At 63.5% G+C, this 57671-nt stretch carries 52 protein-coding genes and 1 tRNA gene (1 of these 53 running past the window's edge); 24 read left to right on the forward strand and 29 right to left on the reverse strand.

Going from position 1 to position 57671, the window contains the following annotated elements; genetic code table 11:
* Positions 1–798 precede the first annotated feature (798 nt).
* Positions 799–1524, forward strand: a complete 726-nt coding sequence (locus tag VFO25_05445; protein ID HET9342336.1) for a hypothetical protein — start codon at positions 799–801, stop codon at positions 1522–1524.
* A 19-nt stretch (positions 1525–1543) separates the two neighbouring features.
* On the opposite strand, the gene VFO25_05450 is transcribed toward VFO25_05445, so the two are convergent.
* Positions 1544–2779, reverse strand: coding sequence for an AMP-binding protein (locus VFO25_05450; protein HET9342337.1), 1236 nt, complete (start codon positions 2777–2779; stop codon positions 1544–1546).
* A 365-nt stretch (positions 2780–3144) separates the two neighbouring features.
* On the opposite strand from VFO25_05450, the gene VFO25_05455 reads away from it, so the two are divergent.
* Positions 3145–4314 carry an acyl-CoA dehydrogenase family protein gene (locus VFO25_05455; protein HET9342338.1) on the forward strand — a complete coding sequence of 390 codons (1170 nt, stop codon included), beginning with the start codon at positions 3145–3147 and terminating at the stop codon, positions 4312–4314.
* Positions 4315–4319: 5 nt separating this feature from the next.
* A complete protein-coding gene (locus VFO25_05460; GenBank protein ID HET9342339.1) occupies positions 4320–4868 on the forward strand; it encodes a hypothetical protein in 549 nt (182 codons plus the stop codon).
* Positions 4869–4991: 123 nt separating this feature from the next.
* Here VFO25_05460 and VFO25_05465 read toward each other — a convergent pair whose 3' ends face one another.
* The 6 genes from VFO25_05465 to tsaE all read right to left on the reverse strand — a co-directional run bounded on the left by VFO25_05465 (position 4992) and on the right by tsaE (position 7970).
* Positions 4992–5132: a hypothetical protein gene (locus VFO25_05465; GenBank protein HET9342340.1), complete on the reverse strand. Its 141-nt coding sequence runs from the start codon at positions 5130–5132 to the stop codon at positions 4992–4994.
* A complete protein-coding gene (gene rsfS, locus VFO25_05470; protein ID HET9342341.1) occupies positions 5132–5596 on the reverse strand; it encodes a ribosome silencing factor in 465 nt (154 codons plus the stop codon). The genes VFO25_05465 and rsfS overlap by 1 nt, the downstream gene beginning before the upstream one ends.
* 97 nt (positions 5597–5693) lie before the next feature.
* The gene (gene yqeK / locus VFO25_05475; protein HET9342342.1) at positions 5694–6377 is read right to left on the reverse strand and encodes a bis(5'-nucleosyl)-tetraphosphatase (symmetrical) YqeK; all 684 of its coding nucleotides are present in this window, start codon (positions 6375–6377) and stop codon (positions 5694–5696) included.
* Positions 6308–6820: a ribosomal protein S18-alanine N-acetyltransferase gene (gene rimI / locus VFO25_05480; GenBank protein HET9342343.1), complete on the reverse strand. Its 513-nt coding sequence runs from the start codon at positions 6818–6820 to the stop codon at positions 6308–6310. The genes yqeK and rimI overlap by 70 nt, the downstream gene beginning before the upstream one ends.
* A complete protein-coding gene (tsaB, locus tag VFO25_05485; GenBank protein ID HET9342344.1) occupies positions 6817–7476 on the reverse strand; it encodes a tRNA (adenosine(37)-N6)-threonylcarbamoyltransferase complex dimerization subunit type 1 TsaB in 660 nt (219 codons plus the stop codon). Before tsaB ends, rimI begins: the two co-directional genes overlap by 4 nt.
* Positions 7473–7970, reverse strand: coding sequence for a tRNA (adenosine(37)-N6)-threonylcarbamoyltransferase complex ATPase subunit type 1 TsaE (tsaE, locus tag VFO25_05490; protein ID HET9342345.1), 498 nt, complete (start codon positions 7968–7970; stop codon positions 7473–7475). Before tsaE ends, tsaB begins: the two co-directional genes overlap by 4 nt.
* Before the next feature lie 290 nt (positions 7971–8260).
* Here tsaE and gyrA point away from each other — a divergent pair, with 290 nt between their 5' ends.
* From gyrA to VFO25_05515, 5 genes are all read left to right on the forward strand, one after another.
* The gene (gene gyrA / locus VFO25_05495; GenBank protein HET9342346.1) at positions 8261–10702 is read left to right on the forward strand and encodes a DNA gyrase subunit A; all 2442 of its coding nucleotides are present in this window, start codon (positions 8261–8263) and stop codon (positions 10700–10702) included.
* Between the two features lie 49 nt (positions 10703–10751).
* Positions 10752–11087 carry a thioredoxin gene (trxA, locus tag VFO25_05500; protein ID HET9342347.1) on the forward strand — a complete coding sequence of 112 codons (336 nt, stop codon included), beginning with the start codon at positions 10752–10754 and terminating at the stop codon, positions 11085–11087.
* Positions 11088–11161: 74 nt separating this feature from the next.
* On the forward strand, positions 11162–12541 hold the full coding sequence (gene selA, locus VFO25_05505) for an L-seryl-tRNA(Sec) selenium transferase (GenBank protein ID HET9342348.1): 1380 nt from the start codon (positions 11162–11164) through the stop codon (positions 12539–12541).
* On the forward strand, positions 12532–14445 hold the full coding sequence (selB, locus tag VFO25_05510; protein HET9342349.1) for a selenocysteine-specific translation elongation factor: 1914 nt from the start codon (positions 12532–12534) through the stop codon (positions 14443–14445). The genes selA and selB overlap by 10 nt, the downstream gene beginning before the upstream one ends.
* 50 nt (positions 14446–14495) lie before the next feature.
* Positions 14496–16763 (forward strand): TonB-dependent receptor, encoded by a 2268-nt coding sequence (locus tag VFO25_05515; protein ID HET9342350.1) that lies wholly within the window; start codon positions 14496–14498, stop codon positions 16761–16763.
* Between the two features lie 161 nt (positions 16764–16924).
* Here the strand turns inward: VFO25_05515 and VFO25_05520 are convergent, their stop codons facing one another.
* The 3 genes from VFO25_05520 to VFO25_05530 all read right to left on the reverse strand — a co-directional run bounded on the left by VFO25_05520 (position 16925) and on the right by VFO25_05530 (position 20763).
* Positions 16925–18310, reverse strand: a complete 1386-nt coding sequence (locus VFO25_05520) for a substrate-binding domain-containing protein (protein HET9342351.1) — start codon at positions 18308–18310, stop codon at positions 16925–16927.
* Between the two features lie 181 nt (positions 18311–18491).
* Positions 18492–20345, reverse strand: a complete 1854-nt coding sequence (locus tag VFO25_05525) for a hypothetical protein (GenBank protein HET9342352.1) — start codon at positions 20343–20345, stop codon at positions 18492–18494.
* 7 nt (positions 20346–20352) lie between these two features.
* On the reverse strand, positions 20353–20763 hold the full coding sequence (locus VFO25_05530; GenBank protein ID HET9342353.1) for a hypothetical protein: 411 nt from the start codon (positions 20761–20763) through the stop codon (positions 20353–20355).
* A 182-nt stretch (positions 20764–20945) separates the two neighbouring features.
* Between VFO25_05530 and VFO25_05535 the strand changes: the two genes are divergently transcribed.
* The 8 genes from VFO25_05535 to VFO25_05570 all read left to right on the forward strand — a co-directional run bounded on the left by VFO25_05535 (position 20946) and on the right by VFO25_05570 (position 33254).
* Positions 20946–24029 (forward strand): TonB-dependent receptor, encoded by a 3084-nt coding sequence (locus tag VFO25_05535; GenBank protein HET9342354.1) that lies wholly within the window; start codon positions 20946–20948, stop codon positions 24027–24029.
* Positions 24030–24031: 2 nt separating this feature from the next.
* Complete coding sequence (locus VFO25_05540; protein HET9342355.1) at positions 24032–25192, forward strand: hypothetical protein; 1161 nt, start codon at positions 24032–24034, stop codon at positions 25190–25192.
* Between the two features lie 63 nt (positions 25193–25255).
* Positions 25256–26263, forward strand: a complete 1008-nt coding sequence (gene corA, locus VFO25_05545) for a magnesium/cobalt transporter CorA (GenBank protein HET9342356.1) — start codon at positions 25256–25258, stop codon at positions 26261–26263.
* A complete protein-coding gene (msrA, locus tag VFO25_05550; protein HET9342357.1) occupies positions 26264–26734 on the forward strand; it encodes a peptide-methionine (S)-S-oxide reductase MsrA in 471 nt (156 codons plus the stop codon).
* A 74-nt stretch (positions 26735–26808) separates the two neighbouring features.
* On the forward strand, positions 26809–28209 hold the full coding sequence (locus tag VFO25_05555) for an MATE family efflux transporter (protein ID HET9342358.1): 1401 nt from the start codon (positions 26809–26811) through the stop codon (positions 28207–28209).
* 347 nt (positions 28210–28556) lie between these two features.
* Complete coding sequence (locus VFO25_05560; GenBank protein ID HET9342359.1) at positions 28557–31115, forward strand: EAL domain-containing protein; 2559 nt, start codon at positions 28557–28559, stop codon at positions 31113–31115.
* Positions 31116–31203: 88 nt separating this feature from the next.
* Positions 31204–31788, forward strand: coding sequence for a helix-turn-helix domain-containing protein (locus VFO25_05565; protein ID HET9342360.1), 585 nt, complete (start codon positions 31204–31206; stop codon positions 31786–31788).
* A complete protein-coding gene (locus VFO25_05570; protein HET9342361.1) occupies positions 31785–33254 on the forward strand; it encodes an alpha/beta fold hydrolase in 1470 nt (489 codons plus the stop codon). Before VFO25_05565 ends, VFO25_05570 begins: the two co-directional genes overlap by 4 nt.
* Positions 33255–33378: 124 nt before the next feature.
* Here the strand turns inward: VFO25_05570 and VFO25_05575 are convergent, their stop codons facing one another.
* A complete protein-coding gene (locus tag VFO25_05575) occupies positions 33379–34050 on the reverse strand; it encodes a hypothetical protein (GenBank protein ID HET9342362.1) in 672 nt (223 codons plus the stop codon).
* A 224-nt stretch (positions 34051–34274) separates the two neighbouring features.
* Between VFO25_05575 and VFO25_05580 the strand changes: the two genes are divergently transcribed.
* Complete coding sequence (locus tag VFO25_05580; protein HET9342363.1) at positions 34275–36056, forward strand: GAF domain-containing protein; 1782 nt, start codon at positions 34275–34277, stop codon at positions 36054–36056.
* 9 nt (positions 36057–36065) lie between these two features.
* On the opposite strand, the gene VFO25_05585 is transcribed toward VFO25_05580, so the two are convergent.
* The gene (locus VFO25_05585; GenBank protein HET9342364.1) at positions 36066–36545 is read right to left on the reverse strand and encodes a c-type cytochrome; all 480 of its coding nucleotides are present in this window, start codon (positions 36543–36545) and stop codon (positions 36066–36068) included.
* A 135-nt stretch (positions 36546–36680) separates the two neighbouring features.
* On the opposite strand from VFO25_05585, the gene VFO25_05590 reads away from it, so the two are divergent.
* From VFO25_05590 to VFO25_05600, 3 genes are read left to right on the forward strand one after another with little or no spacing between them, the layout of a single operon-like run.
* Positions 36681–38243, forward strand: coding sequence for a PQQ-binding-like beta-propeller repeat protein (locus VFO25_05590; GenBank protein ID HET9342365.1), 1563 nt, complete (start codon positions 36681–36683; stop codon positions 38241–38243).
* Between the two features lies 1 nt (position 38244).
* On the forward strand, positions 38245–38883 hold the full coding sequence (locus VFO25_05595; protein HET9342366.1) for a hypothetical protein: 639 nt from the start codon (positions 38245–38247) through the stop codon (positions 38881–38883).
* 41 nt (positions 38884–38924) lie between these two features.
* Complete coding sequence (locus tag VFO25_05600) at positions 38925–39914, forward strand: hypothetical protein (GenBank protein ID HET9342367.1); 990 nt, start codon at positions 38925–38927, stop codon at positions 39912–39914.
* Here the strand turns inward: VFO25_05600 and VFO25_05605 are convergent.
* From VFO25_05605 to VFO25_05615, 3 genes are all read right to left on the reverse strand, one after another.
* A complete protein-coding gene (locus VFO25_05605; GenBank protein HET9342368.1) occupies positions 39896–40945 on the reverse strand; it encodes a PepSY-associated TM helix domain-containing protein in 1050 nt (349 codons plus the stop codon). The genes VFO25_05600 and VFO25_05605 overlap by 19 nt on opposite strands.
* Before the next feature lie 5 nt (positions 40946–40950).
* Positions 40951–42393 (reverse strand): FAD-binding oxidoreductase, encoded by a 1443-nt coding sequence (locus VFO25_05610; protein ID HET9342369.1) that lies wholly within the window; start codon positions 42391–42393, stop codon positions 40951–40953.
* Positions 42394–42507: 114 nt separating this feature from the next.
* Complete coding sequence (locus VFO25_05615; protein HET9342370.1) at positions 42508–42981, reverse strand: hypothetical protein; 474 nt, start codon at positions 42979–42981, stop codon at positions 42508–42510.
* Positions 42982–43134: 153 nt separating this feature from the next.
* Here VFO25_05615 and VFO25_05620 point away from each other — a divergent pair, with 153 nt between their 5' ends.
* Positions 43135–43323, forward strand: a complete 189-nt coding sequence (locus VFO25_05620) for a hypothetical protein (GenBank protein ID HET9342371.1) — start codon at positions 43135–43137, stop codon at positions 43321–43323.
* Positions 43324–43591: 268 nt separating this feature from the next.
* Here VFO25_05620 and VFO25_05625 read toward each other — a convergent pair whose 3' ends face one another.
* A complete protein-coding gene (locus VFO25_05625) occupies positions 43592–44479 on the reverse strand; it encodes a sulfite exporter TauE/SafE family protein (protein HET9342372.1) in 888 nt (295 codons plus the stop codon).
* Between the two features lie 645 nt (positions 44480–45124).
* Between VFO25_05625 and VFO25_05630 the strand changes: the two genes are divergently transcribed.
* On the forward strand, positions 45125–45730 hold the full coding sequence (locus VFO25_05630; GenBank protein ID HET9342373.1) for a cupin domain-containing protein: 606 nt from the start codon (positions 45125–45127) through the stop codon (positions 45728–45730).
* 166 nt (positions 45731–45896) lie between these two features.
* Here the strand turns inward: VFO25_05630 and VFO25_05635 are convergent, their stop codons facing one another.
* On the reverse strand, positions 45897–46085 hold the full coding sequence (locus VFO25_05635; GenBank protein HET9342374.1) for a hypothetical protein: 189 nt from the start codon (positions 46083–46085) through the stop codon (positions 45897–45899).
* A 937-nt stretch (positions 46086–47022) separates the two neighbouring features.
* On the opposite strand from VFO25_05635, the gene VFO25_05640 reads away from it, so the two are divergent.
* Positions 47023–47116 (forward strand) — tRNA-Sec (locus VFO25_05640).
* On the opposite strand, the gene VFO25_05645 is transcribed toward VFO25_05640, so the two are convergent.
* Together VFO25_05645 and VFO25_05650 are read right to left on the reverse strand one after the other, a co-directional pair.
* Positions 47101–47625, reverse strand: coding sequence for a GNAT family protein (locus VFO25_05645; GenBank protein HET9342375.1), 525 nt, complete (start codon positions 47623–47625; stop codon positions 47101–47103). The genes VFO25_05640 and VFO25_05645 overlap by 16 nt on opposite strands.
* Positions 47618–48073, reverse strand: coding sequence for a GNAT family protein (locus VFO25_05650; GenBank protein HET9342376.1), 456 nt, complete (start codon positions 48071–48073; stop codon positions 47618–47620). Before VFO25_05650 ends, VFO25_05645 begins: the two co-directional genes overlap by 8 nt.
* Positions 48074–48109: 36 nt before the next feature.
* Between VFO25_05650 and VFO25_05655 the strand changes: the two genes are divergently transcribed.
* Positions 48110–49597 carry a retropepsin-like aspartic protease gene (locus VFO25_05655; protein HET9342377.1) on the forward strand — a complete coding sequence of 496 codons (1488 nt, stop codon included), beginning with the start codon at positions 48110–48112 and terminating at the stop codon, positions 49595–49597.
* A 57-nt stretch (positions 49598–49654) separates the two neighbouring features.
* On the opposite strand, the gene VFO25_05660 is transcribed toward VFO25_05655, so the two are convergent.
* The 10 genes from VFO25_05660 to gcvPA form a co-directional block, all read right to left on the reverse strand.
* A complete protein-coding gene (locus VFO25_05660) occupies positions 49655–50002 on the reverse strand; it encodes a PilZ domain-containing protein (protein HET9342378.1) in 348 nt (115 codons plus the stop codon).
* Positions 50003–50953, reverse strand: coding sequence for a Tim44-like domain-containing protein (locus VFO25_05665; protein HET9342379.1), 951 nt, complete (start codon positions 50951–50953; stop codon positions 50003–50005). It lies immediately after the preceding gene.
* Between the two features lie 28 nt (positions 50954–50981).
* Positions 50982–51884: a deoxyribonuclease IV gene (locus VFO25_05670; GenBank protein HET9342380.1), complete on the reverse strand. Its 903-nt coding sequence runs from the start codon at positions 51882–51884 to the stop codon at positions 50982–50984.
* Positions 51881–52651 carry a class I SAM-dependent methyltransferase gene (locus VFO25_05675; GenBank protein HET9342381.1) on the reverse strand — a complete coding sequence of 257 codons (771 nt, stop codon included), beginning with the start codon at positions 52649–52651 and terminating at the stop codon, positions 51881–51883. Before VFO25_05675 ends, VFO25_05670 begins: the two co-directional genes overlap by 4 nt.
* 57 nt (positions 52652–52708) lie before the next feature.
* A complete protein-coding gene (gene scpB / locus VFO25_05680; protein ID HET9342382.1) occupies positions 52709–53392 on the reverse strand; it encodes an SMC-Scp complex subunit ScpB in 684 nt (227 codons plus the stop codon).
* On the reverse strand, positions 53370–54101 hold the full coding sequence (locus VFO25_05685) for a segregation/condensation protein A (protein ID HET9342383.1): 732 nt from the start codon (positions 54099–54101) through the stop codon (positions 53370–53372). The genes scpB and VFO25_05685 overlap by 23 nt, the downstream gene beginning before the upstream one ends.
* 63 nt (positions 54102–54164) lie before the next feature.
* The gene (locus VFO25_05690) at positions 54165–55187 is read right to left on the reverse strand and encodes a DUF3048 domain-containing protein (GenBank protein ID HET9342384.1); all 1023 of its coding nucleotides are present in this window, start codon (positions 55185–55187) and stop codon (positions 54165–54167) included.
* A gap of 17 nt (positions 55188–55204) precedes the next feature.
* Complete coding sequence (locus tag VFO25_05695) at positions 55205–55699, reverse strand: NUDIX hydrolase (GenBank protein HET9342385.1); 495 nt, start codon at positions 55697–55699, stop codon at positions 55205–55207.
* The gene (gene gcvPB, locus VFO25_05700) at positions 55692–57158 is read right to left on the reverse strand and encodes an aminomethyl-transferring glycine dehydrogenase subunit GcvPB (GenBank protein HET9342386.1); all 1467 of its coding nucleotides are present in this window, start codon (positions 57156–57158) and stop codon (positions 55692–55694) included. The genes VFO25_05695 and gcvPB overlap by 8 nt, the downstream gene beginning before the upstream one ends.
* Positions 57139–57671, reverse strand: the 3' end of a protein-coding gene (gcvPA, locus tag VFO25_05705; GenBank protein HET9342387.1) for an aminomethyl-transferring glycine dehydrogenase subunit GcvPA. The gene runs 817 nt beyond the window's last position; 533 of the gene's 1350 nt are visible here — the last part of the coding sequence; its start codon lies off the right edge, out of view — the gene reads right to left on this strand; the stop codon is at positions 57139–57141. The genes gcvPB and gcvPA overlap by 20 nt, the downstream gene beginning before the upstream one ends.

The following is a 57671-nucleotide window of genomic DNA, read 5'->3' on the forward strand; positions in this document are numbered from 1 at the left end:
TTCGCGCCGCGTTCTGATTCGCCGAGAATAGCAACGATCTGCGATTCGCTAAAACGAGACTTTCGCACGGTAGCCTCCTGGATGGCGGTACGCCTCCAGGTTGCCCATCTCCGCTGGGATAACTCCGTGGGGCCAGGTCAGGCCGACAGTGGTCCGTCAAACCGCCTGTCGCGGGTTCGATTCCCGTCGCTTCCAGCCCCGGGCGACGGAATGCTCATGGCGTCGGACCTCTTGAGCATCTGTTGCAAAGACCGCGCGCGCATGGTATCATTCCCGTGACGGACCACTGCCGGCACCACCCCACGGGTGGTGTTTCTTTTCTCTTAGCGCACAGCGGCGGTCGACCGTGAAGCTCAACCGCTCCAACTCAATCGGGTTTCGCGTTTCGCAAGTCCCGAATGCGCAATTCCTTCAACTCTGAGTACCATACAGAATCGCCATACTATTTGGTGTTTTTAGGTCATATTTTTCCGTTGTCCTCATTATGTCCTCACTACGCAGCGCGTCTAGATCCGTGGTACCACTTAGCTAGTCGAGGTCACGCCAGCTTATCGGCTGCCCCACTGGGGGCTATGCTCTCGACGCGTCTAGCCGATACCTAGAATGCAACGACTTGAAGGGGCTGGCAACGTATGCGCTTGGTATTTGTCGGCACGCTTGTAGCCGCACTAGTCGCGAGTAGCGGCTACCGTTATTTCATTCTACCGGCACTCGCGTTAACGCAGCCGGTATCTCCGCAGGACATGGAGCGCGAGATCAAAGAGCACGCCTCCGACAACGCACTGATCACCAAATACGTTGAACAATGCCCCGGAAGTTGCACGCTTCCCATTCCGCTCCGGCACGAAGGTCTACCGATTCTCGCCAGATTGGGAAATCGACGCGTACAACGAGATGCCCGACGGCACACTGTATATCTCTTACGAACCGCCACTTCCGCCGCCAATGTCCGCCGGTGACATTCCCGAAAAAGTCGGACTGCTCCAGGCCGGCGTCTTTACGCCTATCGACCTCGGAGTGTCGCCTATCTATGTGGCGTTCATGGGCACGCTTGCGGGTGAGCCCGTGATCGATGTTGGGCCGCCGACAAAGCGGTTCGTTCTAGATGGACGACAAGCCCGATCGGTCCCTAGCGATACGAAACTCGAAGGAGTCGGGATAGGAACCAACTTTCAACTGCATGACGGAAGCACTTGCTCACTGGCAGACTCCCCTGATTCAGGCGTTGAGGTCTATGCGAACCACGATGGCAAACAAAGGATCCTGCTCACCACTTCGACTGTTGACAGAACCTTTGGAGGCCATGTCTACGGAATCCAGACGTTCTCGTGCGCCACATTCGATGGGGACGACTACCTCGACATGAACGGATGGCTGATCTTTCGGATCCAGAACGGAGACCTTCACTTGATGGTTCGTGGGCGACTGTGGGCTGCAGGACCTCACCACATCCTAATGACGGAAGAGAACCTGCAAGCCCCACAAGATCATCCTTCATACTATCTCGAAGGAATCGCGCCTTGAAACACGAGCCCCGCGTCTGTTAACCATTAGTCGCCGCCGCTCGAAGGTCCCTAATTCTCCATTCCTTCATCTGTGTGTCCAACCCCAGATTCTCTGTCAGCTGCGCGAGCGGCAGAACTTCGATGACGTTTGGCGCGACTTCCATCTCGGCGAGCAGCCTCGCCGTGATCTTTCGCTTGACAGCCTCGGGATCGACGTCGTCGCGCAGCGCGACCGAGAGCACGATCTCATCGAGGCCGAGCGCTTCGCCATCCTTCTTGCGCACGACGACTTGCCACTCGACGACTTCGTCGATCGAAGCCATCGCCGGCAAGAAATTGTTCAGGTCGACGAGCGTGCCGCGGATCTTCGTCAGCTGGAACTCGCCCACGTCGGAACGTCGCGAAAGCGTCGTCGACACACGCGGCACGATGCGGCCGCAGCCCGGGCACGGATCGTAGACGATCCCGTTCTCTGCGATGTCGCCCGTTTTGTATCTGATGACGCAAGAACCGCGGCCTTCGAGCGCGGTGTAGACGAGTTCGCCGCGCTCGCCCGGGCCGACGAGTTCATCGGTGTCGGGATCGACGCACTCGAAGATCTCGAGATCTGGATACGTGTGGAACCCGTACGACGTCTCGTGATCCGGCGGCATGCATTCCGCCCAGCAATGCCGCGCTTCGGTGAAGCCGAGAACGCTCTGCACGCGGACGTCCGGCGCGCCCATCTGGGCGCATAACTCGCCGATCTTCGAACGCAAGCCAAGCGGAACTCGCTCGCCGCCGAGCGCGACCTTCACGAGCTTCGTCAAACGAACGCCTTCGCTCGCAGCTTGTCGCAGCATGTGATAGACAAAGCCCGGAACGCCGATGAGGACGTCGGGCTGCATGCGCCCGAGCGCCGACGTTACCCGACGTGCCGAGCACCTTGCCTCCGCCGGTGTGGACGATGAGCGTCGGCACGCTTTGACCGACGGCGTACGTCTGCCAGAACGCGAGATGCGGCGCGAACGGGAACACGTTGAGCGAGCGCATCGTGCCCTCGATGCCGCCGACTTGCGCCACCCGACGGCCGACAAGGTGAAGCCGCTCGAAATCGAGCGGCGAGTAGACGAACTGTGTCGGTAACGCGCTTCGGCCGGTCGTGAAGATGACATGGACCGGTCCGTATTCGCGCCGCACCTCTTCGCGTACGGTCGCCTCGTCATGGAGCATGCGCACCAACAACAGCCGCGCGAGCACGCTCTTCGATGCGTACTGTCGCATTTTTTCGGCATCTGGTTGGAGGACGATGTCGAGATGGCGCGACGGATTATCTGCGGTCGGCGCGATGTCGTGCTTTGTCGTGAACGGTATGCGCCGCAAATCGTCGATCGTGCGGATCGAGCGCGGGTCGATCTTGTGCGTGTCGAAGAGGCGTCTGTAGAACGGGCTGTACGGATACAGCTGCTCGTTGACGAAGCGGCGAAGGCGCGCGCCGCGTTCCGCGTGCCAATCCGCCCATGGCCTCATCGGCTTCCAGTACGGAGAGCGCTGGACGTCTTCGAGCATGACGACCGTCCCAATTGGCCTCGCGGCGCGGATTCACCCTCGCCCGGAGCGAATGCCGCCGCGACGCTTTCGCTCGGAAAGGATCGCGACGATGGCCACGACGCTTGCGCCTTCGGGACTCAACTTCGAACTCTCCGACGATCTCAAGCTGCTCAAACGATCGATCCGCGAGTTCGTCGAGAACGAGCTATGGCCGCTCACCGACGAGCTGGAAGAGAGCGACGATATCCCGCGATCCGCGATCGACAAGATGAAGGAGATGGGTCTGTTCGGTCTGCCGTTCTCGGAAGAGTACGGCGGCGCCGGCATCGGCGAACTCGGCTACTGTGTCGCTCTTGAGGAGCTCGGTCGCGCCAATGCAGCGTTTTCAAACCTCATCGGAGCGCACTGCAGCATCGGCGCGATGGCCTTCTATCTCGACGCGAGCAAAGATCTCAAGTCGAAATATATGGAGCAGCTGTGCGCGGGCGATAAGCTGGCCTGTTTCGCGCTGTCCGAGCCGAACGCCGGCTCCGACGCGGCGAATATCCAGACCAGCGCGCGGATCGACGGCGACACCTACGTCCTCAACGGCGTCAAGCACTTCATCACGAGCGGCGATCTCGCCGATTTCGCGACCGTCTTCGCGGTCACCGACAAGAGTCTGGGCGCGCGCGGTGGCATCACCGCGTTCTGGGTCGACCTCAACCAGCCCGGCGTCAAGCGCGGCCCCAACGACAAGAAGATGGGGCTGCGCGGATCGCACACCTGCGAGCTCGTCTTTCAGGACGCGAAGGTGCCCGCCGACCACGTCATCGGCAAAGTCGGCATGGGATTCATCACCGCGATGAAGACGCTCGACCTAGGCCGCTTGTCGCTCGGCGCCGGCTGCGTCGGCGGCTCGCAGATACTCCTCGAGAAAGCGATCGCCTATGCGAAGGAGCGCATACAGTTCGGAAAGCCCATCGCGAAACAGCAGGCGGTTCAGTTCATGCTCGCCGACATCGCGACGAAGATATTCGCCGCGCGCAACATGGTCTATCACGGCGCGTGGAAAGCGGACCGCGGCGATCGCTTCTCGCTCGAAGCCGCGATGGTGAAGCGCTACTGCTCTGACATGTCGATCTATGTGGTCGATCGAGTGCTCCAGATCCACGGCGGCATGGGCTTCATGAAAGAGACGGGCATCGAGCGTGCGTATCGCGACGCGCGAATCTTGGCGATCTACGAAGGCACGAATGAGATCCAACGCCAGATCATCGCAGAAGAACTGCTGAAGTAGCCGCGATGACGTGGGAGGCGCTCACCGCGATCGCGTCGCTCGTGACGACGCTTGTCATCGCCGTCACGGCGATCGTCGCGATCGTCCAGATCCGTCACTTGCGCGCCGCCAACCAGCTCGCGGCGGCGATGGCTCTTATGGGTGAATTGGAGACTCTCGTCGACGTCCGGACGTTTGTCGCGACTACGCTCGAGCTAAAGCTCAAAGATCCTGCGTTTCGGGAGTCGCTCTCCACCAACAGATTCGACCGGCACGAGCACCTCGAAATCATCCTCGGCAACTACTGGGAGAAGTTTGGCATCTTGCTTCGCCAAGGGCTGCTCGATAGGCAGCTCTTCCTCGACTGGGGCGCACAAGGGTGTCTTCGTGATTGGAGGCAGCTGCGCGAGGTGACGGCCCTGATCCGCGGACCCTCGCCCCAAGTGTGGCGCGACTTCGAATACCTGGCGCACATGGCCGCGATCCACTTGGACGACCTCTACCGTCATCCGCTCAAACACCCGGAGTGGCGAGAAAGCCTCGACGCGGTGCCGGAGACCGGCGCCGCCGACTAGCTGCGCGGTCGTTAACGGTCGAGCTAAAGCTCGACCGCTACATATAAGTCCGGCAGGGACACGCAGGTGACGGGAGCGATGTCCCTGCCTTGCATCGCATACCGAGCAGGAACCGATGGTGTTTCAGTGCCCGGGCGGGTTCGCCGGCTGGGTCAGCATGATGATCGACGCCGCCGCCACCGAGAAGACGAAAACGACGAGAAATATCCATACGAACGAGCGATAGATCTTTTCGCGCTGTTTGCGCTTCATCTTCGACAGCATCAGGACCGCCGTTTCGACGCGCTCGGGGCCTTACCCCACAGCCGCTCGAGGTTGTAGAACTCGCGAGCCTGCGGCGTGAAGACGTGGACGATGACCGCCCCGTAGTCGACGAGGATCCAGGTCGCGTCGTTATACCCCTCGGTACGCAGCGGGGATCCCCATTCGTCCTCGCCGGCCTCGACGACCGCGTCCGCTATCGCTCTCGCCTGTATGGCCGAACGTCCGGTCGCGAGGATGAAGAAGTCTGCGAAGGCCGCTTTGTCGCGGATATCGAGCATCAGGACTTCTTCCGCCTTTTTCGCCGATGCCGCATCGCGGCACGTGAGCGCGAGCGATCGCGCTTGTTCGTCGTCGAGCTTTGCGACGTGCTCTTTCGTCGACGCGATTCCGGCGCGGTCGGACTCTATTGCCTGCGCCCCGTCGAGAACGCGAGAGCGCCCGGAGTTCGCCGGCGGACGCTTCACGGCGCGCTTCGCAGTGCCCGCGCGAGAAGCGCGCGCTTTCTTCGGAGCCGCCGCAGAGGGCCGCACAGCGGTCCGCCCGCGCGGCTTCGACGGCCGCTTACGACGCGTCGCCATAGCGCTTCATCATGTCTTCGTACAATTCCAATGTCTCCTGTGCGACCGCGACTCGTCTCGCGGTAAGGTGATCCATCGATGCTCGCACGCTCGCGTAGAGGCCCTCGTCGAGCGAGCGAAACGCGGCTGCCTCGAGCTCTGCTCGTTGCGGAAACTTCCGTCCGGGCTCGATCGAGTCCGCGACGTACACGATTTTCTCGAGATCGGACATCCCCATTTCCGCGACCGTGTGGTGCGCGATCGCACCGAGCACGTCGCGATCCTCGATCCCGAACTCGCAGCGCGCGATCTCCGCACCGATCGCCGCGTGCATGAGCACCGGCGCGGCGCGAGCGACATCGCTCACCGGCAAGCCGTGGCTCTGCGCATACGCGAACGCCGCCTGCGGCTTCCACAATCGTGCGACGTCGTGCAGAACGCCGGCGACGCGCGCTTTGAGCGTCGACACGCCGTAGAGCGAGGCGAGCCGCTCGGCCATCCGAGCGACCCGAATGGCGTGCGCAAAACGGTGCTCGTCAGTGCGGGCGCGGACATCCTTGCACAGCTTGATGAAATCGGAGCCCGAGAGCGTGAGCGGCGCGTCCGTCGCCAGAGGGTTCAGTCGAGCCCCGCTTTCAAGGCGTTGAGCCTGTTCTGGAAGACGGCGCCTTTGAGGTTGCCGGCCCACATGACGAGCGCGTTCTCATCGTTGTCGGAGTAGTAGCCGCGCCGCGTATTGACGACCGTGAAGCCGTACTTGCGGTAGAGCTCCTGCGCCGCGGTGTTCGACTCTCGCACCTCGAGCGTCACCCAGCACGCACCGCGCTCGATCGCTTCGTCGAGCAGATGGACGAGGATCCTTTCACCGAGCCGCTGACGCTGATGCGAAGGCCTCACCGCGACGGTCGTGATGTGCGCGTCTTCGAGGATGACCCAAAGCCCGCCGTAGGCGACGATCTCGTCGTCGGACCGGCCGACGAAGTAGTGCGCAAGCTTGTTCTCGGTCAATTCGTTCTGGAACGCGTTGCGAGGCCACGGCGTCGAGAAACAGAGCGCCTCGACGCGCAGCACTTCTGGGATGTCCTCGATGTTCATCGGCCCGATGTCGAGGGTGCGGGGGAGCGACTTCATCTGGGCTTCAAATTCGAGGCGTTCGGAGCGACGCCCCTCTCCTGCGCGCCCCGCCGTCGTTCCCAATTGACCACGGCATTGGGCCTACCGCCGTAGTCGATATCGACGGCCTGCCAACCGCCCGGGGCTCCGCCCGCAGAACGTCGCCTAGCGATGCGCGCGATCCGCAGCGCTTGCTCGCCGGCCGGGATGTCCGCGAGATCGCGTACGTCCACGCCCGCGAGTTGCGCGCCCAGCTCTTCGCGCGTGCCGCTCGTGAAGTGCGGTGTCGCGGCTGCATCGCCGATGGTCCGCGTATAGTAGAAATCGCGCTTGCCTTCGACGAGCGAGGTGCGCGGAAATGTCGTACCAGCACCTTCGTCGACGACATCGTATGAGGAGACGCCGATCACCGGCAAATCGCGCGCCTGCGCGATGCTCTTCGCAAGCGCGACGCCGATGCGCAATCCGGTGAACGAACCGGGTCCGGTGCACGCGGCGACAAGCGCGATATCGTCGATCGTCAGATCCGCCGCGCGGAGGACTTGGCGCACGCAGCGCAATGCGCCGCTCAGCGCTTGTTCGTGGGTCGTCGTCGCATGCTCGGCGTCGTCCGAAACGATCGCCACCCCGACCGGGCCGGCTGTCGCGATCGCAAGCGTCGTCACGCCTTTCACATCGTCCTCAGCGCTTCGAGCGTCTGCAGCGCGATGCGGGAGCCCACATCGATGCACCCGATGTTCGCGATCCGTCCGGACGGCGCGAGATCGAGCCTGATCGTCAGTGAGTCGGACGGCCACCGACGGGCATGCGCACGTTCCGCCCACTCGACGAGCATGACGCCGTCTCGCGGCATGTAGAGGTCGAGATCGAGGTCGTCTATTTCCGACTCAGTTTCGATGCGGTAAAGGTCGAGATGCCACACCGGCAGCCGGCCGCCCGGGTAGCTATGCGCCAAGACGAATGACGGACTCGCCGCAGGCTTGTGAGCCCCGATTCCAGCGGCGAAACCTTGGACGAGTGTCGTCTTGCCCGCGCCGAGTGGACCGTCGAGCAAGACGACAAGCCCTGGACGCGCCGCGCGCGCGAGCTGCTCGCCGAGTCGCACCGTCGCGGTCGCATCGGGCAGCAGCCTCGTCGTCACGTGGAAGTCGGCTTTGGACGGTGACATTGACTGCGCATACCCGCGATTTTTCAGCGGTTCCTGCGTCTTCGAACGGCGTCTGGGCGGGAGAGCGAAAGCGCAGGCTCGAAACTTCACGTGTTGCGACCTTACGCATGCGTAGCGACCATATGTGCGGTCGAATTTGTGGTAAGCCGAGCGATGCTCGGCCCCGATATCTTACCGCTTTTTGACCAGGCCGAGAACACGTTGTGAGAGGACCCGGCGGCCCTAAAGAACCGGGCGACGGCGGCAAGAAAACGCCGCGCGAGATAAGCTTCGAGGAATACCGACACGCTATGCCATCCGATCGAATCCTAACCGTCAACATCGAAGACGAGATGCGGCGGTCCTACATCGATTACGCGATGAGCGTGATCGTGGCCCGAGCGCTCCCCGACGTCCGCGACGGTCTCAAGCCCGTCCACCGGCGCATCCTGTACGCCATGTCGCAGCTCGGCCTCAACCCTGACAAGGCGCACCGCAAGTGCGCCGGCACGGTCGGTGAGGTCCTGAAGAACTACCATCCGCACGGCGACGTGTCGGTCTACGACGCGCTCGTCCGCATGGCCCAGGATTTCAGCCTCCGCTACCCGCTCGTCGACGGCCACGGCAACTTCGGTTCGGTCGACGGCGATCCGCCCGCGGCGATGCGCTACACGGAAGCGCGGCTAGCGGCGCTGTCGCTCGAAATGCTCGCCGACATCGACAAAGAGACGGTCGATTTCGTCCCCAACTACGACGCATCGTCGCGCGAGCCGGCGCTCTTGCCGTCACGCGTGCCGAACTTGCTCGTCAACGGATCGTCGGGCATCGCGGTCGGCATGGCGACGAACATCCCGCCGCACAACATGACCGAAGTGTGCGATGCGCTCATCGCGCTCATCGACGATCGCGATCTCAAGGACGAGGAACTGCTGAAGATCGTCACCGGCCCGGACTTCCCGACCGGCGGCCTCATCCTCGGGCGCGAAGGCATCCGTCAGAGCTATCTCACCGGCCGTGGCTCGATCGTCATGCGCTCGAAGCACGAGTTCGAGGAGCTGCGCGGCGGTCGCCAGGCGATCATCGTCACCGAGATCCCGTTCCAGGTCAACAAAGCGCGCCTCATCGAGTCGATCGCACAGCTCGTCCAGGACAAGAAGACCGCCGGCATCGCCGATCTGCGCGACGAGAGCGACCGCAAGGGCATGCGCATCGTCATCGAGCTCAAGCGCGACGGGCAGGCGCAGCTCGTCCTCAACCAGCTGTACAAACACACGCCGCTCCAGACGTCGTTCGGCGTCAACTGCGTCGCCCTGGTCGATGGCCAACCGCGAACGCTGAGCCTGCGCGAGATGCTCGTCGAGTACATCGAGCATCGCAAAGAAGTGACGACGCGGCGCTGCCGCTTCGACCTGCGCAAGGCGAAAGAACGCGCCCACATCCTCGAGGGCTACCGTATAGCCCTCGACCACATCGACGCGATCATCAAGCTCATCCGCGGATCGCAGACCACCGACGACGCGCGCTCGGGCTTGATGAAGAAGTTCGAGCTGAGCGAGATCCAGGCGAACGCGATCCTCGACCTCCGCCTGCAGCGCCTTGTCGCTCTCGAGCGCCAGAAGATCGAAGACGAATACGTCGCGCTGCTCAAGACGATCGCGAACCTCGAGGACATCCTCAAGAGCCAGCGGCGCATCTACGGGCTCGTCAAAGACGACGTCAACGCGCTCAAGAAGAAGTTCGGCGACAAGCGGCGCACGCAGATCGTCGAAGCCGAAGGCGAGTTCGCCGTCGAGGACCTCATCGCGGACACGAACGTCGTCGTCACGGTCACCGCGGGCGGCTACATCAAGCGGCAGATCGTCGACGCCTTCCGCGCGCAAAATCGCGGCGGGCGGGGCATCACGGGCGTCAACCTCAAGAAGGAAGACGTGCCGCGCCATCTGTTCCCGGCGACGACGCACCAGCACGTGCTCTTCTTCACCAACCGCGGCCGGGTCTACCGGTTGCGCGCGCACGAGATACCGGACGCGTCGCGCCAAGCGCGCGGTACCGCGCTCGTCAATCTGCTGACGCTCCCGCCCGGCGAGACCGTCACGGCCGTGCTTCCCATCCGAACGCTCGGCACCGAAGAATTCCTCGTCATGGTGACGCGCCGCGGCTACATCAAGAAGACGACGCTCTCCGACTTCGGCGGCGTACGCCGCTCCGGACTCATCGCCATCAACCTCATGCAAGGGGACGAGCTGCTCAACGTCCAGCTGACGGACGGCACAGCCGAACTCGTGCTCGCGACATCGGATGGTTACGCGATCCGCTTCGACGAGAAGACCGTGCGGCCGATGGGCCGCGCGAGCCGCGGCGTGCGCGCCGTGCGCCTTACCGGTCGCGCGAACGTCGTGGCGATGGACGTCGTCGGCAAGGATCGGCGAGAGGTCCTCGTCATCACGCGCAACGGTTACGGCAAGCGGACGCCGATCGACGACTATCGCAAGACGAATCGCGGCGGCAAGGGCATCAAAGCGTTCAACCGTACCGAGAAGAACGGCGACATCATCGAGCAGCTGCTCGTGAAGCCCGATGACGAGATCATGGTCATTTCGTCGAAGGGCATCGTCATCCGCACCCGCGTCTTCGAGATCCGCGAGACGGGCCGGGCGGCGCAGGGCGTGCGCGTCATGAAACTCGAGGAGGGTGACGCCGTCATCGACGCCGCGAACATCGGCCATCGTGCGGAGGAGGCGGAACGGATATGACGCGAAGTCCGTCCGCCCTCGAACCGTCGCAGTCGCATAGGAGATCCTCGTGAGCGATCCGGTCACCGTCAGCCAAAGTTCTTTCCAATCTGAAGTGCTTCAGTCGGGTTCGCCCGTGCTCGTCGACTTCTGGGCGACCTGGTGCTCGCCGTGCCTCGCCATCGCGCCGCTCGTCAAACGGCTGGCGGCCACGTATCAAGGCCGCCTCAAGGTCGCCAAGGTCGATACCGACGAGAACCAAGACCTCGCTGCGCGCTACGACGTGACCGGCATCCCGTGTCTCATCCTTTTCAAGAACGGCGAACCCGTCGACCGGATCGTCGGTTACGTGCCTGAGAAGATGCTCGTCGCGATGGTCGAGAAGCACCTCACCCCGGCCGCTTAGTCGTATCATCAAAGATCCCGTAGCGGTCGAGCTTTAGCTCGACCGCCGCGGTCTTCCCAAGCGCCAAACAAATCATGGACACCGACTCGCTGCGATCCGTCCCCGCCGTCCACCGTTTCACCGACGACGCGGCGATCGCGGCCTACCGTCCATTGCTCGGGGCGTCAGCGGTCAAGACGTGCGTCAATGAAGTCCTCGAAGGAGCGCGCGCGGCCGCCAGCGCGGGCGATCCGTTAACGTTTGACCTGTTGCGCGAGCGCGTGCTGAGCGCGCTTGCCGCGCGCGAGGCCGACGGCCTCATCGGCGTCGTCAACGCCACCGGCGTCCTGCTCCACACGAACTTCGGCCGAGCGCCGCTCGCTGACGCGGCGATCGATGCCGTCGCAAGACTCGGTCCGGGCTATACGAACCTCGAATTCGATCTCGAGAGCGGCGATCGCGGCAGCCGTTACGATCGCGTCGCGTCGCAGCTGTGCGAACTCTCGGGCGCGCAAGCGGCGCTCGTCGTCAACAATTGCGCCGCCGCCGTCCTGATCGTGCTCGACACGTTCGCGCGCGGCCGCGAAGTCGTCGTCAGCCGCGGCCAGCTCATCGAGATCGGCGGCGCGTTCCGCCTTCCCGACGTCCTTAGGAAGAGCGGCGCGACGCTCGTCGAGGTCGGCACGACCAACCGCACGTACGGCGCGGATTACCGCGACGCGTGGTCGGAGCGGACTGCGATCTTCATGCGTTCGCATCCGAGCAACTACCGTGTCGAGGGCTTCACCGCCGAAGTCGACGCGGGCTCGATGGCGGCGATGGCGCGCGAACTCGGCGTCTTGTCGTTCGAGGATCTCGGCTCCGGCGCGCTCGTCGATCTGTCGCGTTTCGGGTTGCCCCGCGAGCCGACGCTTGCGGACGAGATCGCCGCCGGCGTCGACCTCGTCGCGGTCTCCGGCGACAAGCTGCTCGGCGGACCTCAGTGCGGCATCATCGCCGGGCGCGGCGGGCTCATCGACGCGCTGCGACGCAACCCGTTGCTTCGTGCCCTACGCGTCGATAAGATGACGCTCGCCTCGCTCTCGGCGACGCTCGCGCTTTACATCGAGCCGGGGCGCTTGCGCGACATCCCCTTCTTCGCGATGCTGACGACGCCGCTTGACGATCTTCGAGCGCGCGCCGACGCGATCTGCAAGGCGACGAGCGGCGCGCGATCGATCGACGTCAGCACCCGCGACACGCTGTCCGCGATAGGCGGCGGCAGCCTGCCTACTTCGACGATCGCTTCCGCGGGCATCGCTCTCATCTCGCGCGAGACGAGCGTCGACGACTTAGCGGCGCATCTGCGACGTCGGCGGCCGCCGATCGTCGGACGCGCGGACGGCGACTGCGTCGTCCTCGACCTTCGCACGGTGCGACCCGCCGAGGACGCCGCCATCGTCGCGGCCGTCATGTCCGCCCCGGCATGCGTATAGTCGGGACCGCCGGGCACGTCGATCACGGCAAGAGCTCTCTCGTCATCTCGCTGACCGGCCACAATCCCGACCGCTGGGTCGAGGAGCTCGAGCGCGGCATGACCCTCGACCTCGGGTTCGCGCCTTTGCGCTTTTCCGACGGCGTCGAGGCGGGCATCATCGACGTGCCCGGCCACGAGCGTTTCATCCATAATATGCTCGCCGGCGCGGCCGGCATCGACGTGCTCCTGCTCGTCGTCGACGCGCTCGAAGGCCCGCGGGCGCAGACCCGTGAGCACCTTCAGATACTCGGCTTCCTCAATGTCGCGCGCTCGATCGTCGTGCTCACGAAGATCGATATCGCAGACGAGGCGGCGGTCTCGCGCTCGACCGCGGCGGTGCGCGATACGATCGTGGGAACCGTAGCCGCCGATGCTGCGATCATGGCCGTGTCGAACGCGACCGGCCAAGGTATCGAGGAGCTGAAATCGGCGATCCACGATGCGCTCGTCGCGCTTCCGCCGCGGCGCGAGGACGCGCCGGCGTTCTTGCCGATCGATCGCGTCTTCGCTCTGCCCGGTCACGGCACGATCGTCACGGGCACGCTCATGCAAGGGATGATCCGCGCGGGTGACACGCTGACGCTCCAGCCTGCGGACCGGCCGGCGCGCGTGCGCAGCCTTCAGATCTTCGGACGCAAGACCGGCAGCGCTCACGCCGGCTCCCGATTGGCGATCAACGTGCCCGGCATCGATGCCTCGACGACACGGCGCGGAGACGTCCTCGCCGCAACTCGCGAGTTCGAGCCGTCGTCGATGTTGTCTGTCGAGTTCACGCCGCTCGAAGGGGCATTGCCCCTCTTGCGCCGGCGCACCGCGGTGCGCGTCCACATCGGCTCGGCGGAGATCGAAGGACGCCTCGTGTTCGACGAGCGGCCGACGACGGCAGAGCCGGTGCAGGGGCTCGTCGAACTGGCGCGCCCGACGGTGACGTATCGCGGCGCTCGATTCATCGTACGTCGTTTGAGTCCGAAGGATCTCCTCGGCGGCGGCACCGTCGTGTACAGCGATCTTGGGGAGCGGTCGAGATTCATCTCGACCGCCGCGGCCGGTCCAGACGATACGAACCGAGACGACGCGCTCTGCCTTGAGGCGATCGAATCCGTCGGCATTGCAACCGTCGAGCTTCTTAAGATCGCCTCTGCTGCGAATATCCTCGAGGCCGCGGCACGCTCGGCGGTCGGTCGCCTTGTCGAAGAAGGCCGCGTCGTCGCGCTTGCAAAGCCGGTCTCGTACCTCACGCGTGAAGCGTACGAAACGGCTTTCGAGCGATGCGCCGCTGCTTTGCGCGAACGTCACGCGCGCGCGCCGTGGCGCTTAGGCTGCTCGGCTTCGGAGATCGCCTCCGCTCTCGGCATCGACGATATGCTATGCACGCGCCTGCTCGTCGCGTGGCACGACGACGGTCGCATCGCGGTGAAATCGCGGTGCTGGCGATTACCGGAGTTCACACCGACGCTCGCACCCGAACAGCAGGCGTTCTTCGCAGAAGCGTTTCGCGTCGACGCTACCGCGCCGCTCGTGCCGGCATCGTATGCGAGCGCGATGAGCGGTGCCGACGACCGTCGCATCTCGGGCACACGCGAAGCGTTCGAATCGCTCGTCGCCGCGGGCCAACTGGTCCGTATCGGCGACGACGTCTACCGTCGAAATCAATTCGACCGCGCGCGCCTCACGGTGGAAAACGCGCTTGCGAACGGCGACAGTGCGACGACATCACAGCTGCGTGTCGCGCTTGGAATATCGCGCAAGTACGCGTTGCCGCTTTTAGAACACTTCGACTCGCTCGGCATCACCGTGCGCGACGGAGACCTCAGGCGACTGCGTGCAAGCGCGGGAAATACCGGGTCTCGCGTACAAGTGTGAATGCGATGGTAACTCCGCGTCATTTAAATGGAAACGGCCTTAGGAGGATAATGCTCGCCCTGACCGCGGCCCTCGTCGCATGGTCCGCGTCCGCGACACTCGCGCTCGCCGTCGATACCGGTACGCTGCGCGGCTTCGTCACGGACACGAACGGCCGCGCGATCGCCGGCGCCCACGTCACAGCCTCGATCGCTCGCTCGTCTTTCGGAGCCGTGAGCACCGCTGACGGTTCGTTCACGATCTCATCGATGCCGCAGGGCGTTTACAGCATCGACGTCACCGCTCGCGGCTTCCAGCGCCTCAGCGACCAGATCGTCGAAGTGAACGCCGGCGAGACATCGGACGTGAACCTCACCCTCTCGCAGCAGTCGGCTTCTGCGATGGCGACCATAGGCCGCGTCACGGTCAACGGATCTAATGCGCTCTCGACCGCGTCGGCGCCGACGACCGACCTCGCCCCTCAAGATCTCGCCGGCCGCGGAGTCGAGCAGCTCTCGCAGATACTCGGCGATCAGATCGCGCTGACATTGACGCGCCAGATGGGCGGCGCCCCAGGTCTGCCGGAATCGGCGAGCATCCGCGGCCCGGATCCGTCGGAGACGGTCGTCGACATCGACGGGCATCAAGTGAACAACTCGAACACCGGCGATTTCGATCTCGAGCTCATGGATCCGGCGGAATACTCGAGCGTCCAGGTCGTCTATGGGATCGGCCCGTCATCGCTCGTCGGCGCGAACACGCAAGGCGGAGCGATCAATTTCCGCACGATCGAACCCACGACCGAAGACCACGGACTGCTGCGCTTCACAGCCGGCAGTTTCGGCACGTTCGGGGAGACCGCGCAAGCGACTGGCACTGACGGTCAGTTCGGCTATGCGCTCTCGTGGCATCACTACACGACGCAGGGCGAGACGCGCGATTTCTCGGTCATCGATTCGAACACCGGCCTTCCCGTCGAGCTCGGCAGCGGTGTCAACGGCGTTTCGACGCTCGCGAAGCTGCGCTACACGCTCGACGGCGGCCTCGGTTTCGCCGAGGTGACGTATAGGAACACTGCCGCCTCGCGCGATCTTTCCGCCGGCTTGAGCACGCCGGTCAACCCGGCGAACGCAGGAGAAGGCGCGGTGTTCGATACCGCGCAGGGCGCGTCGGATGAGACGAATGCTCCCGCATTCGGCGTCGATCTCTCCTTGCCGGTCGGTGCGCTCGACGCGTCGGGTGCGGTGACGGCGTCTCTGGTCGCTCGACATCTCACGAGCACGTCCGACGAATCGACGCCGAACGTCGACCCGGCGCTCAATCCCTACCTCATCGACCAGCGCGACCAGCTGAGCGACGACTCGCTCGAGTACGACCGCTATGCCGGCGACTCGACATTCACCCTCGAAGGCGACATCCGGCACGAGCAATTGACCGCGCCGGTCGTGCTCGCGCCAGGCCCGGGCACCCAATCTCAGACGCAGCGTTCGTTCGTCGCGCGCGATGAGTGGAGTCCGACGTCGCACCTCCACTACACGCTCGCCGCGTATGCGAGCCGCTACGACACCTTCGGTTCGTCGATCGATCCGCGCGTCGCGATCGTGTGGACGCCTTCGGCCGATGCCATCTTCAGAGCTTCCGTCGGTTCCGGCTTCCGCGCTCCTCTGCTCGCGGAGCGCGCGTTCAATCCAAATCTGACCGCCGAACGCACGACCGAGTACGAGCTGGGCTACCAGGCGCGCCTTGGCGACGGCGAGCGGCCGGTGAGCGGCGAGCTCAACCTCTACCGCACGAACTTGCGCGACCCGATCTTCTTCACGGTCAACCCCGACGGCAGTTTGGCGTTCTTGGAGAACCTCGGTTTCGTCGTCTATCAGGGCGCGGAGCTGCGGTTCGACGCGCCGCTAGCCGGCGGGACCGAACTGCAAGCCGCATACGGTGTCGACATCGCATATCCGGTCGACAATCCGTTCGCGTTCGACCCCGCGGCGCCAAACGTCGTCGCAGGCGAGCAGTTCCAGAGCATCCCGCCGCGCAAGGCGACGCTTAGCGCTATCCACGACCAGGGCGGATTGCTCGAACGTCTCGACGCGACGTACGAAAGCTCGAACAACGAATTGAACCGGCCGGCGTACGCGCTGTTCAACGCGACGGTCGCGAAGACGTTCGGCCAGACGCAGATCGCGCTCTCGGCGCTCAATCTGACAAATCAGTTCGACGACCGCTTCACCCTACCGGGCGCGGGCGTGCCTTATCCGACGCCCGGTGGCCTGGCGCCGACCGATGCGTTCTCGCTGCAGGGCCAGAGCGTCTCGGTCACGATCACGCGCCGGCTCTAGGCAACCTGACGCAGGGAGCGGTCGAGATTTATGTCGACCGCTCCCTACTCTATGCGACGACCCTAAGCGTCGACCGCTCCATCTTTTCGGGTTCGTCATCGAAATGGAAGTGGCCGGCGATCGCGCGCCGGCCACTTTCCTGTCGCGGGTGACTTCGTAGCCTAGATCGTGCAGACGCCCGATATCGGACCCGGCTTGATGTTCGGCGAGATATGCCGCACCGCGTTCTTCCACTTGGTGTTGAGCGGCGCGAGGCCTTGTTGTGCGAGGATCATGTCGGGCGCGGTTGTTCCGGTCGTGCCCGGCTGCGCATACCAGTTGATGAAGCCGCGAATGCCGGTAGCTTCCCTGCTCTTGTTGTAGCACTCGTACGCGAGGAACCACGTGAACCCGACGACCGGATAGGCCTTCTTCTGGATCGGATCGGGGATCAAGAGCGCGAGATCGAACGGATCGGGATTCGACGGCGGCGCGACGCCGGTGAACGCGGCGAGCGTCGAGCTGATGCTCTGCGCGACGAACGTCTTCACGTTGCCATGGTTGAACCAGTAGTTGTTCTGGAGCAGCGCGGTCGGAAGGCCGCCCGAGACGATCGGAGCGACGAACGACGGACCGACATAGCCGATGGCGCCGGGTGTCGAACCGACGACGCTGACCACGCCGTTGCTGCCGGTACCCGATTGAACCGCGCCGCCCGGCCACGTGACAGTGCCGCCGACGCCGCCCGTCCAGTCGTATGCGGGATTCGACAGGTTTTGGCATGCCGTGTTGAGGTGGTTCGTGAGCAAGAACGTCGTGCCGCTGCTGTCGGCGCGGACGACACGCACGATCGGCTGCGTGCTCACCTGCACGCCGTTGTTGTCCGACGTGATGGTCGGGTCGCCCCAGTTCGTGATCGCGCCTTCCCAGATGCCGCAGTAGGTCTCACGCGACAGCTGAAGGCCGGCGTTCGGCACGGTCTGGCCGCTCGGATTGTAGAACTGCGTGATGTCGGTGGCGAGCGTCGGGATCTGGACATATTGCCCGCGCTCAGGCTGGACCGGGTTCGGATAGGTCGAGCATCCGAACTGGTAACACCCGATCTCGGTCGAGCTCAGGTTCGCGTCGCTGCCCGAGAAATGCCACAGCGGGTACGGGTAGCACGTCGTCGCACCGTTCGGACAGTAGATCGGGGGAACGCTGGGCGGCAGGTTCGACGGCGTTTGGCTCAAGAACGCCGCGCGTCCGCCGCCACTGCCGATCGATGCGTAGTAGAACTCAAAGTTTCCGTTGATGGGAAGGCCGTTCGGCGCGCCTTGCGGATCCGGCGGCATCGCGACGCCGTAGTAGTCCATCCATTGGCGATAGAGCAGCGATGCGAGCGACGAGCCGCCGCCGTATAGCGGAAGGACGCTGCTGTCCGGGCTCGCGGCGCGGCCGGCGGCCGACGGCAATACGCTGGTCGAGGTGCTGCCGCTGTGGCTGCTGCAAGCGGCGATGAGCATCGACGCGACGATCGCCAGCGCCGTCGCCGCCGTGCGCACGCGGCTCCGCTCGATAAGGGTCATCACGCTAATATTCTCCTCACAGGGGGGAACCGTAATGCAAAGATGCGTCGGGCGTGGACGTGGACCACGCCCGGACGACACGTCTCAACCCTACGCTCGGTACGTTAGCCGTTCATTATGCGCGGTTTAAGGCTGTTCGCGCTTCATATGGCGCGCGTACGGTCGGGCGCGTACGATGCGCCTAGAACTGGACGAGGCCGATGCGCGCGATGGGTGAGGTCTGATCGGTGACCCATAGGTTGCAGTCAGGACCGGTGACGAGCGCCGCCGGCGCCTTGAATCCGAGCGAGAACTCTTGCGGCGTCGTCCCAGGCGCGGCGTTCAATGCGATGCGTCCGAGCAGCTTGCTATGGAACTCCGCGAACCACATCGCGCCGTCAGGTCCGACGCCGATCGCAGTCGGCTGCGATTTGGCGGTCGGCACCGCGAACTCGTCGATCGTGATCGGCACGGCGTTGACGTTCACGCGGCCGACGATGTTGCTCGTGGGCTCGGTGAACCAGATGTTCCCGTCCGGCGACGCGGCGATGTTCCGCATTTCATTCTTCTGAGCCGACGGCGGCTGGATCTCGGTCAGCGCGTTCACCGTGCCCAGCTGCAGGGACGAGATCTGGACCATCGCGAGCTTCGCGAGACCCGCTTCGACGAACCACAGCTCGCCGTTCGGCAACACGATGACGCCCTGCGCTAGTCTCGTCGTGCTCGGCGCGATCGGGAACTGCGACATCGTGCCGATGAGCGGCGTGATGTTCCCGAGATACGCGTTCGAGCGATCGGTGAACCACATGTTCCCGTCAGGTCCGGCCGCGATCGCTGCGGGCTGCGTTGAGGTCGGCGGCGAATACTGCGGCACCGGGAAGACGGTGATCGTCGGCGGGCTGCCGACCGTCACGCGACCGACGGACTGCGTGGTCACGTTTGCGAACCAGACGCTGTTGCCGCCCGCCGGCCCGGACGTCACCGTTGCGATCAACGATCCGGCGCCCGCACCCGGCACGTCGAACGACTTGATCTTTCCCTTGGTCGTCGACTGGTAGATGCGTCGCGAGCCGTCGCTCGACCACAGGTCGCCGTCGGGTCCGGCTGCGATGCTGTCGCCAATGGTGGCGAACGGGTCGCCGGGCGGCGTCGGCACGGCGAAGAACTGCGCGGGCTGCGGCGTCGCGTTGACGGTGCAGCCGGTAGGCGTCGGGGACGGGCTCGCCGCGACGGTGAGGACGGCGGGCGTGATCGAGCCGTTGATCGGCACTGTCGTCGTCGCGTTGATCGTCGTCTGCGCGAGATTCGGATTGCCGTCGTACGATAGCGTGACTTGAGTGGGACCGCTCGCCGGCGGGCCGTTCAGGCTCGTCGACGACAGCGTCGTCGAATGCCCTCTGTGGCCGTTGAGGAGCAAGTCGAAGGTCGAGAGATCGATTGTCAACGCTGCGCCTGCGGAGTTGACGTACGTGCCGGGGCCGACGATCGATGCTCCTGTCGCGTCAACCGCATTGACGCCGACCGTCGCGTTGGCGGGCGTACCCGGCGGCAAGATCGAGGGCGTCACGGAAAGGATGATGCTCGAGACGACCGGATCGAACGTGACGTTGACGATGTTCTCGATGCCGGGTAGGATGGTCGCTTCCGTCGACCCGGTCGACAAGAGGGTGTCTTGCGAGATGCGATTACCCCCGTAGAGCGACACGAGGAACGTGTCGGGTCCGACCGGCGCAGGAACCGTTCCCGCGCATGAGGCCGAGGTGCAGGGGAAGACGACGGTTGGATATGGAGCTCCGCCTTGCGGCGTCACGGTCACGGCGGCTTGCGTCGTATTGCCGGACACGTAATGCCGATTGACGTGCGGTACGAAAAGGATGGGTGTTGGGCTCGGGCTCGGCGCGGGGACGATTATATGGAACGAGACCTGCTCGACGTTGCGGCCATGGCTCACCTGCGCGACGCTTGAACCGCCGTGTCCACATGACGAAGCGATCGCAGCAGCCGCGAGAACAGCAGCACCGACGATACCGGCGCGCGCGCGAAGACCGGGTTTCACGCTTCGGTCACTGACCCCCGAGGATGACGGACTGGATAGAGACGGCGATGTCCTGCGAATTGCCGCCTTGATCGGTTATCGTGATCGTGCAAAGGCCGACCGCATTCGCGGTCACTTTGAACGTCGATCCGCCGGTCTCGACGACACTGACGATGCCAGAGCAATCATCGCTCTCGGAAAAGGTGCCTTGGTAGCCCTTTTCGCTCACCGTGAGGGTCGTGACTTGCGTGGGGCTCATAGAGATGCTCTGGGGCGAGACGACGAGGCCGGAAGATCCGACCTGTCTCGGCGGAGGTATGGGGACCGGCTGTCCGTAGCCGCAGCCGGAGAGCCCGGTGATCGTCGCGGACATCGCAAGACAGAGCGCGAGCACCGCGAGACGACGGGCTCGCAAACCGAGCGCGCCAAAGAGCGTCATAGTCCGGCATGCTAGCACAAAAAACTTATCGAGCGGTTAACCTCGCCACGCCTCCTTCCACGGGTGTTCCTTCAGCATTTGTTAATATCGCCTTAAACTTCTTTTGATACACCGGAGCGGTCGCCGTCAATTCGTGCCGCGTCTATCGCGGCCGGGAGAAACATCATCTGATTACCATGGTTTTGAGGCGGCGGATCATCGCGTTCGCGATATCCGCTGCCGTCGTGTGCTCGCCGCTCGCCGCACGGGCGGCCACGACGGGTCAGATCTCAGGCATCGTGACCGATGCTGCGACGAAAGCGCCGATCGCCGGTGCGACGGTCGAAGCCGTCGCGCCGAGCGGGAAGTACACCGCGACGACCGATGCCAAAGGTACCTACGGCATCGTCGGCATCACGCCGGACACGTATCGAGTCGTCGTGTCGAAGACGGGCTATCAGCCGCAGGACGTCGAGGGCATCACGGTCCTGCCCGATGACACGAAGATCGTCTCGGTCGCGCTCGATCGTTCGCTGAAGACGCTCGCGAACGTCTCGATCAGGTCGGCGTCGAGCGCGTATCAGCCGAACGCGACCGAAGACAGCTACGCGGTCACGAGCCGCTCGCTCCAGACGCAGCTCGGCAAGACGTTCAATACCGATGAGAAGGCGCTGCTCGCGAGCCTCCCCAGCATCACCGTCGACACGCAGGGGACGATCAAGATCCGCGGCGGCTTCGATTTCCAGACCGCGTACACGTATGAAGGGATCGACTACACGCAGCCGACGCGATCGATAGCGAACCGCTCCGAGAACGTCGCGAACTTCAACTCGCTCAACGGCATCGGTTCGGTCCAGCTCATACCCGGGGGCGGCGATGCTTCGCACGGCGGCACGGGCACCGGTCTCGTCGCGCTTCAGGCGAAGCGTGGCGTCTATCCGGGTTCGGGCACGATCGACCTCGAGACGACGGCATATCCGTTCCTCCATCAAGTCGGCCTCGAGTACGGGCTCGCGACCCCCGACAACCGTTTTTCGAACTACATCGGCTACACGGGCGTCCGCGAAGATCTTCAATACGGCAAACCGGGGTTCAACAACCAAGCGTTCTTCGTTCTCGCTTCCGGCAGCGGCACGCTCGAGACGGTGCCGGCCGACCAGCAACAGAACGATCTCGTCGAGAACTTCGTCTACAAGTTCGGCAAGTCGAACTCGCGCCAGCTGCAGTTCTTCTTCCAGACGCAAGCGGTCCATCAGGACCTCGCCTACGTCGACACGCAAGCCATCCAGACCGCGAACAACATCGGTCATCCGGGGCCGAGCGTTTTGACGCTTCAGCAGGCTGCGCAGATCGAGCCGATCTGGCCCGGTCAGCGGTTGCCGGGCGTCTTCGCGGGCCCGAACACCGTCACGAGCCCGTTCGACGCGTACAAATTCGAGTATTCGGCGACGCTCAACCCGACGACGTTCGCGACGATCCGCTTCTATCGCACCTTCAGCGATCAGTCCGAGACGCTGCCGACCGCAGGCACGTTCACGCCTGACAACGGCGGCCGCCGCACCGCGCTCGCCGGCGAGATCACGAAACAGCTCAGCGGCAAGCACTATCTCGAAGGCGGCGCGAACTACGAGTTCGCGCGTCCGCTCGGCACGACCGTCGACTTCACGCAATCGGCGGCGTTCTCAGGCGGGTTCGCCGACTTCACGAAGATCGGCAGCACGCTCAACGTGCTGCAGCCCGTGCCGGGCTTCGATTTCTTGCCGCCGTCGTTCGCCGGATGCCCGGCGATGTTCCAACCGGCGGGTTCGAACCGGATCATCACCGTGCCGTGCGGTTACCTCGCGCAGTTCTTCCCGCGCGGCATCCCGCGCATCCCTGCTACCGTGTACGGACCAACGGTGTCCCAACAGGTCTATGGCGGATTCATCCAAGACACGGTCGCGATGAGCAATCGTTGGAAGGCGCAGCTCGGGTTGCGGCTCGACGGCTACAACTTCCTCGTCCCATCCGACCCGAACAATCCGCCCGCGATCGACGCCATCCGCCACCAGCGCCTTTTCGAACCGCACATCGGATTGACCGACGTCTTGTCGCCGCGCGATTCGGTGCGCGTCACGTACGGTCGAACGCTCTCGATCCCGCTCCCGAGCTTCCTCGGCAACAACGTCGACCGCAGCGCTTTCGCGCAGTTCGCCGGCATCCCGTCGTTCGACAACACGACCGGCAAGCCGGCGACCTATTGCGGACTCACGCTCAACCAACCGTGCAAGGACTACGCCGACCAGCTCTACTGGCTCGCGCGCGACGTCCTCTACACGAACACATCGCGGACATTCCTCGGCCTGCCGTCGGTCAGCGCGCCGCTCACGGCGCCGCTGAAAGGAGCGACGTTCTCGAACTACGATCTCACCTATCAGCACGATTTCACGCATGGTTATGCGATGCGCCTGACGCCGTTCTATCGCCGCGGGTACGACATCGTCGAACAGTCGGCCGACATCGTCGGGTATCAGCCGTTCAACGGCCTGCCGATCATCGGTCCTGTCTTCGAATCGAACCTCGGCATCCAGAAGGCGACCGGCATCGAGTTCGACCTCACCAAGGACGCGCAGTACGGCTTCTCCGGACAGATCACGGGGACGTACATCAACCAGATAGGAAACGATCCGCCCGGCCAATACCTGCCGTCCGCGTCGCTGTTGCTCGGCACGCTCTACCACTCGCCGAACCTCGCGCCGCTGCAAGGTTCGCTCGCGGTGACGTACCGGTCGCACGCAGGTTGGAAATACAACTTGGTGACGACGGTCGACCGCGGTTATCCGATGGGCGCCGGATTGCTCACCGCTGCGTTCGTCAACGGTCTGCCCTACGAGCTGCCGAACACCGACGGCTTGAATCAGAACGTCAACGGTTCGCCGGAATACATCGACCCACAGAACCCGGGCTCGCTCTTCAACCCGAACATCGTCGCGACGCGCGGCGTGCTCGCGGAGCAAGCGCTCGCCGGCGGCTTCTACTCGCGGCCTCGATCGAACACGAACGTCACGCTCGAATACAACGCGCCGGGTTCGCCGAGCACCTACGGGCTCGCGATCACCAACGTGTTCGACCAGATCTACGGCGTGCCGCTCGTCAACCTGCAATACTTCGAGCCGGTCGCGACGGGCATTTCGGGCGGCGCGAACCCGAACGGCTATCCGGGCGAGGCCTTCCCGACGAGCCCGTTCGTCATACTTCCCGATCGAACGCCGCTGACGTTGCGCTTCTACTGGCAGATAAAGGTATGACGATGGATATTCGTTTTGTCAGGCGCGCCATCCGTGCGTCGATTCTCGCAGCGGCCGTCATCGCGTCGGGCTGCGGCTCGGGCAATGTCGGTGTCGAACCCGCAATCGGTTCGGTCAACCCGATCGCCGGGAGCAAGCTGCAGTTCGCGGTCGGCATCGCGACGATCAACGACGTCGCGCACAGCAAAGTCGTCGAGACGCTCAACACCGTCGAGACGCTGCGACAGTCCAACGGCCTGTCGGCAGTGCTCTACAGCATTCCGTACATCACGGGACCGCCGGGATTCATCGGTCAGCCGGATCCGATACTCGGCACGCCGACCACCATAATCTCCGGCAGCGGCCCGAAGATCCCGTGCAACAAGACGACGCTTCAATGCACGGGCGGCGCATTCGGCTACGGCTTCGCGCCGGACAACACCGTGCCGGGTCAACAAGCTGTCTCGTTCGCGGAGTACTTCCAGCCGGTCGCGGTCGGCAATCAAGATCAGTTGCCGATCTTGCCCTACTACGGCGGCGAACCGCTATTCCCGACGTTCAACAACGGCACGTTCCCGGCCGGATTCCAAGGCTACTCGGCGGGATTCGTCTCGTTCCAAAGTCCCGCGGTCCTCGGCGACTATCATCTGGAAGTCGACATCCCCACCGGTCCGGGTACGTTCGGCAAGAAGACCGCTGATGCGACGCTTACGACGCTGACGGGACTGCCGGCGATCCAAGCGCCGAACTCGTTCCCCGATCCGGCAAATCCGGGCGGTCTTCTCATCGATATAGTCGTCCCCGCCGGCGTCACCGAAACGTGGGTGTTCGTCCAAGATGCCGGCGCGTGCTATCCGCATTCGCAAGGCAACTCGACCAACATCCAATACTACTCGCTGCGTTCGACGCAGACCGGCCCGCAGCAGTTGACGATGCCGCCGAATCTCGGACCGACGAACGGCTCCGGATCGACGCCGACGATCTGCTCGTCGCAAGACAATCAGCAGGCCACGGGCAATCCGAACGCCCCCGGCGATACGTATTCGGTATATGCGGTCGGATTCGACTACCCGGCGTTCAGCGCGGCATATCCATTCAATCTCAAACAGACTCCCCCGTTCGTCGGCGCGAATGGGCAAGTCGACGTCACGCTGTCGCCATCCGCGAGCTTCACGGAACCGTAACAGGACCGCTCCCCCCTTTTTGCAATGGAGGGGTGGGGTTTGGGGGCGACGCACTACGACCGCATGCCCGATCCCCCAGCCGCCGAACCTCGTCCTTGCGTCCGTTGCACCGTCTTCAAGGACGGCAGCCCCGAGCGCGAGCCGCGCGAGCTCGGCGAGATCAGCGAAATCCTCAAGGAACCGGGGACGCTCGTGTGGCTCGACGTCGTCGGGCCCGACAGCACGTCGATGACGGTGCTGCAGAACGAGTTCGGCCTGCATCCGCTCGCGATCGAAGATGCGATGACCGCGCACGAACGGCCGAAGATCGACGGTTACGGCGACTACTGGTTCCTCGTCGTGTACGGCGTATCGACCACGGACAAGGCCGTCACCGTCAACGAGCTTTCGATCTTCTCGGGCAAGAACTACCTCATCACCGTCAGGCGCGAACCGGCATTCCCGATAGCGGAGATCGAGCGGCGCTGGCGGACTCGTTCGGACATGTCGTCGCGCGACAGCGGGGCACTCCTTTTCACGGTGCTCGACACGATCGTCGACGGCTATTTCGATGCTGTCGAGTCGCTCGACGAGCAGATCAACGCGCTCGAAGGCGGTCTGCTTCGGGGCGGGATGACCGGTAACGATCTGCCGCTGCGGATCTTCGCGCTCAAGCGCGACCTGCAGCGCTTCCGCCGCGCTGCGATCCCGATGCGCGACATCCTGAACCCGATCATCCGCGGCGATCTCGTGCTCTACAAGAGCGAAGAGATCGTCTACTTCCGCGACGTGTACGACCACGCGATCCGCGTCATCGACCAGCTCGACGCCGCGCGCGATCTCGTCAACAACGCGCTCGAGATCAATCTGTCGATCGTCGCGAACCGTCAGAACGCTATCGTCAAACAGCTGACGGTCATCGCGACGATCTTCCTTCCGCTGACCTTCATCACGGGGTTCTTCGGGCAGAACTTCGGTTTTCTCGTGAGCCGTATCGGGAGCACGGCGTCGTTCTGGCTCTTGGGCATCGGCGCGCAGGTCTTCGCGCTGGTCGCATTGCTCTGGTTCTTCAAAGCGAAAAGGTGGTTTTAGATGACGACGAAAGCGACGTTCGCAGCCGGTTGTTTCTGGGGTGTCGAGGCCGAATTCCGCGAGATCCCGGGCGTCGTCGACACGGCGGTCGGATTCATGGGCGGTCATACGGTGAACCCCACGTATCACGATGTCTGCGCCGGCGATACCGGGCATGCCGAAGTGTGCGAGGTGACGTTCGATCCGAGCGTCGTCACGTACTCACGGCTGCTCGACGCGTTCTGGAACATGCACGACCCCACGACACGTAATCGCCAAGGTGCCGACTTCGGCTCGCAGTACAGATCGGCGATCTTCTACTACGACGACGCGCAGCGGGCGGAGGCCGAGGCGTCGAAGGCGGCGCTCGAAGCATCCGGGCGCTTCAAGCGCCCCATCGTCACGGAGATCGTCCCCGCCGGTCCGTTCTATCGCGCTGAAGACTACCATCAGCGCTACCTCGAGAAGCAGGGCCGGCTCCACACCCACTAGAGCGCGGCGACTCGAAAAACTCGCCTTAATTATACTTGAAACGACTGTTTCAAGTATGCTATGATCGGTCGGACATGACTAGTCCGACCGTGCGGTCCCCCTCGAGGACGTTCGGCGTCAACCTGTTCGAGAGCAGCCGGCCCGTGTGGCAGCTGTTCGTCGTGTTCCTGATCCCGCTCATGATCAGCAACATCTTGCAGGCGGCGTCGCAGACCTTCAGCCTCATGTTCCTCGGCCGTCTCATCGGCGTCGGGGCGCTCGCATCGGTCTCGGCCGTCTTCCCGATCGTCTTCTTGCTCTTCTCGTTCCTCATCGGACTCGGCTCGGGCAGCTCCGTGCTCATCGGCCAAGCGCACGGAGCGGGCGACGCTCATCGCGTCAAACTGGTCGCCGGCACGGTGCTCGGCGCGACGCTCGCATTCGGCATCTTCACGGCGATCGTCGGCCCGATCATCGCGCCGCCGCTGCTCGCGTTCCTGCGCACGCCGGCCAATATCATGCCTGAGGCGGTGACGTACGCGCGCGCGGTGTTCCTCATATCACCGCTCGTGTTCCCGTATATCATCTACACGTCGATCCTGCGGGGCACGGGCGACTCGACGACGCCGCTTTACTCGCTCGTGTTGAGCACCGTGCTGACGATCGTCATCACGCCGGCGTTCATCGAGGGCTGGCTCGGCTTGCCGCAGCTGGGCGTCGTCAGCGTCGTGGTCGGTGCAGCGATAAGCAACCTCATCGCGTTCGCGGCGTTCCTCATCTATCTCGCTCGCATGGGCCATCCGCTGCGCTTCGACAGCGAGATCGCGCGCGACATGATCGTCGATCCGCACATCCTCGGGCTCGTCCTCAAGATCGGCATTCCGACCGGTCTTCAGGTCATCATGGTGTCGCTCGCGGAGATCGCGGTCCTGTCGTTCGTCAACCGTTTCGGTTCGAGCGCGACGGCGGCGTACGGCGCGGTGAACCAGATCGTCAGCTACGTCCAATTCCCTGCGATTTCGGTCGGCATCGCAGCGTCCATCCTCGCCGCGCAGGCGATCGGCGCCCGCCGCGAAGACCTGCTGTCGAAAGTCGTCCGAAGCGCGGTCGCGTTGAACTACATCATCGGCGGCGCGATCATCGCCGCATGCTACATCTTCGCGTGGACGATACTCGGCTGGTTCATCAACGATCCCGCGACGCTCACCATAGCGCACACGCTGCTCATGATCACGCTCTGGTCGTACCTCATCTTCGGCAACAGCGCAGCGATAAGCTGGGTCGTCCGCGGCAGCGGCGACGTCCTCGTGCCGATGATCAACGGCATAATCGGCATCTGGGGCGTCGAAGTCCCAGCCGCGTATCTGCTCATGGGCAAGTTCGGACTCAACGGGGTTTGGCTCGGCTATCCGATATCGTTCTTCGCGGTGCTCGGGCTGCAATACGGCTACTACACGTTCTTCTGGAAGAAGCGGACGCACGCGCGGCTCGTCTAGACATGAACGTCGTATGAGCGACGCGGTGTCTCCTACTGCGTCAAAGACTCACGCGAGCGCGTAACGAACTGGCGCGCGTACGCTCTTATCAAGGCACGCGTACGACGCGATCATTCCTTTTCCTAGAGGTTCCGACCACAATGCAAGACCGCCGGCTCCTTTTCAACGTGGGTGCGCTCCTGTTCTTCGCGGCGCTCGTGATCCTCGCCGTGTGCGTCATCCGCATTCCGCAGCACTAGGCGGATCCGCCCGGGTGTGACGCGCGTCACGTCCGGTTTTGAGCCGCGCCGCTCAAGTCGCTTCATAGCGAATCACCATCGGGGCCTCGCGAACCGATACTCACTATAATGTCGATCTCGCGCCGCCTCTACACGATCTTGGGCGTCATGGTGCTCCTCATAAGCGTCGAGCTGACGGCGCTTTGGTTCACGATCAACACGCTGTCGAGCGTCCGCGCGTACGTCGGCGGCGAAGGCTTGTGGTCGAAGGCGGAAAAGGACGCCGCGTTCGAGCTCGAGGCGTACGGACGCACGCGCAACGAACGCGACTACCGCGCGTATATCAACTACCTCGGCGTTCCGATCGGCGATCGCAAGGCTCGTCTCGAGATGGCGAAGCCGGATCCCGACTACAACACCGAGTGGCAAGGCCTGCTGCAAGGCCGCAATCAGCCGAGCGACATCCCGGGGATGATCTCGCTGTTCCGGCGCTTCAGCTGGATCGGCTACATCCGCGATGCGATCTCGGATTGGCAGCAGGGCGATGCCCAAATGCTCGCGCTGCAGCAGCTCGGTGCGCGCTTGCATGACGAGGTCCTGGCGCACGCCTCGCAGGCGACCATCGAGCGGACACTCCGCCAGCTCGAGGACATCGACCAGCGGCTTACGACGATCGAGGATCGCTTCTCGTACACGCTCGGCGAAGGATCGCGCTGGCTCACTGGCATCGTGCTCTCGATCTTGGTCGGCGCCGCGCTTTCGGTCGAACTGAGCGGCCTATTGTTGACGGCGTCGGTGACGCGTGGTATCTCGCGGCGTCTCACCTCGATGCTCGACGCGACGGACCGGATCTCGAAGGGCGACTTCGACATCACGCTCGAGCGAGGCTCGACCGACGAGATCGGGCGGCTCGCCGACGCGCTCAACCGGATGACCGGCGATCTATCCGGCGAGCGGTCGCGCGCGGAATCCGCACTGCTCACCGCGCAGGAAGCGCTGCGCGAGGCCCAGCGAGTCGCGCACGTCGGCAGCTGGGAATGGGATGTCCGCCGCGACGATGTGACGTGTTCGAGAGAACTGCTTCGGCTCTGCTCGTCGGCCGGGGACGACTTCGCACCCACCTATGCGGGCTTTATCGCGCTGTTCCATCCGGCCGATCACGAGGCGCTTGATTCGGCGATCCGCTCGGCGCACGCGTTCACGGTCGACTGCCGCATCGGCCCCCTTGCGAGCGGCGAACGCTGGCTATGCGTTCAGGGAGACGTCGAGTGCGACGCGGCCGGCGCCCAGACGCGAGTATTCGGCACCGTCCTCGACATCACCGATAGAAAGCTCTCCGAAGAGCGGCTCGAGTTTCTCGCCCAGCACGACCCGCTGACGGGTTTGCCGAATCGGGCTCTGCTCATGGATCGCCTCGGGCAAGCGACCGCCTTAGCGCAACGCAATAGAAGCGCCGGTGCGCTCCTGTTCTTGGACCTCGACAATTTCAAGGCGTTCAACGACACGCTAGGGCATGGGACCGGCGACCAACTCCTCGTCGCGGTCGGCGAACGTCTGAAGGCGCACGTGCGCGAAGTCGACACGGTCGCGAGGTCCGGCGGCGACGAGTTCATGATCGTCCTCACGGACGTGTCATCGCCGGATGGCGCGACGACCGTCGCTCGCAACATCGTGAACGCTCTCGACCATCCCTTCGTCGTCGACGGACACGAGATGTTCGTCACGGCGAGCATCGGCATCATCGTCTTCCCCGACGACGGACTCGACGTCGAGACGCTCATCCGCGACGCCGACACGGCGATGTATCAGGCGAAACGTCACGGCCGCAACAAGTTCCAGTTCTACAGCCCGCATATGCACGATCAGGCCGTTCGCACGCTCGCGATGCAGAACGATCTGCGCCGCGGTCTCGAGCGCAAGGAGTTCGTCCTCCACTATCAGCCGATGGTCGAGCTTTCTTCGGAGTCGATCATCGCCGCCGAAGCGCTCGTCCGCTGGCAGCATCCGATCGACGGCCTTCGTCCGCCCGGCGACTTCATCGGCGTCGCCGAGGAGAGCGGGCTCATCGTGCCGCTCGGCGAGTGGGTCTTGCGCGAGGCGTGCGCTCAGTGCCGCCGCTGGCGCGACTCGGGCTTCGATAATATCCGCGTCACCGTCAACGTCTCGCCGATGCAACTAGGCCAGGTAGATTTCCCGGCCACGATCGCAAGCGCCCTGCGCGACGCGGGTCTCGAGGCCGAAGCGCTCGACATCGAGATCACCGAGACCGCGCTTTTCGCCGAGCCCGATCGCGCTGCGAACGCCCTCGAGGACCTCCACCGCATCGGCGTCGGTATCTTGCTCGACGATTTCGGCACCGGCTATAGCTCCTTGAACTACGTCAAACGCATGCCCATCGACGCGCTCAAGATCGACCGCTCGTTCGTCAAGGACATCACAGCGGATCCATTCGACAAGGCGATCGCCGAGTCGATCGTGACGCTCTGCGAGAGCGTCGGGCTGCGCGCGATCGCCGAGGGTGTCGAGACGCGCTCTCAACTTGACCTCTTGCGCGGTCTCGGCTGCGATGAGATCCAAGGCTTTTGCTTCAGCGCGGCGATCGAGGCTAGCCAGTTCGAAGAGCTCATGCGATTCTGGAAACGCACGGGCCACGCTGCCGCACGCGGTACCGCACAAGCCAACGGCTGACCGCTCCCCGTCGACTTCGCCTTAATTTTCTCTGGATTTATTGTTGAAATATTTGACAATATTTCAATAGCATGCTACCATCGCGACTATGACACGTGCGCGGAAAGGCATCGTCAAGGACAAGCCGCAGCTGGCGGCGCTCGCATCGGGTGCACGGCAGGAGATCGTCGACGTGCTGCCGCGGCTTGGGACCGCCTCCGTCGCGGACCTCGCGCGCGCGCTCGACCGTCCGCCGGATACGCTTTACTACCATATCCGCGCGCTCCAGCGGGTGGGCCTGATCCTGCCCGCCGGGCACCGTCGCACCGAGCGCCGGTCGGAAGCGCTCTACCGGGCGGTCGCGCCCCAAATCGAGCTGCGCTTGGAACCCCGAACGCCGACTCGGGTGAAAGGGGCCGGTGCGATCGTGTCGTCGGCGATGCGGATGGGGATCCGCGACTACAAGCGCGCGCTCGCCCAACGGGAGGTCGTCGCGACCGGTCCTACGCGGGAAGTGTGGGCGCTGCGCACGACCGGCTGGCTGACTCAAGCGCAGATCGCTAAGGTCGTCGAGCTCATCGGGCGTTTGGCCGGCGACGTTTCCAGACCGAGGGGCGAGGGACGGCTTTTCGGTCTGACCCTCGTCTTCGCGCCGCTGCATCAACGTGGGCGCGAAAGGATACGACAAACATGAAAATCCTCGCCGCGCTCATCATAAGCATGGGCTGCCTGTATACCGCCGCACTCGCCTCGCCATGCCCATCTTCCGTTTTGCTCACCTACGAGCAAGGAACGCTCGCCGGAGTCGACTGGGTGGACGAGTCGGCGACGCGATCGCACTCGCGCAGCGAGCTGACGCGCTCCGCCGTCATCGATTCGACGATCAACCTTCGCGACGACCGATCAACGGCGAACTCCTCGACGACCCTGACGATGGCGGGCTCCCCGACATCGAAACCCGTCGTGCGCGATTTCCCGCCGGGCACGATCGCCTGGTCCGACATGGTCCCGAGTTCGATACAGCAGGCGATCGAACGAGCTCTCGTGCTACACCAGCCTTCCGTCGAGGTGCCGGCGGCTTCGCTCTTCAGCACCGCGTCGGGCGGCGTCGCCGTCGATCGCATCGACGCGACCGATTGGACCGTCGCCTACCACAGCAAGAAGTATCTCGTGCTCACCGACGCGGCCGGATGCGTCGTTTCCGCGAGCCTGGCCGACTTCGGGGTCACGATCGAACGCCGCTCGTCGTTCGCGCCGAGCGAGTATACGCTGTGGCCGCCGTACGCCGCTCCACCCGATCGCGCATACGGTGTTTCGAGCGTGACGATTCCGGCCTCCGGAGGCGCCACGCTCGCCGGCACGCTGACGAGACCGCTCCACGCGAGGCTCGTACCGGGCGCCGTCCTCATCACGGGATTGTCACCCCACGAGCGCAACAACGGCGAGCCGCCGTGGATGCCGTTGCGCGACATCGCCGACGCTCTCACGCGCGCGGGCTTCGCGGTGTTGCGCGTCGACGATCGCGGGGTCGGCGAGTCTACCGGCGATAACAAATCGTGGACGACCTTCAAGAAGGCCGCCGACGTCCGCACCGAAGCGCACTGGCTCGCGTCGCAGCGCGGCATCGACCCGAAGCGGATCATGCTCGTCGGATATAGCGAAGGCGGTTTGATCGCGCCGATGGTCGCTGCGGACGATCCTTCGATCGCTGCGATCGTAACGCTCGCCGGTCCGGGCGTCAGCGGTATGGATGTCGCGCGATATCAGACCGAGGCCAGGGTAGACGCAGATCCGACGATAGCGGCTGCCGATCGCGAGCGGCAGATCGAAGCGCAGTTAGCCGAACCGCTTTCGCCTCACGAGAGCTCGTACATGAGCATCGACCCGCTCACGTATGCGCATCGTGTGCGGTGTCCGGCGCTGATAATCCAAGGGAGTACCGATCTCGACGTACCCGTGCGATCGGCGGAACGGATAGCAGCGGCGATGCGCGCGAATGGCGACGCAGACGTCACCGTCCGGCTGTTTCCGGACATAAGCCATTCGCTGCTCCCCGACGTTGCAGGCGTCGATACCGGTTGGGCGACGTTGCCTGCGTTCCTCACCTCACCACAGATCTTGCAGACCGTGTCCGCCTGGGCCGTTAAGCACCTCAAGTAGAAGCGAGCGATCCTTAGACGAAAAAAAGGGAGCGATCGACCATTACGGTCGACCGCCGCGGCTTGTCAAACTGCAAGGTCGTCAGCGGTCGAGGTAAACCTCGACCGCTACACCTAGGTTGACGTCAGGGTCGCGGGCGACCCATCGGCCGGCTGCCGTGGCTGACGGATGCGACGCGGCCCGTCTGGAAACGGCGTGCCCCTGCGAAGTGCGCCGGACCCATGTGCCGGTCGTCGCGCCGGTCGTCAGCGCGAAGCCGATTGACCAGTCGATCGTCGCGGTCGGCCGGAACCGGAGCGCTGAAGCGCCGGTCGTCGCGTCGATCGTCTGCGCGGAGCCGCTGGATCACCCGATCATCGCGTACGTCGGTCGGGCGAACAGCGTTGAAGCGCCTGTCGTCTGCGTCGCGGAACTGACCGAGCGCGAGGTGACGCCCTCTGTCGAAGTGCATCCTCTCGCACTCCGCTTGACGCTGCTCGATGATACCTGCGAGGATCGCCGGGTCGAGATCGGGCCGATCGCGCATGACCATCGCGCAGTCCTCGTGGTTTATCCGATTGATCCGCGCGAGCAGCACATCGTCGGATACGTCCGGGTTGACACGCGGGTTCACGCGCTGCACGACGGGCCGCGGTGCGACCGCGACGGGGTGCCGGACCAAAGCCACCGGATGCCGGACCGGCGCGACCGGTCGCACGGCACCGATGTCGTTCGGGGTCGGACCCGCCGAAGCGATTGCAGTCGTGGCGAGCACCGCGAGGGCCGCAGCCGTCGAGAAGATTCGGAAATGCACCATTGTTGTGCACCACCTTTCGTGGGAAATGCGTCGCCCTCGAGCGAGCGCACTTCGATACAACGAAAACGATCTCTGCCTCGTGCGCAAACAGGGGCTCGTTCGCTCGGCTTGGATCCACACGGTGCACGAGCAAGGAGGCGCCCGCCGTGCACATGAAAGTACGGTTCTCTGTAATCCGCGGCGAGCAAGACGCTCGTCGTGAAGTCGTTAGCGTCGAGGCCCGAATGTCGAACGAAGTTCAGGGAATAGGGCACGCGCGGTCGATAGTCCGCGTTGTCGTCGTCGTCGCGCTGGCGACGTTCGCGCTCGGGTCGACGCTGCCGAATCTCTTCACGGATAGCGTTGGGCTTCCGTTTAGCACGGACGAGCACAACCGGGTTGTGGCCGTTTTTGCGGACAACTCGCCGGTCCGCTTGGGCGACGTCGTCGACTGGCAGGCTTGCGATCTCACCCAGAAGCTGGCCGTGGGCGACCAGTACTTCTTCGAGCCGGGCACGTTCATGTCGATACCGCTCATCCGAGGCAGCCGCCATTTCGTCGCGACGTTTCGCGCGGAGCCGCAACCGTCGGTTATTTGGCTCACCGCCATAAAGCGAGGTAGCGCCACCGTCTTCGTCATTATCGCGGCCGTGTTGCTCCTGCGCAAGCCGAGCAAGATGCTCTGGGGGTTTTTCCTCTACGCGCTCGGCAGCGTGAACGGCGACCCGCTTGCTTTCGAATGGGAACCTATCGGCATCTACGCGGCGCATGCGATGCTCATGTTGGGACTGAGCAATGTCGCCGGGCCGGTCGGGCTCTGGATGTTCGCATCGCGTTTTCCGCAAGATCGAGCGACCGGTTGGCGTACGTACGTCGATAAGGGGATCCTACCTGGCGCCGTGGTGCTGGCGCTCACGGCCATGTTCCCGTTTCTCGCGTCGACGTTTGGCCGGACGTATTGGACCGAGTCGGTGTGGCCCGAAGTCATCGCCCTGACGATCGGGTTACTGTGCATCCTGGATGCCTTCACTCATCTACGAGCTGGCGACCGACAGCGCCTCAAGTGGGTGACGGCGGGGTTCGTCACGTTTTACGTGGCCGATGGCTATTCACTACTCGCAAGCTATCTTCCGTCGGGCGGCTGGCCGACGACATGGTCAAACGCCGGCTGGACCGTCGACGTCCTTTCCGGCGTGCAGATCGTCATCCCGATAACGGTCGCGTATGCCGTGCTCAAGCATCGCGTCCTCGACGTTAACTTCGTCATGAGCCGTGCGCTCGTCTACGGCATCATCACGACGATCGTCATCGGCGTCTTCGCCCTCGTCGACTGGTTCTTCTCGCGATTCCTGGCACAGCGACAGCTCGCGGCGGTCGCCGAGATCATCGCCGCGCTCGGCATGGGTTTCGGCATCAATGGTATGCACCGGCTCATCGATCGCACGATCGACAAGATCCTATTCAGGCGGCGCCACCTCGCCGAGGTTCGCCTAACACGCGCGACATCCGGGATCCATCACGTGACCGAAGCGAGTGCGATCGACGAGACGCTCACGGATGAGCCGGTCGACGCTCTCGGCCTCTCGTCTGCGGCAGTATTCCGTCGATCTCGAGACGGCTCGTTCAAGCGGGCACGAGCTATCGGATGGGAAGGTGGCGCAACGGCTGTCATAACCGCGAATGATTCGCTCGTGCAGAACATCCAGGGCGAGCGCGGGCTCATCAGACTACGCGACGTGCGAAGGCCTGACGCCCAGCTGCCGGACGGTCATGGATCGCCTACGATCGCTGTTCCGTTATTCGTCCGTCACGAGCTTGACGGCTTCGTGCTGTTCGGCTCACACGTCAGTGGCGAGGACTTCGATCCCGTCGAGATCGTCCTGCTCGAGCGGCTCGCGAATGCCGCTGCATCGACGTACGATCACCTCGAAGCGGAGGCGGCCATGGCCGAGGCCGACCGTCTCGGACGCGAGCTCAGCGAAGCGAAATCGGTCATCGCCTCGCTCCGCGCTCAGCCAGCCCTCTGAGGGCCGGAGTCACTTCAGACCGAAAAGCACGTACTGCGCGACGTCGTGGAGATCGCGCTTCGACAGCCGCCAGTGCGGCATGACCTTGTCGAGCGGCTTGCCTTCGTTGTCGGTGCCCGTCGAGATCGCTCGTTCGAGAAGCGCTAGATCATAGGGGTGCTTCTGTTGGACGACGAGCGCATCGTGGCGTAGATCCGCGCTGATGGCGCCGTCCGAGAAATGACGTCCACCCGAACCGTCGGCCCGATGACACGCTTCGCAGCTGTTGAAAAGCGGCGTAGCCTGTGCGACGATCTTCACCCCATCCAGGTCCTTACCGGTGTCGAAGATCGTGCGCCCGTTGGCGATCGAGGAGTACATAAGCGTCGGCCTGGGCATCGGAGTTGCAGCAGAAGCCGGCTTCGACGATTGGCCCGAACAAGCCATGACGATAGTGGAAAGGACGAAAGCCGAAACGACGGCGAAGACGATCGATGCAATCTTGAGCATATCCGGCCTTTCTTCGTGTGCTCGATCCCGCTATAAGCCTTTCAACGAATCCGCGAGCGAAACAGTGCGCCGCTTCGCGCGCGGAACATTCGACGCCGGCGCACAAGGGCAGTTCGTGACGTGAGCTACCGATTCATGAGCGCGCTGATGGCCGCCGCGATCGCCGCTACGACCATGTTATATGCGTGCAGTCAGAAACCCCAGGCGGCGCCGACCAGCACGGCACTGGGGTTCTCCTGGCCGATGTACGACGGCACGTATGCCGGCGACCGGTGGTCGACGCTCGATGCGATCACCGCGGCAAACGCCAAGTCGATGAAAGTCGTTTGTAGTCTAGCGCTCGGCGAGACCGGTGCCTTCCAGGCCGGCCCGGTCATCGTGGCCGACACGATTTACGTCACGTCGATGAACGACACGTATGCGATCGATGCGACGACTTGCCGGCTGAAGTGGAAGTCGGAATACAAGCCGACGGGCCCAGTAGTCTTCAATACGAATCGTGGTGTCGCGTACGATGACGGAACGCTCTTCCGCGATACCGAGGACGCGCACTTGATCGCGCTCGATGCGATCACGGGCGCGACGAAATGGGACGTCAAGGTCGCCGACTCATCGAAAGGCATCTTCCTGAGTTCCGCGCCGATCGTCTGGAACGGCAAGATCTATGCCGGACTCGCCGGCGCCGATTGGGGCGTTCGGGGGCGCATGCTCGCATTCGACGAGACGGACGGCCACACGGTATGGTCGTTCGATCTCATCCCCGAGGGTGCGGAAGCGGGCGCTTCGAGTTGGGGAAGGGCGTCGACCGCAGCCACCGGCGGCGGGTCGACGTGGACGTCGTACGCGCTCGATACGCAGACGAACGAAGTCTTCGTGCCGGTCGGCAACCCGGCGCCGGATTTCTCGGGCGACTATCGGCCCGGCTCGAACCTCTACACCGATTCGCTCGTCGTCCTGGACGCGAACACCGGCGCGCTCAAATGGTACTTTCAGCTCGTGCCGCATGACATCCACGACTACGATCTTGGCGCGCCGCCGATCCTCGTCACGACGAAGGCGAGCAAGCACCTCGCGGTCGTGTCCGGGAAGAACGGCTACCTTTATGCGATCGATCGCGCGACGCACGCGGCCGACTATAAGGTAGCGGTGACGACGATCCGCGGCGAGTCTGCGGCGCCGACGCCGCAAGGCACCCAAGTCTGTCCCGGCTGGACCGGCGGATCCGAATGGAATTCGCCGGCGTACGATAGTGAAGACAACACGATCATCGTCGGAACCGATGACTGGTGCGGCACGTATATGCTGGCACCGCCGCGTTACGTCGCCGGGAAGTACTTCCTCGGCGGTTCCGCGATCCCGGCCCCGTGGCAGCAGGCGCACGGATGGGTGACGGCGATCGATGCGGACAGCGGTAAGGTCGTTTGGAAATACCACACCCCGGGCCCGGCGCTCGCGGCAGTTTCGCCGACGGCAGGCGGTCTGACGTTCACCGGAGACATGGCGGGCAATTTCTACGCGCTCGAGTCGAAGACGGGCCGAGTCATCTATCGTTATAAGACGGCAGGCGCGATCGCCGGCGGCATCGTCGCGTACCAGGAGAACGGGCACGAATACGTCGTTTCGACATCCGGCAACGTGTCGCGGTCCGTGTGGCCGGGCGCGAGCGGCGGCATGCGCATCTACGTGTTCTCGATCTGACGTGCGGCGGTTCGCTCGCGCCGCGGCAGCCGCCGCCTTCCTCTATGCGTGCATGCCTCTCGCGGCCGGTGCGTATGTGCCGTCGCTCTCGGCGGCGCAGCTCAAGTCCGCGATCGACGCAGGTCGCGCCGCCGCCAAATCACATGAGGGCCTTTCAGCGCAGTTCTATACTGCGTTCGCGACGAGGGATGCGCTCGCTGCGTCACCCGATGCGGGCTCGGTCGACGCTGTCGTCGTCGGTACGCCTTTCGAGCGCGTCGAGTATGCTGCATACGTCGCCGGGTTCGAGGGCCGGACCGCGACGGTCGCCGAGATCGCGGACGCGTCAACGCCGCAGACTCTCGACGTCATCGTCTTCGCGCACTCGCGCGATCCGTTGGATCAAGCCTTCTTGGGACATTTCCGCGGTGCGAGACTGACGATCGGGACCGTGAAGCGCAATCCCATATCGATATCGTCCACGCAGCCCGCGAAGGACTTCTTCAATACACCGGTCGGTCGGCAGCTCTTGTGGCTTGGCACCGTCACATATCGCTTTGACCTGCGTGGCGTCGCCGCGGATTCGATCGCGACGTACACGGTATCGGATCCGTACGGTCGTGCATATGAAGTACGCATAGACCTTTCCAAGTATAGATAGGACTCGCGGGAAAACACCGGATGGTCGAGAAACGCCGGGCCATGAAACGCCTGCTGATTGTTCTGTCATTGAGCGCGTGCGCGGCTATCGCGAGCGCCTGCGCGGGTTCGGCCATCGCGCCGACACCGCTGCTGCATCCCGGAGTGGCGCCCGCTCGGATCGGCTCGATCGCCGCTTCGAAGCGCGTCATCTACTATTACCAGACGCAGTATAGCAACAATGTCTACGTCTCGCTCGCGCCGATATGGAAGACGAAGAACCCGAACACCGGCTTGCCGTACACGACGGACGTCATCATCGCGGCGTTTCATCTCGGCTACGACTCGAACAATCAGCCGTATATCCACTTGAACGATAACGTCCCCGGCGACCCGATGTTCGACGTCATGTGGCCCCAGGTGCGCCACCTACGAAGTCTCGGCATCACGACCCGCATGATGCTCGGCGGCGCCGCTCAGGGATCGTACGCCGACCTGTTCTCGAACTGGTCGACGTTCTATCCGATCTTGAAGCAGACGTTGCGACACTATCATCTGAACGGCATCGACCTCGACGTCGAAGAGAACGTCTCGCTCGCGAACATCGAGAAGCTCATCAAGCGGCTGAACACAGACTTCGGACCATCGTTCGACATCACGCTCGCGCCCGTCGCGACGGCGCTGACGAACGGTCCGAACCTGTCCGGCTTCAACTACCCGGCGCTGTACGCGAGTAGCGTCGGCCCCGACATCGCATGGTTCGATACGCAGTTCTATAGCGGCTTCGGCTCGCTCGGAAGTGTCGCCAGCTACGAGAACGTCATCAATTTCGGCTACCCGCCGGACATCATCGTCGCGGGCATGATCGCGAATCCGCAAGACGGCAGCGGCTTCGTCTCGATGACGACGGTCGCGAACACGGTGAGTCAGCTCGTATCGACGTACCCGACCTTCGGCGGCGTCTTCGCGTGGGAGTACTTCAACGCGCTTCCCGGTGGACCGGCGGCGCCGGCTCAGTGGTCGCAGTTGATGGGTCAGGCGATGGGCCTCTGAGGCTCGAGGCGCTTCAGCCACATGAGAAACGCCGTTAGGTAAAGGACCACCGGAGCAAACGCGACCAGGACGTAGACGAAGCGCAAAGCGTAGCCGCCGGCCGATCCGATATGCAGCGGATAGAGCCACATGTACGCGCGCCACGCGAGCGGCCACTTCGTCGCGTCGTTCATCGCGACGACGCGCCCAGTGAATCTATCGACCGAGACGTAGCTCCACCCATATGGATCCGGGTCGCCGGCGACGATCTCTCTGACCACCACCGTCGAGTCGGCAGTCGCCGGCGGATAGACCATAGTGATCGTTCCCGGCAGTGCTTCGTTCGCATCGGCGACCAGTTGATCGAGCAAGAGCGAACGATTGCCGTGAGCCGGCGTGGACGAGCTTTGCGTCACGGGCGGCTCCTGCACGAATACACCCCCGATCCCGCTCGCGATGATGAGCACCAAGAACGCGACGCTGACTATGCCGACGATTTTGTGGATATCGAAGTTCACACGCCATCGGCCGCCTGTCCACTTGACGGAGAATCCACGCGACGGACGCTTCCATCCGGGCCACATGTAGGCGCCCGTGAGCACGAGGAGCAGCGCGACTGATCCGATCGCCGAGTTGATGAGCGAACCCTCGTCGCCCGCGAACAGGTTCGCGTGAAATTCGTAAAGCCGTCCGATCGCTGTCCGGCTGCGTAGCACGCTTCCGACGATGTGCGCTGTGTATGGATCGACGAGCACGTCGAGCCTGCCGCCGTCCGGCTGAGCGAAGCTCACGTCGTATGTGCAACCGCTGTCGCACGACTCGAGGATGTGCGTGACGTGGGAGGCCGGATAAGCCCGATCTGCGGTCGCTAGAATAGCATCGAGGCTCTGCATCTTTGGGCGCGCCTGGACGTGCTTCATCGGGAAGTCGCGGAAATCCGAGATCTGATTTTCGAGAAAGACGAGCGCCGCGCCGGTCGCGCAGATCACGATCAGGTATGCGCCGACGGTGAACCCGAGATACTTGTGGATCGTGAATATCGCTTGCCGCATGCTGCCTACGTCGCCGGCAGCTCGATGCTTTGCGGAAATCGGAAGACGTCGTGCGGGTCGAGCATTTTCTTGATCTGCTGCAATCTCGCATAGTTGCCTGCGAAATAGCGGCGCTGCCAGTCTTTCAAGTCTAGGTCGGCATAGTTCCGATAGCTCCGCTGCGCGGTATGCGGATCGATGGCATCGAAAGCGCTGCGCACCCACGCGTATGCGTCACGCGACGCATCCTGTCGATCCCAGTACGTCTGATATTGGAGCAAGTAGCTCATGTCTCGATGCGGGAAGCTCGTCTTATCCGGTCCGACGTCGTTGGCTGCGCCGCCGAAGCTGTCGAACGAGAGCACGCAGGTCGCCGATCGCGGTGCCGCCTCGAGGATGCCGACGGCGGTCGTAATCGCGGTCGCCGTCAGCGGATCGGCGCCGAAGCTCGACTTGTTCTTCCACGATTGGCGCGGTGACGCCGAGCCGGCGAATGCGTTCACCGCGTCCATGAAGGGCATCGACGTCACGACGAGTTGCGTCGGCTTCGTCTCCTTCGTGAAGGCGGCGACCATTTCTGCGAGCTCTCGCTCGTCGCCGAGGAACTGCCCGGTGAGGTGGACGCTGCGCCCGGCACCCGTTTGCAGCGTCAAGGCGCTCGTAAGGGCGCGGCGATCGTCGTTCGTCCACTCCATCCAACGCCCGAGCAGTGCCTCGACGGTCGACGCTTCCCATTTCCAACGAACGGAGAAGTACCCGACATCAGGCGGAGCCGCGATCGTCTCGAATTCGAAATCGGTGATGACGCCGAAGCTGCCGCCGCCGGCACCGCGAGCGGCCCAGAGGATGTCGGCGCCGCTGCGGTCCGATGCGGAGTCGCGCACGACTCCGTCTTTGTCGACGAGCGTGACGCGTCGCAGCCAGTCGCACGTGAGGCCGAATCGCCGGACGAGCATACCGTAACCGCCCCCGGTGACTAGCCCGGCGATGCCGACGGTTGGGCACGTGCCCGCGGGCAGCGTCCGATTCGATTTCGCGAGCACGCGGTACAGATCGCCGAGCTGCGCACCGGCACCGACGGTCGCTCGCCTCCCGTCGGCGTGCAGCGTGACGCCGTCGTGGCCGCTTAGATCGATGACGAAACCGTGGTCGTTGAGCGAGTAGCCCTCGTAGTCATGGCCTCCGCTGCGGATGGCCACCGCTTTGTCGTGATCGGTCGCCCACCGAATGCTTTGGACGACGTCGTCGCGCGTGTCGCAATAGGCGATCACATCGGGCGTAAAAGCGAGCCTCGCGTTTTTATCGGCGCGTGCGGCATCGTAGTCAAGGTCACCGGGGCGGACGACTCGACCGCCTGGTGCTCCCGGCGAGCACGCGGTGACGGCAGGATAGGTCATGCAAAGCACGCCCGTGCCGATGAAGCCTAAGAATTCACCGCGTCCTAAGGCGCGCCGTCCTCTGGCCAGCATGTTGTAGCGATTTCGTTTCGACGGCGCTCAGTCGCTGACCCACGCCCTAGCAGACCTCCAAGAAAAGAGAAACGGCGGGCTCGGAATCCCGCCGTTCATTTTCGATCTTCGTTCTTACGGACGAGCGATGTGCCAGATACCTCCGAATGCGTCTAGGTTGTCGCCGTTCGTCTGGCCGGGAGCACCATCTCCCGTGAACGTGTAAAGCGGACGTCCTTTGTAGGCGAGCTGGCTGCGACCGTCTTGGCGGGCGATCGCGGAGTACGGAGACGGCAGGTTGCCCGACGGTGCGATGAGCGGCGGCCAGTTCTGCGAGCATTGGCCGTTGCATGAAGACTGGCCCGGCGATTGGAGGTCGAGGTCGAAGACGTAGACGGTGAAGTTCGCGTTATTGACGAGACCCGGAGCGCCCTTGAGCGTCATCGTCGAAAGGGGCACGCTTTGAGGGCTCGGACTCGGGTTCGGATTATTGACGGGTCCCCCATAGAGGGCCGACGATCCGCTGCCACCACCACCGCATCCGGCGAGAAGCGCGGCTGCGACAGCGATCGCGGTCAGGGTTGAAGTCAGCGGAGCGAATTTGGGCATGTTGGTCACGTTTGTCTCCTTGATGAACGGCAACGTGACCACAATACGGCTTAGCACTGAAACGCCTGTGAAGCGACGTGCGATGCGCTTCAGTCCTGTTTCAGTGCGCGCGGCCTCGCGGGTCTCAGCGCGATTCCTCTCGAACGACGTTTCATGCATTTAGAGCCCGCGGACCGCACGGCCGCCATAATGGGTATCATCTTCGCCCTTTGGTTCATGGGGCTGCTCTATCTATTGGTCAATGCGATGTGGATCGCGATCGCGCCGGCGGTCGTCGTCGGCATCATCATCTTGTTCGTCGCGCGCTCGAAGAGCCGCGGTGGGCCGATGATGCGCCCTTAGAACCACCGAACACGTAGATCGGGTTACGGATCTTCGAATAGAGGCCGGTCGTGACGAGAGCCGTCGCTCGCGCTTTGCCGCTGAACGACATGCCGGCCTGGAGCCGCGCGAGTGCCCAGAGGCAAAAAGCGGGCACCATGATCGAGAGCCCTATGAGCTGGTGGACCTTCCACCTGCGGTCGAACTCGCCGACAAGCGCGACATAGAGACCGATGCCGATCACGGCGACCAACACGACGGTCAGCCAGGTCCTCACGATTTACACTGGTTAAGTCGTTGAATGCCCGATGACCTTGGTCCCACCGGTCACGATTTTCGCTGAGCGCAGCATCGCAACAGCCGTGTATGTCACGACGATCACCACGAGCCATCGCAGCGTCGTCAAGGGCAAGGATTTCACGAGAAACGCCGCGATGAGCACCGCGGGAACGCCGGCGAGCGCCAAACCTAGCGATGCGCGCAGCGCATAGCGATCGAACTTGATGAAGCGCGTGCTCGCGACCGGCATGAGGAATGCCGTTGATGACATCATGATCGGGAACGCGGCGATCGGGTTCATCCCGAGCAGGCTCACGACGATCATGCACGGCGCGAATAACCCGATGCCGAGCGTCATGAGCGCACCCAGGCAGAAATTCGCGCCCACCGCACTCCACAGTCGGACGCCATCCAACCCGAGCGCGGTGCCACCGCCGGGGAATAGCTTTAAGTTGCTCAGAGTGAATAAGGTGGCCGCCACGAGCAAGGCTGTACCCATTCCGACTTGGATATTTCGACGTGGCCAGTGTGCGACGACGCCGGAGCCGAGCCACGCGCCGGCGACCGCAGCGGCGATCAAGAGCACGAGCGTCGTGGGATCCACGTTGACGATCGAGATGAAGATGAACGCTTCGATAACGCCCGGTATGGTAAGGCCGACGTTGAGCGTGCCGGGGATGTTCTCATCCGGAACGACATGCCACAACTTGAACAGGGACGTGGTCGTGGCGAACGACCCGATACCCAGCGCATCGAAGAAGTTCGTCACGAATCCGATCGCGAGTTCTTTCGCGCTTGGGAAACCAGGCTTTCGATTACGGGCCGCCGCCACCCAAATCGCGATGAAGGCGACTGCGAAAATACCCAAGATCGCGAGCAATAGCTTCGAGATCGCCATCGGAGCCTCTGTTTAGACTTTCAGCGTCGCTTTGGTGGCGTTTGTTCGCCTGTTGTCACACGCTCGAGCATATACTCCTCCTTGAGCCCGTTGGTTTACGGGCCTGTCGGCGCGGGAGCCAGCATGAGCGCGGGACCATCGAAACAACGCTGCGGGGTTTGTGGGGAGCGGCGCCCATCCGTCCGCATCGAGGGTGAGCTGATATGCCTCGAGTGTGCCGCCCGTTTGGGGCTTGTCGAGAAGCCGACCGACTCCTCAGATGCTGAAGGGGTGCCGGAGGAATGAGCGTCCGCTAAATCCGCATCGCTTCTTCGACCGCCCGATCTTCCGACCAAGATGCGCCGACTGCGGCATGCGTCTGGATCTCAGCGTCGCCAATAAGGACCAGTCGTATGGTGACTTTAGCCCACGCCGCCCCGTCTTGTACATTCCCGAACAATGTGGGCAGAATGCGGCCAAAAAACTTGCGCACCGTATCATTGCAGGACGCGCAAAGCTTTATGGCATAAGGCTGGGACCCGTTACAGGAGAAGCCCGCGGCCGACAGCTGCTAGTCTTCAAATTTGTGCGTGATTCCGTCAATTGGCGCGCTCTCGTTCGCGTCGGAGCAGACTAGGCTAAATGCTACGATGGAGGATAGGCGGCATGAGGAACCTCGATCGGACTTGGTTTGCGGTTCTCGTGATCTCGCAGCTCGTCGGATGCTCTCACGGCTCCACCGACTATCGAGGGGGTTTCGCCGCGCAAGCGGGTGCCGCGGAGGCGACCACTTCGGAGCGTCCCCTCATCATCGCTGAAGCGGCAGGCGAGGTCCGTCATTGGCGACCATTGACCGGCATGCCGGTAAAGCGAACGCTCAGCTCATTCACTATTAAGATCGACGAGAAGAACGGAGGCTCGCCCGGTCTTTGGGTCGGAACCTCGAGCATGCCGGTCGGCGGAGCAATACGGCTGCACCGGCATCTCCACGAAGACGAGGTGTTGTACATCAGATCGGGCACCGCACACGTGCGGGTAGGCAGCCTTCAAGGCAATGCGGGTGCCGGAGCGCTGGTTTTCATTCCGAGAAATACGTGGGTGTCGGTGAATAACGTCGGCAAGACGCCAGTCTTCTTGTTGTTCGAATTCAACGCCCCCGGTTTTGATCGCTACATGCGATGCGAATCGGTACCGGCGGGCGAGCTCGTGATGCCGGTAGGCCCATCTGAAGACAAACGTTGTGCGCAGCTCGGAGATGTCGAGTATCGTTGAGGTTTGTTCCGGCACTCGCGGGCATATTGGATTCAGCACGGCAGTCCGCCAAACTCCGCAATGGCGCAAAGCCCGTCAAATGGCGCGTTCCGTCGTTACGAGAGAAGTCTGGGGCTGGTGCCGATCCAGCACAACGTCAGCGCCGATAAGACGGACAACCTCTCCGCTAATGATCCTCGAGTAGCCGCTCTTTCGTGGTCGGGATCCGTTCGACGTCCTCGGGGTCGAAATTGTGATCCCTGAGATCGCCCTCGTGCAGGTAGCGCACGACCACCGTCCTTATCTTCTGTTCGATTACTGTGCCCTCGAGCCGGAGCTTCGTGATATAGACCTTGTCGCCGCGTCGGTATTTCATGACGTTACGGCTCTTTCGTCGGCGACGAAGTCACCTTCGGTCCGGGTCCGCTTGCGGGTTTTTCGGATACCTTCAAGGCCGAAGCGGATGGGTCGCATTTTGATGTCATCTCCACTGTGTATGGTCGCTAGAGTGAGGCTGCCCTCACGGAAGAAGCTATTCGGGCCCAGACGTTCCCGCCTCAAACGCGCAAGCGCCTTCGAGCGATTGCGCTGCCGGCCACTGCTGTCTAATGCCGTCTAGTATCGCTGAGTGCATTAGCAATCCATTAGCAGAACGCCGATTCTCGGCCTTTTCGCGCTACTGCGGGGGAAGGCACGAATACCCAGCGCGAAACCGATTGGGAGTACCTCGCTTCCCTTCGCTGTTACCCACCAGGAACAGGGACTACCTCGCAGTCTTCCGAGTCGACAACCGCATTCGTGTTGAGGACCGGCCAATACGCGTCCTTTGGGCCTTCGATAAAGATGGTAAGCCGGCGAGCCCACCCCTCGCGCATCCATCGAACGTCGGGGACCTGAGCAGCTGACGGCAACGAGGCGAAGCGAGAATACGTCTTCGCGAGGCGCAGCCGCGCTGGCGTACTTGGCGACGCGAAGAGCTCGATCTCACGGCGGCTCTCCGGGGAGACGTGCTGTGCGTCGAACGCCTCGTTTGTCGCCGGAAACATCTCGTCATAGATCCAGCATGTCGACGGAGAAGGCTCTGGGCTGGGTGATGGAGTGTTTGACGCGCTTGCGCTCTGGTGCCCACACCCCGCAGCGAAGACGGCGATCAGGAGCGCCCAAATGGTCGGCAGCCATGTCGATTTGGTTCTTGTGCCGCTTGGTATCGCCAATAGCATTAGCAATCCATTAGCAAGTCGCCATTTCCCAGCCTTTTCGTCGACTCACGGGATTCGCGGAAAGCCCCGTCAAATGGCGCGTTCCGCGTTTACGGGAGAAGTCTGGGGCTGGTGCTCCTGCTGGTCTTCAAAACCAGTTGGTCTTCGCAAGGGGACTGGTAGGTTCGATTCCTATCTTCTCCCGCCACGTTTGGCAATCCAATCGCGCTTCAGGATCGCCATCCATACAAGGTCGCGCCACGAGCCTTCGTGATGGATATAGCGTCGCAGCAGAGCCTCGCGTGTGAAACCGCACTTCTCATAGACATGAATCGCGGCCGCGTTGTCCGGATAGGCGCCGAGCTCGACACGGTGCGTTCCCAGCGTGACGAACGCGACCTCGCACATCTTCTCGACGGCAAAAGTACCCGCTCCGCGTCCGCGCTCTTCGGGATCAAAAATCGCGATCGCGAGTTCGAGTCCGGCGTACTGCGGCTTCCATAGCCGGCACGTGCCGATGACCCGCTCTCCTCGCATGATCGCGTAGCGACGCATCCCTTTAGGATTTATCGCCGACATCGGACGTGGAAGATGCCAGCGCGTCGACGGCGCCGCCGCGCCTGAATTGAACCCGTCTTGCAGGGCCGCGGCATGCTTGGATCCCGGGTGCTCGAGGCGGACGCCGTCCGGGCCCCCCGTCAGTGTCACTCTAGCCACCGACGAGCACGCTCATGATGACGGCATCGCGATACGCATTGCTCTCGAGAAGCACTTCGCGGAGCACGCCTTCTTGCTGGAATCCCGCTTTGCGATGCGCGCTTATCGAACTCGATGCTGCCGCGTCGACGAGCGCCTCGATCCGCTGGACCGGCATGGCGTGGGGCAACCCGCGGCAGATCACGCGAAGCGCGTCGGCGGCAGACCCGTCAGCGTAGCGGACGTCATCGACGAAGCCGATCGCGACCGCCGCATGCGGCCCGTCGACGAGCACGCCGAGAACGCCGAGGTCGACCCCGTCGAGCGCCTGGATGACGAACCCCCACGCTTGCGGATCGATCGCGAGCCGGCACCGCTTGAAGAACGGCACATCCTCGGCCTCGAGCGCGCGCAGGCGCGTCTTCTTGCCGACGAGCCACGTCGGCGCCAACATGACGTACCTTTTCATAGAGCGTCCGAACGCTCTCCATCGAACTCGTCGCTCATGCTCATCGCCCTCGTCGCGGCGCTTCTCGCGAACACGGCGTCACCCACGCCGACGATCGCCGAACTCGCGAAACTCCATCGCCAGGCGATGGGGCCAATGCCGGCGTCGACCGCGCGTTGGACGGGATCGATCACGCGCGGCGATGTCGTCCAGCCGTTCACGGTCAACGCGGATTCAACCGGCCGCTATCGCGGCTCCTGGCAGACCGCTCTCGGCTCGACGCTCGTCGGCTCCGATGGCACTGTCGATTGGACGCAAGATGAGTCGGGCGCGGTCGAGTCGCAGCCGTCGAACCATAGCTTCTCGCTCGGCTACGAAATCGCGCGTCTCGATGCCTACGATTTCTCCGATAAGCACGCGACCGTCAGCGGTCCGTCGGCGCTCGACGATCGTCAAGTCTACGCGTTGAAGATCGCCGATCCAGACAATCCGATGACGCTCTACATCGACGCGAAGACGTATCTAGTCGACGGCGCCGATACGTCCAACTCGACGATCCGCTACCGGACGCACAAGCGCTTCAACGGGTTCGAGGTGCCGACGCAGATCGATGATACGTCGGGCGATCAGACGACGACGCGCACGATCGACAGCGTCACCTTCGGCGTCGACGTCGCGCGTCTGTTCGCGCCGCCTGCTTCGCGCGAACCTGCGTTCCCAAAGGGGTCGACCGACGTCTCGCTCACGTTCGACGATCGACTTCCGCCGTTCATCCTTATCCCCGTGTCGATCGACGGCAAGACCGTCCACATGCTTATCGACTCGGGAAGCTCGACGTCGGTCATCGACGCCGATGTGGCAAAGCGACTCGGCCTGCCGACAGCCGGCGTCGCACAGATAGAAGGCGCGAACCTCATCACCGGCACGTACGCGCGTGCCGATACGCTTGACGTCGGCGGTATTGAATTCGATCCATTCATCTTAGAAGCCGTGCCGCTCGACCTTCCGCAGCCGCTCAAGCGCGACGGCATCGACGGCGTCCTCGGCTACGATTTCCTCGAGCATGTCGTCGCTCGGATCGCGTACTATCCGCGCGAACTCCAGCTCATCCAACCGTCCGCGTTCACGTACAGCGGCACGGGCGCAGTCATGAGCATCGACCTCACTCGTCGGGTGCCGACCGTGACGGCGGCGATGAGCGGCAACGACAGCGCGACCTTCACCGTCGATACGGGCACCGATCAAGGCCTCGTGCTCTACGACACCTTTGCGAATTCGCACCCGAAGGATTTCACGCACTCGCTCGACATCCACCCGAACGAGTCGGCAGGCGTCGGCGGAGAAGTGGCGGCACGGTCTGTCCTCGTCGTCCAGATAAGTCTCGGTCAGTTCACCGTGAACGACGTGCAGGCCATGGTTCTCCTCAGATCCACTGGCGCGTTCGCGCCCGGTCTGTCGGATGGCTTGCTGGGCGGAGGTCTCCTCCAAGCGTTCCGCGCGGTGTTCCTCGACTACCGCGGGAAGCGGTTGATCCTGGAGAAATGAGGCAAGGCCGCGACGGTCGACCGTAACGGTCGACCGCTCCATCGTCTTCTAAAAGCGTTACGTCCTATTGGAGCGGGCTTCGAAGAATTCGCCCAGCCGATCGAGCTCTTCGTCCGTCAGCGAGACGAACACGACGCCGAATTCGCCGAGATCGCTCGAATGGACAAGCGATGCTTCGATCCGCATCGACATGTCGGCGGCGATCGGCAAGTCGATGAACAACCGGCTTCCCGCCGCTAGACGCTCGTCGAGCAATAAGAGCACGCCGCCAAGGCTGATGTTGTCGACGGTCGCAGCGAACGCGCGACCGGTGACCGCGTCGTACACGGTCACCGGCATCGATATGTTGAAACGAGGGGCTCGCCGCCGGTCGTCGGTGGGCGGCGTCGCGAAATCCGGGGCCATCTACGGTTGCTCGATCGTGTCGACGACCCAATCCGACGATGTCGAATGGGCGAACGCGCCGCAGTAGTCGCAGCGGCCATTCGTCAACTTGAGCGGCGCGCCGCACGATTGACAGGTCGTCGCAAGCGTCGTGTCGCCGGCCGACGAATGCACGCCCGCTTTCCTGATGAAGGTCCAGAACTCGGTGAACGTCTGGCGGAATTGGTTGCCGCTGACGACTTGGCGCGTGTTCTCGTCGACCGTGTAGTCCGTCATGCTCGCGGTGAACGCGACGACGATCGAGTCGTAGGCGTTGCCGGCACTCGCGCTCATGATGTGCGCGTTGCCGATGACGATGTTCTCGAGGACGTCGACTTGATGATTCGCGATCAGCTGATCCGTCTGCATCTTGTGGCGCTCGTACAGCGCATCGCTCATGCACTCGCGCGCGAGGTCCTGATTGCGGGCGGCCCATGCCTGCTGGACCTTGAAGAACGACGTCTGCGCGCGATCGAGAAAGGCGCGCTCGTCGAAATTCGGATCTTTCGCCTTGATCGCAGCGATGCCGTCTTTCGCATCTGCTTCGTCGAAATGGCGCGAGGGGATCGCGGGCGCTTCGGTCGGCGCCCAGCCTGGCTGCGGTGGATCTGATTCCATGATATCGCCGACGAGCGTCGTGCCGCCGCCGAACCCGCCGCGCATGCCGCGCGCACCGCGCCGCATCTGTCGGAACACGTAGAGCACGACGAATAGCGCGATGAGGCCGCCCCAGCTGCCGTGTGTGAAGAACAGCAGCGGCACGAGGCCCCACAGCCCGTCACCGCCATCGCCGCCAAAATCGCCTCCGCCACCACCGCCGCCGTAGCTTTGACCGCCGCCGGCGCGCGCCAACGCGATGGCAGGCGCGATCAAAAACGGCAGCGCGATGAACGCGGCCTGCGATCTGATGTAGAGACGTGTCGGGTGCTTCATGCTCCAGTTTCTCACGCGCGACTTCGCGTCAGTGGCGTTTCCTACCGCCCTTCGCGCCGGAAAGTTCCGCCTTAACACGCTTTGACGGCGCGGCCGTCCCGCTGCCCGCGAAGCGCCGAATCGCTGCGACATTCTTCTTGTCGTGTGAGGATTCGGGCGTCTCACAAATGGCCGCCACGTGTTGGAAACCGGGCGCCGTGAGGATCGCCTTGAAACCGGAGGGCCCGATATTCCCTTCGCCGATGTGCCAGTGAAGGTCGCGTTTCGCCCCGAGCTCGACGCGCGTGTCGTTCGTATGCAATGCGCGAACGCGCTTGAGGCCGATGTGTTTCTTCACCTCGCGCACGAACGCATCGACACCTTTTTGCGACGCGATGTCGTAGCCGCTCGCCCACGAGTGAGCTGTGTCGAGACACACGCCGACGCGCGGCGATCCGACCGCGCGCAATATCTCGCCTAGCTCATCGATGCGTCCGCCGCATGCGTTACCCGCACCGGCCGAATTCTCCAACAATAACATCGGGCCGGCTGATGCGCTCGCGATGAGCGTCTTGAGCGTCGCGACAACGCGCTCGAAACCGGCCTCGCGGTCTTCGGTACCGTAGCTGCCGAGGTGCGTGTTGACGTACTCGATGCCTGCGCGCGACGCGAGCTCGAGGTCGTGAGCGACGAGGATCGTGCTCAACCGCTGCAATTCTTTTTTCGACGTGACGAGGTTGACCAGGTACGACGTGTGTATGACGGTCGGTTTGATGTCGTGCTTCTTGCGAAGCGCTTTGAACTCGTCCCATGCGGCGGCGTCGTACGGCGTACGCCGAAACGCACGCGGGTTGCCGGCGAAGATCTGGATCGTGTCGCAACCTTTCTCGAGCGCCTCGGCGACGGTCGCTTTGAAGCCCTTGCCGATGCCGACGTGTACGCCGAATCTCATGCGCGGCGCTTTCTGCGACCGAGGTATAGATACTCTTTCCCTTTGACGGAGAACGCGCCGGTCGGTGCCCCGTGTTCGAGCAACTTTCGCAAAGCCGCGAGATACGCTGGCCGCCTCTCGCCGAGCGCGATGCGAAGCGTTTCGCGCGAACTCTCGTAGCCGACGAACGAGTCGATCGTGAACGGCAACGTGGTCTCGGACTCGCGCCGCTCTCGATCGACGAGCCCGCACCCTTTCCACCACTCGCGCAAACTGGCCGACGAAGCGGTCCAAACGACGTTCGGATCCTGACCGGACCACGACCGCTCGAGGTCGTCCGCCGCCTTCACGAACGGATCCGAGGCATCGTAGTGCTTCCAATATTGCGCGTGGGCGCCGCCAGGCACGAGCACGCGTGCGATTTCGCTGAGCACCCGAGGTCCGTCAAACCAATGGAATGCTTGCCCGCACGTCACGAGCGCGAAGGACGCGTCAGAGAACGGCAGCGCTTCGGCGCGGCCTTCGTAGAACGTCGCGCCGGACAAGCCGGCGTGTCTCGCGACGTCGAGCATGTTCGGAGCGATGTCGATGCCGGTGACCGCGACGCCGCGAGCGACAAGGCCGCGCGTCGAAAGCCCCGTGCCGCAGGCGAGATCGAGCGCGCGCCGCTCGTGCAAAGGTCCGGCGTACGCGAGGATCGCGTCGAACAGCGCATCGGAATACGACGTCCGATAGCGTTCGTATTCGGCCGCGAGCGTGTCGAAGTCGGACCGGTACTGCAGTGTCAAAGGGGTCCTCGATCTTCGGTCGAGCTAAGGCTCGACCGCTACAAAGTGAGCGCTTGGCTAGGCGGGTTCGCGCATCGTGCGCTCGAGCTCGTCGGAGACGCTGTGCGTCAGCTTCGCATCGCCGTGCGCCGCGATCTCGTCTTCGTGACCCTCGACCGATTCGTGTATCTGATCCATCGCGGCCATCCGTCCTTCGCCCAGCGGCAGGGCGATGACGCGCCCCTCGACACGTTTGGGCGCGCCTTCGGGAGGCGGCGGCAGCTCGTCGAGCGAGCGCAGACCGAACGCTTCGAGGAAGTACTCGGTCGTGCCGTAGATGATCGGCCGCCCGACGACCTCCTTGCGGCCGAGCTCTTTGACGAATCGGCGCTGCTCGAGCGTCATCATGACGCCGTCGACGTTGACGCCGCGGATGCTCTCGATCTCCGCCCGCGTCACCGGCTGCAGGTACGCGACGATCGCGAGCGTCTCCATCGACGCGGGCGACATATGCGTCTTCGGCGGCAACAGGAAGCGCTCGATGTCGTCGCGGCAATCGGGATTGCTCGTGAGCCTAAAGCCGCCGCCGACTTCGCGCAACGCGAGCCCGCTATCGGCGCGCGCCTTCCGCAACTGCTCGATCGCGTCGCGGATCTCGGGCGCTTCGGCGCCGGTGACGGCGCATAGGTCTTTTTCGCTCACCGGTTCCGACGCGACGAAGAGGATCGACTCGACGCGGCTACGCAGAGTGGGCGAGGCCACTTGTCGCTCCCTTTGGCGCCGGCGCGAACGATATGTCGTCGAAGAGCTTGCGCTGCGAATAGACGATCTTGCGCGCGCGGATGAGCTCGAGTACCGCGAGGAACGTGACGACGATCTCGAGCTTCTCACATCCCGCGATGAGCTCGCCGAACGTGATCTCCGGCTGCTCTCGCACTTGCCGGAGCACGTAGTTCATCTTGACGACGACCGAGAACGCTTCGCGCTTGACGACGGCCGGTCGAGCTTCCGCGTTCGCGAGCACGCGCGCGAACGCTTCGGCGAGCGTCTTCGCATCGAGGACGAAACGCTGGACGATGCCTTCTTCGGGCGCCGGCGGCCGCGGATAGTACGAAGCGTTCTCTTCGTAGCGCTCCTTCAGGTCGGCGCCGGCTATCTTGAATTGCTTGTACTGGAGCAGCCGCTGCCGCAGGGCTTCTTCGGCCGCCAATGCCTCTTGAGCGAGCTCGTCGACGAACGGCGGCGGAGGCGGCGGGAGCAGTTTCTTCGATTTGATGAAGACGAGCGTCGCCGCGATGACGAGGTATTCGCTCGCGATCTCGACGTCGAGCGCTTCCATGAGCGCGATGTAGCCCAAATACTGCTCGCAGACCGACGCGAGGCTGACGGTCGTGATGTCGAGGTCGGCGGAGACGACGAGTTGGAGCAGAAGGTCGAGGGGACCGGCGAAGACGTCGAGTTGGACGAGCAACGGAGGCTTGCCGGTTTCGGGGGGCGCCTGAATATCGAGCGCTATCTTGGTCGGCTCCTCACGTTAGTATTGCCACGTCTTCTTCCCGACGGTCACACTCCCACCCTGCGGAATGATCTCGATGTAGATCTGCCCCGGCTCGAGCGGGATGTCATGCCGATCGGCGTCGACGATGCGCGGAAATTCCGTCGGGCCGTCCGCCACCCACGTGCCTTCGCTGACGACGCCGTCGCGGACGAGCACTGCCGGGAACTCGCCGTAGACGTCCATCTTCAGATCGCCTTGATCGTCGAGGACGGTCGCGGGAATCCAAACGGCGATGACGTCGGAGATGCGATACGGAGTTGGATCGCCGAGGTCGTGCTGGACCACGCCGCCGATCGTCCGCTCGTACGCGCCTTTGCTGAAGACGTAGCGCACCGAATAGTGCATCCAAAAGTCGACCGTGATCCCCGGCGCTGTCAGCACGCGAGGCGCGTCCGAAAACGTGAAGCCGGATTCGCCGTACGGCATGTCGGGCCAGCCGTGGTTGGGACCATCTTCGCGGATGCGCGCGATCGAGGTGTAGAGGTTGTGCGGCATCTCGCGGCTGTCGTCGCGCCAGAACGCCTCCTCGGCGATCAATATCTCTTCCATGTCGGCGAAACCGCTCGCCCGCAGCTCGCGCAGCGGCTCCCAGACGTCATCGTTCTCGCCGGCGTGCGCGAGGTACGGCTGATACGGCCGCGCCAAGTCGACGAAATAGAGCCGCGTCGATCGCACCGGCCCGATCTTCGGCGGCGCGTTCTCCAAAAAGAGCGCCATGTAGCGCGTTATCCCGCCTTCCGCCTCGACCTCGTAGACGATGTCCGCACCGCGCAGACCGCTCTGCGGCCGAGTCTTGTGCGGGTAGTTGTCGATCATGACCGCCGTGATGCGATGCATCGTCGACAGCGGGAGAACGGACAGACCGTTGAGCGGGCTTGAGACGTGGAGCGGCGTCGGCGAAACGGTCGGCGTCGGCACGGGTGCGGGTGCTTGGCGCACGCAACCGCCGAAAGCGACCGCGATAGCGGCGGCGATATAAGCGAGACGGCAGCGTAGCACGCGATCGGTCGAAGCGTTCAGGACGAGAACCCCAACCCTTCCGGACCACGCTCCGTGACGATTCCTTGCGCCATCGTCGCGAGCCGGCGTTCGTTGAGATGCGTGAGGACGTCGAGCAGCTCTTCGAGCGGCACCCACGCGACTTCGTCGACCTCTCCCGCCTGCGGCTTCGGCATCCCGCGCAGATAGCGCATGAGGAAGAAATGGACGACTTTGCTGTGCTTGATCTTGTCGCTGTAGAACCAGTATCGGATATCCGATAGCTTCTCGATGATGACCGCCTCGATCGCGGTCTCTTCTTGGACCTCGCGGACGGCGGCGGTCTCGATCGTCTCGGTCGGCTCTACGTGACCCTTCGGAAACGACCAGATGCGCGGGCTCGACCGCCCGATGATGAGTCCTTCGAATGCGCCGTTACGGCGCTTGAGGACAAGACCGCCCGCCGACCGCTCGTGCTTGACCCGGCGCGGACGGCGAGCCGAGCCGCCATCGTGGCGAGGCGGCTTATCCACCCGGCGTCCAGCGCAATCCGATGCCCTTGTTCGCAAGCCGTCCGACCTGCGCTTCATCGACGCGTCGCACGGCCGTGTTGCGCGGCAGTTCGCGCATCGAATCCGGGTCAGCGTGCGCTTGCGAGACGAGGCCGCGCAAGACCTCGACGAACTCGTCGAGCGTCTCCTTCGTTTCGGTCTCGGTCGGTTCGATCATCAGGCACTCGGGCACGACGTGCGGCCAGTACATCGTCGGCGCGTGGATGCCGGCGTCGAGCAGACCTTTCGCGATGTCGAGGGCACGCACGCCGGTCGACTTCTTGAGCTCCTCGGCCGAACAGACGAATTCGTGGCGACAGCGATCGGCGTACGGCAGCGTGAGCAGATCTTTGACGCGTTCGCGCACGTAGTTGGCGTTGAGGACCGCGAGCTGGCTGTTACGGCGCAGGCCGTCGAGCCCGTGCACCGCGATGTACGCGTACGCGCGGACGAGCGCGATGAAGTGCGATGCGAAGACGCGCACGGGTCCGATCGAGTTCGGCGCGGCTGAATCGAGCGCGAACTCGGCGCCCTTGCCGTCGTTGTCGCGCTTGACGACTCTCGGCACCGGCAGATACGGAGCAAGGCGCGCCGACGCGCCGACCGGCCCTGCGCCTGGACCACCGCCGCCGTGCGGCACCGAGAACGTCTTGTGCAGGTTGAGATGCATGAGGTCGAATCCCATATCGCCGGGCCGGCACAGCCCCACGATCGCGTTCGCGTTCGCGCCGTCGTAGTACATGAGCCCGCCCGCGTCGTGGACGGCTTTCGTCATCTCGACGATGTCGTCTTCGAACAGGCCGAGCGTGTTCGGATTCGTCATCATGCACACGGCGACCGTATCGTCGAGCACCGCGCGAAGCGCGGCGAGATCGGTGCGGCCGTGCGGCGTCGACGGAACGGAGACGACCTTGTAGCCGACCATCGCCGCGCTCGCGGGGTTCGTGCCGTGCGCGGTGTCGGGGACGATGCACGTCGCGCGTTTGTGATCGCCGCGATCGCGATGATACTTCTTCGCCATGAGCATCGCGGTGAGCTCGCCATGCGCGCCGGCGCAGGGCATGAGCGAAAACGCTTCCATGCCGAAGAGGCTCGACAGCGTGCGCTCGAGCCGCCACATCATCTGGAGCGCGCCCTGCGCGCAACCGTCGTCGACGAGCGGATGGAGGTCGGCGAAGCCGGAGAAGGCGGAGACCGCTTCGTTGAGCTTCGGATTGTATTTCATCGTGCACGAACCGAGCGGATAGAAGTTCGTGTCGACGGAGAAATTCCGGTGCGAGAGCGCGACGAAATGGCGTGTCACTTCGAACTCGGCGAGATCAGGAAGCGGCAAGTCCTTGCGCAGCAGCGACGCGTCGAGATAGTCCGCCGGCGTGCCGGCGTCGTCGACGAACGAGCTGCCTCGCCCGGGCTCGCCTTGTTCAAACAGCAGCGACGGCATGTTCCATCACTTCTTTGAGGCGCGCTGCGAAGCGTGCGATCCCCTCTATCGACGTCGTCTCCGTCGCACAGACGAGCAGATCATTTTCGTCGCCGGATCCGAGACGCGAGAGCGGCAGCCCCGCGACGATGTCGTGCGGCTTCAACGCGTCGACGGCGCGACTGGCCGCTACCGGCAGTCTGACGGCGAACTCGTTGAAGAACGGCGCGTCGAAACGCGCGGTCACCCCGTCGAGCGACAACAGCGCCTTGCGAAGATCGCGAGCGCGAGCCATGTTCGCCGCCGCGATCGAGCGCAGCCCGTGCGCGCCGACCGTCGCGAGGTAGATCGTCGCGAAGAGCGCGCAGAGCGCTTGATTCGTGCATATATTGGAAGAGGCGAGTTCGCGCCGGATGTGCTGCTCGCGCCCCTGCAGCGTCAAGACGTATGCTTTGCGGCCGTCGACGTCGTGCGTCTCGCCGACGAGCCGGCCCGGCAATCTTCGAACGTGCTCTTTCGTCGTCGCGACGAAGC

Source organism: Candidatus Eremiobacteraceae bacterium, assembly GCA_035710745.1.
GTDB lineage: Bacteria > Vulcanimicrobiota > Vulcanimicrobiia > Eremiobacterales > Eremiobacteraceae > JANWLL01.

Coding starts and splice junctions, on each gene's coding strand:
- VFO25_05450 (HET9342337.1), bottom strand. CDS start 2,779: ATGCCGAAAAAATGCGACAGTACGCATCGAAGAGCGTGCTCGCGCGGC.
- VFO25_05455 (HET9342338.1), top strand. CDS start 3,145: ATGGCCACGACGCTTGCGCCTTCGGGACTCAACTTCGAACTCTCCGAC.
- VFO25_05460 (HET9342339.1), top strand. CDS start 4,320: ATGACGTGGGAGGCGCTCACCGCGATCGCGTCGCTCGTGACGACGCTT.
- VFO25_05465 (HET9342340.1), bottom strand. CDS start 5,132: ATGCTGTCGAAGATGAAGCGCAAACAGCGCGAAAAGATCTATCGCTCG.
- rimI (HET9342343.1), bottom strand. CDS start 6,820: ATGAAGTCGCTCCCCCGCACCCTCGACATCGGGCCGATGAACATCGAG.
- tsaE (HET9342345.1), bottom strand. CDS start 7,970: ATGTCACCGTCCAAAGCCGACTTCCACGTGACGACGAGGCTGCTGCCC.
- gyrA (HET9342346.1), top strand. CDS start 8,261: ATGCCATCCGATCGAATCCTAACCGTCAACATCGAAGACGAGATGCGG.
- selA (HET9342348.1), top strand. CDS start 11,162: ATGGACACCGACTCGCTGCGATCCGTCCCCGCCGTCCACCGTTTCACC.
- selB (HET9342349.1), top strand. CDS start 12,532: ATGCGTATAGTCGGGACCGCCGGGCACGTCGATCACGGCAAGAGCTCT.
- VFO25_05515 (HET9342350.1), top strand. CDS start 14,496: ATGCTCGCCCTGACCGCGGCCCTCGTCGCATGGTCCGCGTCCGCGACA.
- VFO25_05520 (HET9342351.1), bottom strand. CDS start 18,310: ATGACCCTTATCGAGCGGAGCCGCGTGCGCACGGCGGCGACGGCGCTG.
- VFO25_05530 (HET9342353.1), bottom strand. CDS start 20,763: ATGACGCTCTTTGGCGCGCTCGGTTTGCGAGCCCGTCGTCTCGCGGTG.
- VFO25_05540 (HET9342355.1), top strand. CDS start 24,032: ATGGATATTCGTTTTGTCAGGCGCGCCATCCGTGCGTCGATTCTCGCA.
- corA (HET9342356.1), top strand. CDS start 25,256: ATGCCCGATCCCCCAGCCGCCGAACCTCGTCCTTGCGTCCGTTGCACC.
- msrA (HET9342357.1), top strand. CDS start 26,264: ATGACGACGAAAGCGACGTTCGCAGCCGGTTGTTTCTGGGGTGTCGAG.
- VFO25_05555 (HET9342358.1), top strand. CDS start 26,809: ATGACTAGTCCGACCGTGCGGTCCCCCTCGAGGACGTTCGGCGTCAAC.
- VFO25_05560 (HET9342359.1), top strand. CDS start 28,557: ATGTCGATCTCGCGCCGCCTCTACACGATCTTGGGCGTCATGGTGCTC.
- VFO25_05565 (HET9342360.1), top strand. CDS start 31,204: ATGACACGTGCGCGGAAAGGCATCGTCAAGGACAAGCCGCAGCTGGCG.
- VFO25_05570 (HET9342361.1), top strand. CDS start 31,785: ATGAAAATCCTCGCCGCGCTCATCATAAGCATGGGCTGCCTGTATACC.
- VFO25_05575 (HET9342362.1), bottom strand. CDS start 34,050: ATGGTGCATTTCCGAATCTTCTCGACGGCTGCGGCCCTCGCGGTGCTC.
- VFO25_05580 (HET9342363.1), top strand. CDS start 34,275: ATGTCGAACGAAGTTCAGGGAATAGGGCACGCGCGGTCGATAGTCCGC.
- VFO25_05585 (HET9342364.1), bottom strand. CDS start 36,545: ATGCTCAAGATTGCATCGATCGTCTTCGCCGTCGTTTCGGCTTTCGTC.
- VFO25_05590 (HET9342365.1), top strand. CDS start 36,681: ATGAGCGCGCTGATGGCCGCCGCGATCGCCGCTACGACCATGTTATAT.
- VFO25_05600 (HET9342367.1), top strand. CDS start 38,925: ATGAAACGCCTGCTGATTGTTCTGTCATTGAGCGCGTGCGCGGCTATC.
- VFO25_05605 (HET9342368.1), bottom strand. CDS start 40,945: ATGCGGCAAGCGATATTCACGATCCACAAGTATCTCGGGTTCACCGTC.
- VFO25_05610 (HET9342369.1), bottom strand. CDS start 42,393: ATGCTGGCCAGAGGACGGCGCGCCTTAGGACGCGGTGAATTCTTAGGC.
- VFO25_05615 (HET9342370.1), bottom strand. CDS start 42,981: ATGCCCAAATTCGCTCCGCTGACTTCAACCCTGACCGCGATCGCTGTC.
- VFO25_05620 (HET9342371.1), top strand. CDS start 43,135: ATGCATTTAGAGCCCGCGGACCGCACGGCCGCCATAATGGGTATCATC.
- VFO25_05625 (HET9342372.1), bottom strand. CDS start 44,479: ATGGCGATCTCGAAGCTATTGCTCGCGATCTTGGGTATTTTCGCAGTC.
- VFO25_05630 (HET9342373.1), top strand. CDS start 45,125: ATGAGGAACCTCGATCGGACTTGGTTTGCGGTTCTCGTGATCTCGCAG.
- VFO25_05635 (HET9342374.1), bottom strand. CDS start 46,085: ATGAAATACCGACGCGGCGACAAGGTCTATATCACGAAGCTCCGGCTC.
- VFO25_05650 (HET9342376.1), bottom strand. CDS start 48,073: ATGAAAAGGTACGTCATGTTGGCGCCGACGTGGCTCGTCGGCAAGAAG.
- VFO25_05655 (HET9342377.1), top strand. CDS start 48,110: ATGCTCATCGCCCTCGTCGCGGCGCTTCTCGCGAACACGGCGTCACCC.
- VFO25_05660 (HET9342378.1), bottom strand. CDS start 50,002: ATGGCCCCGGATTTCGCGACGCCGCCCACCGACGACCGGCGGCGAGCC.
- VFO25_05665 (HET9342379.1), bottom strand. CDS start 50,953: ATGAAGCACCCGACACGTCTCTACATCAGATCGCAGGCCGCGTTCATC.
- VFO25_05670 (HET9342380.1), bottom strand. CDS start 51,884: ATGAGATTCGGCGTACACGTCGGCATCGGCAAGGGCTTCAAAGCGACC.
- gcvPB (HET9342386.1), bottom strand. CDS start 57,158: ATGCCGTCGCTGCTGTTTGAACAAGGCGAGCCCGGGCGAGGCAGCTCG.